Source organism: Chromobacterium sp. LK11, from assembly GCF_001043705.1.
GTDB classification, from domain to species: Bacteria; Pseudomonadota; Gammaproteobacteria; order Burkholderiales; family Chromobacteriaceae; genus Chromobacterium; species Chromobacterium alkanivorans.
Genome location: NZ_LDUR01000029.1, coordinates 57,672 through 113,778, shown reverse-complemented (window position 1 = coordinate 113,778; position 56,107 = coordinate 57,672). Strand labels below are relative to the sequence as shown.

Annotated in this window: 53 protein-coding genes, 1 tRNA gene, 1 pseudogene and 1 riboswitch (2 of these 56 only partly in view); of the genes and pseudogenes, 30 read left to right on the top strand and 25 right to left on the bottom strand. The window is 64.1% G+C overall.

Translation table 11 applies throughout. The annotated features are described in order from the left end of the window. Positions 1-440 carry the final stretch of a LysR family transcriptional regulator gene (locus VK98_RS17575; protein WP_048415260.1) on the top strand. Its footprint begins 460 nt before the window's first position, so only the last 440 of its 900 coding nucleotides appear in the window; its start codon lies beyond the left edge, outside the window; its stop codon occupies positions 438-440. 27 nt (positions 441-467) lie between these two features. On the opposite strand, the gene VK98_RS17570 is transcribed toward VK98_RS17575, so the two are convergent. After that, positions 468-1,337 carry a helix-turn-helix domain-containing protein gene (locus VK98_RS17570; protein ID WP_048415259.1) on the bottom strand — a complete coding sequence of 290 codons (870 nt, stop codon included), beginning with the start codon at positions 1,335-1,337 and terminating at the stop codon, positions 468-470. Between the two features lie 214 nt (positions 1,338-1,551). Here VK98_RS17570 and VK98_RS17565 point away from each other — a divergent pair, with 214 nt between their 5' ends. The 5 genes and pseudogenes from VK98_RS17565 to VK98_RS17545 all read left to right on the top strand — a co-directional run bounded on the left by VK98_RS17565 (position 1,552) and on the right by VK98_RS17545 (position 6,296). Next, complete coding sequence (locus tag VK98_RS17565) at positions 1,552-2,730, top strand: 4-hydroxybenzoate 3-monooxygenase (RefSeq protein ID WP_048415258.1); 1,179 nt, start codon at positions 1,552-1,554, stop codon at positions 2,728-2,730. Between the two features lie 39 nt (positions 2,731-2,769). Further along, positions 2,770-4,065, top strand: a pseudogene (locus VK98_RS17560) (MFS transporter); the annotation flags it as partial. A gap of 88 nt (positions 4,066-4,153) precedes the next feature. Continuing rightward, on the top strand, positions 4,154-4,903 hold the full coding sequence (gene pcaH, locus VK98_RS17555) for a protocatechuate 3,4-dioxygenase subunit beta (RefSeq protein WP_048415257.1): 750 nt from the start codon (positions 4,154-4,156) through the stop codon (positions 4,901-4,903). Next, entirely contained in the window at positions 4,900-5,520 is a 621-nt protein-coding gene (gene pcaG / locus VK98_RS17550) for a protocatechuate 3,4-dioxygenase subunit alpha (protein WP_048415256.1), read from the top strand. The genes pcaH and pcaG overlap by 4 nt, the downstream gene beginning before the upstream one ends. A gap of 80 nt (positions 5,521-5,600) precedes the next feature. Beyond that, the gene (locus VK98_RS17545) at positions 5,601-6,296 is read left to right on the top strand and encodes an NAD(P)-dependent oxidoreductase (RefSeq protein ID WP_048415347.1); all 696 of its coding nucleotides are present in this window, start codon (positions 5,601-5,603) and stop codon (positions 6,294-6,296) included. A gap of 167 nt (positions 6,297-6,463) precedes the next feature. Here the strand turns inward: VK98_RS17545 and VK98_RS17540 are convergent, their stop codons facing one another. Further along, positions 6,464-7,666: an MFS transporter gene (locus tag VK98_RS17540; protein ID WP_048415255.1), complete on the bottom strand. Its 1,203-nt coding sequence runs from the start codon at positions 7,664-7,666 to the stop codon at positions 6,464-6,466. A gap of 292 nt (positions 7,667-7,958) precedes the next feature. Here VK98_RS17540 and VK98_RS17535 point away from each other — a divergent pair, with 292 nt between their 5' ends. Next, positions 7,959-8,552 (top strand): TetR/AcrR family transcriptional regulator, encoded by a 594-nt coding sequence (locus tag VK98_RS17535; RefSeq protein ID WP_048415254.1) that lies wholly within the window; start codon positions 7,959-7,961, stop codon positions 8,550-8,552. Here the strand turns inward: VK98_RS17535 and pcaC are convergent. The 7 genes from pcaC to VK98_RS17500 form a co-directional block, all read right to left on the bottom strand. After that, complete coding sequence (gene pcaC / locus VK98_RS17530) at positions 8,541-8,945, bottom strand: 4-carboxymuconolactone decarboxylase (RefSeq protein WP_048415253.1); 405 nt, start codon at positions 8,943-8,945, stop codon at positions 8,541-8,543. The two genes, VK98_RS17535 and pcaC, sit on opposite strands and share 12 nt — an antisense overlap. Continuing rightward, a complete protein-coding gene (locus VK98_RS17525; RefSeq protein WP_048415252.1) occupies positions 8,938-10,287 on the bottom strand; it encodes a 3-carboxy-cis,cis-muconate cycloisomerase in 1,350 nt (449 codons plus the stop codon). The genes pcaC and VK98_RS17525 overlap by 8 nt, the downstream gene beginning before the upstream one ends. A 13-nt stretch (positions 10,288-10,300) precedes the next feature. Next, positions 10,301-11,083 carry a 3-oxoadipate enol-lactonase gene (gene pcaD, locus VK98_RS17520; RefSeq protein WP_048415251.1) on the bottom strand — a complete coding sequence of 261 codons (783 nt, stop codon included), beginning with the start codon at positions 11,081-11,083 and terminating at the stop codon, positions 10,301-10,303. Positions 11,084-11,095: 12 nt separating this feature from the next. Continuing rightward, a complete protein-coding gene (locus tag VK98_RS17515) occupies positions 11,096-12,436 on the bottom strand; it encodes an aromatic acid/H+ symport family MFS transporter (protein ID WP_048415250.1) in 1,341 nt (446 codons plus the stop codon). Positions 12,437-12,729: 293 nt separating this feature from the next. After that, on the bottom strand, positions 12,730-13,932 hold the full coding sequence (pcaF, locus tag VK98_RS17510) for a 3-oxoadipyl-CoA thiolase (protein ID WP_048415249.1): 1,203 nt from the start codon (positions 13,930-13,932) through the stop codon (positions 12,730-12,732). Then, the gene (locus VK98_RS17505; RefSeq protein WP_048415248.1) at positions 13,929-14,588 is read right to left on the bottom strand and encodes a 3-oxoacid CoA-transferase subunit B; all 660 of its coding nucleotides are present in this window, start codon (positions 14,586-14,588) and stop codon (positions 13,929-13,931) included. Before VK98_RS17505 ends, pcaF begins: the two co-directional genes overlap by 4 nt. Continuing rightward, positions 14,581-15,273: a 3-oxoacid CoA-transferase subunit A gene (locus VK98_RS17500; protein ID WP_048415247.1), complete on the bottom strand. Its 693-nt coding sequence runs from the start codon at positions 15,271-15,273 to the stop codon at positions 14,581-14,583. The genes VK98_RS17505 and VK98_RS17500 overlap by 8 nt, the downstream gene beginning before the upstream one ends. 170 nt (positions 15,274-15,443) lie before the next feature. On the opposite strand from VK98_RS17500, the gene VK98_RS17495 reads away from it, so the two are divergent. The 5 genes from VK98_RS17495 (at position 15,444) to VK98_RS17475 (ending at position 20,605) form a co-directional block, all read left to right on the top strand. Next, the gene (locus VK98_RS17495; protein ID WP_048415246.1) at positions 15,444-16,253 is read left to right on the top strand and encodes an IclR family transcriptional regulator C-terminal domain-containing protein; all 810 of its coding nucleotides are present in this window, start codon (positions 15,444-15,446) and stop codon (positions 16,251-16,253) included. Between the two features lie 104 nt (positions 16,254-16,357). Continuing rightward, positions 16,358-17,833, top strand: coding sequence for a PAS domain S-box protein (locus tag VK98_RS17490; RefSeq protein WP_053077459.1), 1,476 nt, complete (start codon positions 16,358-16,360; stop codon positions 17,831-17,833). Next, on the top strand, positions 17,830-18,276 hold the full coding sequence (locus tag VK98_RS17485) for a response regulator (protein ID WP_231589315.1): 447 nt from the start codon (positions 17,830-17,832) through the stop codon (positions 18,274-18,276). Before VK98_RS17490 ends, VK98_RS17485 begins: the two co-directional genes overlap by 4 nt. Before the next feature lie 5 nt (positions 18,277-18,281). Beyond that, the gene (locus VK98_RS17480; protein ID WP_048415245.1) at positions 18,282-20,048 is read left to right on the top strand and encodes a bifunctional diguanylate cyclase/phosphodiesterase; all 1,767 of its coding nucleotides are present in this window, start codon (positions 18,282-18,284) and stop codon (positions 20,046-20,048) included. Between the two features lie 83 nt (positions 20,049-20,131). Next, entirely contained in the window at positions 20,132-20,605 is a 474-nt protein-coding gene (locus VK98_RS17475) for a hypothetical protein (protein ID WP_048415244.1), read from the top strand. Positions 20,606-20,645: 40 nt separating this feature from the next. Here VK98_RS17475 and VK98_RS17470 read toward each other — a convergent pair whose 3' ends face one another. Next, positions 20,646-21,332 carry a DUF1906 domain-containing protein gene (locus VK98_RS17470; RefSeq protein WP_048415243.1) on the bottom strand — a complete coding sequence of 229 codons (687 nt, stop codon included), beginning with the start codon at positions 21,330-21,332 and terminating at the stop codon, positions 20,646-20,648. 80 nt (positions 21,333-21,412) lie between these two features. Beyond that, the gene (locus VK98_RS23870) at positions 21,413-21,739 is read right to left on the bottom strand and encodes a hypothetical protein (RefSeq protein WP_156187935.1); all 327 of its coding nucleotides are present in this window, start codon (positions 21,737-21,739) and stop codon (positions 21,413-21,415) included. Positions 21,740-22,052: 313 nt separating this feature from the next. Here VK98_RS23870 and hpaR point away from each other — a divergent pair, with 313 nt between their 5' ends. Next, positions 22,053-22,502 (top strand): homoprotocatechuate degradation operon regulator HpaR, encoded by a 450-nt coding sequence (gene hpaR / locus VK98_RS17465; RefSeq protein ID WP_048415242.1) that lies wholly within the window; start codon positions 22,053-22,055, stop codon positions 22,500-22,502. A 3-nt stretch (positions 22,503-22,505) separates the two neighbouring features. Here hpaR and VK98_RS17460 read toward each other — a convergent pair whose 3' ends face one another. Further along, on the bottom strand, positions 22,506-23,306 hold the full coding sequence (locus VK98_RS17460) for a zinc-dependent peptidase (RefSeq protein WP_082159107.1): 801 nt from the start codon (positions 23,304-23,306) through the stop codon (positions 22,506-22,508). A gap of 163 nt (positions 23,307-23,469) precedes the next feature. On the opposite strand from VK98_RS17460, the gene VK98_RS17455 reads away from it, so the two are divergent. The 10 genes from VK98_RS17455 to VK98_RS17410 all read left to right on the top strand — a co-directional run bounded on the left by VK98_RS17455 (position 23,470) and on the right by VK98_RS17410 (position 32,959). After that, positions 23,470-24,666, top strand: a complete 1,197-nt coding sequence (locus VK98_RS17455) for a cation:proton antiporter (RefSeq protein ID WP_048415241.1) — start codon at positions 23,470-23,472, stop codon at positions 24,664-24,666. Between the two features lie 4 nt (positions 24,667-24,670). After that, positions 24,671-25,804, top strand: coding sequence for a YbdK family carboxylate-amine ligase (locus VK98_RS17450; protein ID WP_048415240.1), 1,134 nt, complete (start codon positions 24,671-24,673; stop codon positions 25,802-25,804). Positions 25,805-25,830: 26 nt separating this feature from the next. After that, a complete protein-coding gene (gene nudC / locus VK98_RS17445; RefSeq protein ID WP_048415239.1) occupies positions 25,831-26,646 on the top strand; it encodes an NAD(+) diphosphatase in 816 nt (271 codons plus the stop codon). A 411-nt stretch (positions 26,647-27,057) separates the two neighbouring features. Next, positions 27,058-27,972: an MBL fold metallo-hydrolase gene (locus VK98_RS17440; RefSeq protein ID WP_197083090.1), complete on the top strand. Its 915-nt coding sequence runs from the start codon at positions 27,058-27,060 to the stop codon at positions 27,970-27,972. Between the two features lie 27 nt (positions 27,973-27,999). Beyond that, entirely contained in the window at positions 28,000-28,302 is a 303-nt protein-coding gene (locus VK98_RS17435) for a hypothetical protein (protein ID WP_048415237.1), read from the top strand. Continuing rightward, a complete protein-coding gene (locus tag VK98_RS17430; RefSeq protein ID WP_156187933.1) occupies positions 28,299-29,129 on the top strand; it encodes a DUF692 domain-containing protein in 831 nt (276 codons plus the stop codon). Before VK98_RS17435 ends, VK98_RS17430 begins: the two co-directional genes overlap by 4 nt. Before the next feature lie 20 nt (positions 29,130-29,149). Further along, entirely contained in the window at positions 29,150-29,815 is a 666-nt protein-coding gene (locus tag VK98_RS17425; protein WP_053077457.1) for a putative DNA-binding domain-containing protein, read from the top strand. Between the two features lie 30 nt (positions 29,816-29,845). Next, on the top strand, positions 29,846-30,430 hold the full coding sequence (locus tag VK98_RS17420) for a DoxX family protein (protein ID WP_048415235.1): 585 nt from the start codon (positions 29,846-29,848) through the stop codon (positions 30,428-30,430). A gap of 181 nt (positions 30,431-30,611) precedes the next feature. Continuing rightward, positions 30,612-31,949, top strand: coding sequence for a cytochrome ubiquinol oxidase subunit I (locus tag VK98_RS17415; RefSeq protein WP_048415234.1), 1,338 nt, complete (start codon positions 30,612-30,614; stop codon positions 31,947-31,949). Then, positions 31,946-32,959 (top strand): cytochrome d ubiquinol oxidase subunit II, encoded by a 1,014-nt coding sequence (locus tag VK98_RS17410; protein ID WP_048415233.1) that lies wholly within the window; start codon positions 31,946-31,948, stop codon positions 32,957-32,959. The genes VK98_RS17415 and VK98_RS17410 overlap by 4 nt, the downstream gene beginning before the upstream one ends. Before the next feature lie 417 nt (positions 32,960-33,376). On the opposite strand, the gene VK98_RS17405 is transcribed toward VK98_RS17410, so the two are convergent. The 3 genes from VK98_RS17405 to VK98_RS17395 form a co-directional block, all read right to left on the bottom strand. Then, positions 33,377-34,609: a hypothetical protein gene (locus tag VK98_RS17405; protein ID WP_197083089.1), complete on the bottom strand. Its 1,233-nt coding sequence runs from the start codon at positions 34,607-34,609 to the stop codon at positions 33,377-33,379. A 536-nt stretch (positions 34,610-35,145) separates the two neighbouring features. Continuing rightward, a complete protein-coding gene (gene trpD, locus VK98_RS17400) occupies positions 35,146-36,219 on the bottom strand; it encodes an anthranilate phosphoribosyltransferase (protein WP_197083087.1) in 1,074 nt (357 codons plus the stop codon). Between the two features lie 18 nt (positions 36,220-36,237). Then, a complete protein-coding gene (locus VK98_RS17395; RefSeq protein WP_048415341.1) occupies positions 36,238-38,388 on the bottom strand; it encodes an NAD(P)-binding protein in 2,151 nt (716 codons plus the stop codon). 116 nt (positions 38,389-38,504) lie between these two features. Between VK98_RS17395 and VK98_RS23860 the strand changes: the two genes are divergently transcribed. Continuing rightward, on the top strand, positions 38,505-38,753 hold the full coding sequence (locus VK98_RS23860; protein WP_156187931.1) for a hypothetical protein: 249 nt from the start codon (positions 38,505-38,507) through the stop codon (positions 38,751-38,753). A 230-nt stretch (positions 38,754-38,983) separates the two neighbouring features. Here the strand turns inward: VK98_RS23860 and VK98_RS17385 are convergent, their stop codons facing one another. Together VK98_RS17385 and VK98_RS17380 are read right to left on the bottom strand one after the other, a co-directional pair. Beyond that, positions 38,984-39,688, bottom strand: coding sequence for a B3/4 domain-containing protein (locus VK98_RS17385; RefSeq protein WP_048415231.1), 705 nt, complete (start codon positions 39,686-39,688; stop codon positions 38,984-38,986). A gap of 72 nt (positions 39,689-39,760) precedes the next feature. After that, positions 39,761-40,645, bottom strand: coding sequence for a DMT family transporter (locus VK98_RS17380; protein WP_048415230.1), 885 nt, complete (start codon positions 40,643-40,645; stop codon positions 39,761-39,763). A gap of 222 nt (positions 40,646-40,867) precedes the next feature. On the opposite strand from VK98_RS17380, the gene VK98_RS17375 reads away from it, so the two are divergent. Further along, the gene (locus VK98_RS17375) at positions 40,868-41,728 is read left to right on the top strand and encodes an AraC family transcriptional regulator (RefSeq protein ID WP_369700247.1); all 861 of its coding nucleotides are present in this window, start codon (positions 40,868-40,870) and stop codon (positions 41,726-41,728) included. Positions 41,729-42,080: 352 nt separating this feature from the next. Here the strand turns inward: VK98_RS17375 and VK98_RS17370 are convergent. Next, positions 42,081-42,156: transfer RNA gene (locus tag VK98_RS17370), tRNA-Thr, on the bottom strand. Between the two features lie 45 nt (positions 42,157-42,201). Further along, a complete protein-coding gene (locus VK98_RS17365) occupies positions 42,202-42,660 on the bottom strand; it encodes a hypothetical protein (protein WP_197083085.1) in 459 nt (152 codons plus the stop codon). A 299-nt stretch (positions 42,661-42,959) separates the two neighbouring features. On the opposite strand from VK98_RS17365, the gene VK98_RS17360 reads away from it, so the two are divergent. Together VK98_RS17360 and VK98_RS17355 are read left to right on the top strand one after the other, a co-directional pair. Further along, the gene (locus VK98_RS17360) at positions 42,960-44,171 is read left to right on the top strand and encodes a SpoIIE family protein phosphatase (protein WP_082159106.1); all 1,212 of its coding nucleotides are present in this window, start codon (positions 42,960-42,962) and stop codon (positions 44,169-44,171) included. A gap of 79 nt (positions 44,172-44,250) precedes the next feature. Further along, a complete protein-coding gene (locus tag VK98_RS17355) occupies positions 44,251-44,916 on the top strand; it encodes an epoxyqueuosine reductase QueH (RefSeq protein WP_048415228.1) in 666 nt (221 codons plus the stop codon). 12 nt (positions 44,917-44,928) lie between these two features. On the opposite strand, the gene VK98_RS17350 is transcribed toward VK98_RS17355, so the two are convergent. Next, complete coding sequence (locus tag VK98_RS17350; protein ID WP_156187929.1) at positions 44,929-45,684, bottom strand: ketol-acid reductoisomerase; 756 nt, start codon at positions 45,682-45,684, stop codon at positions 44,929-44,931. A gap of 98 nt (positions 45,685-45,782) precedes the next feature. Further along, a complete protein-coding gene (locus tag VK98_RS17345; RefSeq protein WP_048415226.1) occupies positions 45,783-46,520 on the bottom strand; it encodes a bifunctional 2-polyprenyl-6-hydroxyphenol methylase/3-demethylubiquinol 3-O-methyltransferase UbiG in 738 nt (245 codons plus the stop codon). Positions 46,521-46,612: 92 nt separating this feature from the next. Beyond that, positions 46,613-46,775: riboswitch (FMN riboswitch) on the bottom strand. Positions 46,776-46,858: 83 nt separating this feature from the next. Between VK98_RS17345 and VK98_RS17340 the strand changes: the two genes are divergently transcribed. After that, positions 46,859-47,224 carry a DUF5329 domain-containing protein gene (locus VK98_RS17340; protein WP_082159105.1) on the top strand — a complete coding sequence of 122 codons (366 nt, stop codon included), beginning with the start codon at positions 46,859-46,861 and terminating at the stop codon, positions 47,222-47,224. Positions 47,225-47,321: 97 nt separating this feature from the next. After that, a complete protein-coding gene (hrpA, locus tag VK98_RS17335) occupies positions 47,322-51,257 on the top strand; it encodes an ATP-dependent RNA helicase HrpA (protein WP_048415225.1) in 3,936 nt (1,311 codons plus the stop codon). 84 nt (positions 51,258-51,341) lie between these two features. Here the strand turns inward: hrpA and VK98_RS17330 are convergent, their stop codons facing one another. The 3 genes from VK98_RS17330 to VK98_RS17320 form a co-directional block, all read right to left on the bottom strand. Next, on the bottom strand, positions 51,342-52,658 hold the full coding sequence (locus tag VK98_RS17330) for an MFS transporter (protein WP_048415224.1): 1,317 nt from the start codon (positions 52,656-52,658) through the stop codon (positions 51,342-51,344). A 66-nt stretch (positions 52,659-52,724) separates the two neighbouring features. Beyond that, complete coding sequence (locus tag VK98_RS17325; protein ID WP_053077454.1) at positions 52,725-53,966, bottom strand: GNAT family N-acetyltransferase; 1,242 nt, start codon at positions 53,964-53,966, stop codon at positions 52,725-52,727. Between the two features lie 79 nt (positions 53,967-54,045). Then, a complete protein-coding gene (locus tag VK98_RS17320) occupies positions 54,046-54,846 on the bottom strand; it encodes a helix-turn-helix domain-containing protein (protein ID WP_048415223.1) in 801 nt (266 codons plus the stop codon). Positions 54,847-54,982: 136 nt separating this feature from the next. On the opposite strand from VK98_RS17320, the gene VK98_RS17315 reads away from it, so the two are divergent. Continuing rightward, positions 54,983-55,873, top strand: coding sequence for a DMT family transporter (locus VK98_RS17315; protein ID WP_048415222.1), 891 nt, complete (start codon positions 54,983-54,985; stop codon positions 55,871-55,873). A gap of 41 nt (positions 55,874-55,914) precedes the next feature. Here the strand turns inward: VK98_RS17315 and VK98_RS17310 are convergent, their stop codons facing one another. Next, positions 55,915-56,107, bottom strand: partial view of a cupin domain-containing protein gene (locus tag VK98_RS17310; protein ID WP_197083084.1) — the final stretch only. Its footprint extends 203 nt past the window's final position; only the last 193 of its 396 coding nucleotides appear in the window; the start codon falls outside the window, past its right edge; it ends in the stop codon at positions 55,915-55,917.

The window sequence follows — 56,107 nt, the reverse complement described above, 5'->3', positions numbered from 1 at the left end:
TGGAGCGCGAGGTGCTGGCCGAGGAGCCCTTGTGGCTGGCGCTGCCGCTGGAGCATCCGCTGGCGCGGCGCGAAGGCCCGCTGCGCTTGCGCGACGCGGCGGAGGAGACGGTGTTGATCTATCCGCGCCAGCCGCGGCCCAGCTACGCCGACCAGGTGCTGGCTGCCTTCCGCCAGCGCGCGCTGGAACCGGCCTACGCGCTGGAGGTGCGCGAACTGCAAACCGCGCTGGGCCTGGTGGCCGCCGGCATGGGGGTGTGCGTGGTGCCGGCCAGCGTGCTGCGGCTGCGCCGCGACGACGTGATCTACCGGCCGCTGACGGACGAGGGCCTGGCGTCGCCGCTGATCATGAGCGCGCGGCGCGGGGACCGTTCCGAGGAGCTGAGCCTGATCCGGCGGCTGTTGCGCGAGCTGTTGCCGCGCGAGGAGACGGAGGAGTAGGGCGTCGCCGCGCGGCCTGGCGCGGGTTCAGATCCTGGCGCGGAACTCGCTTGGCGACAGTCCGATCTGGCGCTTGAAGCGCCGGCAGAAATAAGCGGGGTCGTTGAAGCCCAGGTCATAGGCCACGCGGCTGATCGGCCAGGCGCTGTAGGCCAGCATGCGGCGCGCCTCCAGCATCAGGCGCTCCTGGGTCACGGCGAAGGCGGTTTTCCGGCTCAGCTTGAGGCAGGCGCGGTTGAGCCTGCTGGCGGCCACGCACAAAGCGTCCGCATAACGCGGAATGTCCCAATGCTCGCGGTAGCGCTCTTCCAGCAAGGCGTGGAAGCGGGCCAGCAGTTCGCGCTCGGCCGCTTGAGCGGCGCCGGCGCCGTCCGGCTCGTCGATCAAGCGCGCCAGCATCAGCAGAATGGCCTTGAGCAGCCAGCCCACCATCAAATCCTGGCCGCGCTGCGGCCAGCATAGCTCCGCCAGCAGTTGTCCGAACAGCGACTCTATGCGCTCCCTGGCCGGCCAGTCCCGCCGCAGGTCAAGCAATCTGGGCGTTCGCAGCAAGGGCCGCAGCAGCGCGCCGGCCTGATCCGGGCCGCGGGTCAACAAACGCTCGGCCGCGGTCAAGACGAAGCCCTGCGCCTCTTCCACAAAGCTGTAGCCATGCACCGTCCCCGGCGGCAGGCAAATGGCGGCCGGCCCGCTCAACCGGTACTCGCGGTCGTCTATCCGCGCCTTGACCTCGCCGTCCAGCAGGCACAGCAATTGAAACAGGCCGCGATGGCAATGGTCGGCGATTTCCCAACCGAAACGCCGGCTGCGCGAGCCCAGCAATTCAAGATGCAGGAACTCCGCATCCATCACGCAGCTGTCGTCGCCGTACAAGGTGAATTCCGGCGCGCGTCCCATCTTGTTCTCCCGAATCCAGACTGTGCAAATAGTACAAGCCTTTGTCAGCTTGCTCCATTTGGCGCGGCGCCGACTGCGGCTAGGATTTCCCAAGCAAATCAAGACTTTCAGCCGCGGCGCTTTCTTCCGGCATTGCCGCGGCGCAATAGGCGGCGAGCCGGCGTCGCCGCAATCGTGCAAGCGTTGTCACGTTTCTTGTTGATGGAGGCTTCCCATGCGTACATCCGTTGGCATCATCGGCGCCGGCCCGGCCGGCCTGCTGCTGGCGCAATTGCTGCAGCGGCAAGGCGTCGATTCCGTGGTGCTGGAGGCGCGGGGACGCGCCGAGATCGAATCCACCGTGCGCGCCGGGGTGCTGGAGCCCGGCACGGTGGAGCTGCTGACGGAGGCCGGCGCGGGAGAGCGGCTGCAGAGCCAGGGGCAGACGCACCGCGGCATCGAACTGGCTTTCGGCGGCAGCCGCCACCGCATCGATCTATACGCGCTGACCGGGCGCGCCATCACCGTTTACGCCCAGCACGAGTTGCTGAAGGACTTGATCGCCGCGCGGCTGGAGGCCGGCGGCGGGCTGGTCTTCGACAGCCCGGTCACCGCGCTGGAATCCTTCGACGGCGGCGGACCCGCGCGCGTCCATTACCGCGACGCCGGCGGCGAACGAGTGCTGGAGTGCGACTTCATCGTCGGCTGCGATGGCTTCCACGGCATCGCCCGCCAGGCGCTGGGCGAGCGCGAGCCGCCGTGGCAACGCCAGTATCCGTTTGCCTGGTTCGGCATCCTGGCGGCGTCGCCGCCGTCCGCGTCCGAGCTGATCTACGCCTGCCATGAACGCGGCTTCGCCCTGCTCAGCACCCGCTCGCCCACGCTGCAGCGGCTCTACTTTCAGTGCGCGCCGGACGACAGCGTGGACGCCTGGCCGGACGCCAGAATCTGGGACGAGTTGCAGGCCAGGGTGCCGGCGGTGGATGGGCAGAGCCTGCGACAGGGGGAGATCCTGCAGAAAAACATCATCGCGATGCGCAGTTTCGTGGCGCGCAGCCTGCGGCGCGGCCGGCTGTTTCTGGCCGGCGACGCCGCCCACATCGTGCCGCCCACCGGCGCCAAAGGCCTCAATCTGGCCGCGGCCGACGTGCGCTTGCTGGCCTCGGCCCTGGCCGCTTACTTTCGGGACGGCGGCGAAACGGCGCTGCTCGATTACAGCCGCCGCGCCTTGCGCCGCGTCTGGCGCGCCGAGCATTTCTCCTGGTGGATGACCGGCTTGCTGCACGCCTTTCCCGACGCCAGTCCCTTCATGCGCCAGATGCAGCGCGCCGAACTCGACTACCTGTCGTCCTCGCCGGCGGCGGCCACCGTGTTGGCCGAGAACTATGTCGGCATGGGCTGGGACTGGGGCTAGCCAGCCGGATATTCAAACAAGAACGAGAGGAGACCCCGCATGACCAACAAAGCGCCATTGGATGTGCAGACCGTCATCGACGAGCGTTTCAGCCCTTATCAGCGCCTGCTGCTGGCGCTGTGTTTCCTGGTGGTGGCGGTGGACGGCTTCGACACCGCCGCCGTCGGCTATATCGCGCCGGCCCTGGTTCAAGAATGGGGCGTGCCGCGCGCCGCGCTGGGGCCGGTGTTGAGCGCGGCCTTGTTCGGCCTGGCGATAGGCGCGCTGACCGCCGGGCCGCTGGCGGACCGCCACGGCCGCAGAATCGTGCTGCTGGGCTCGGTGCTGTTCTTCGGCGCCGGCAGCCTGGCCAGCGCTTTCGCCGCCACGCTGGAACAATTGACCGCCTTACGTTTCCTGACCGGCCTGGGGCTGGGCGCGGCCATGCCCAATGCGGTGACGCTGATGTCGGAATTCGCGCCGGCGCGTTACCGGGCGGCGCTGGTGAACGCGATGTTCTGCGGCTTTCCGCTGGGCTCCTCCGCCGGCGGTTTGCTGGCCTCCTGGCTGATTCCGCATTACGGCTGGCGCAGCGTGCTCTTGCTAGGCGGCGTCGCGCCGCTGCTCCTGGCCGCGCTGTTATGGCGCCACTTGCCGGAATCGGTGCGCCATCTGGCCGCCCGCGGCGCGCCGGCGGCCGAGATCCGCCGCGTGCTGGAACGCATCGCCGGGCGCGACTTGTCCGCCGCGGCGGGCTTCGTCGCCGCCGAACCCGTCGTCGGCGCGCGTTCGGCGGTGGGCGTCATTCTGGCGCGGGACTACCGGCTGGGTTCGCTGATGCTGTGGCTGGCTTACTTCATGGGGCTGCTGATTTTTTATCTGCTGACCAGCTGGCTGCCCATCCTGATCAAGGACGCCGGCTTCACCATCAGCCAGGCCGCGCTGATGACGGCCCTGTTTCCGCTGGGCGGCGGCATCGGCACCCTGGCCGCGGGTTATCTGATGGACCGCTTCAATCCCAACCGGGTGGTGGCGCTGGGTTATGCCTTGACCGCGGCGCTGATCTTCGCCGTTGGGCAGGGCACGGCGACGATGCTCAGCCTGGGCGGCTTGATCTTTCTGGCCGGCACCGCAATGAACGGCGCCCAGTCGTCGATGCCGGCGCTGGCCGCCGGCTTCTATCCCACCCATGGCCGCGCCACCGGCGTGGCCTGGATGCTGGGCATCGGCCGCTTCGGCGGCATCGCCGGCGCCTTGCTGGGCGGCGAGTTGCTGCGCCGGCAGCTGGAGCTGGAGCTCATCTTCGCCCTGCTGGCGATTCCGGCGGCGCTGGCGGCCGCGGCCCTGCTGTGCAAGCAGCGCTTCGCCGCCGCGCTCAAGCCTTTCGACGCCGTTCCGGCGCCAGCCTCGCCGCCGTCCCCCGCAAACCCACAGGAGAAATCCCATGTCGATACGAGTTCAAGCCGTGGATGAATTTTACCCGCGAGACCCTCGCGACCATCCGCCGGCCTTGGCGCCGGACTACAAGAGCAGCCTGCTGCGCGCGCCGCGCCATGCGCTGGTCGCCTTGCAACACTCGCTGTCGGAAATCACCGGGCCGGTGTTCCATGGCGAGGAGCTGGGCTCGCTGGATCACGACCTGACGCGCAATTACGCGCGCCAGGGTTCGCCGATAGGCGAGCGCCTGATCGTCCACGGTTTCGTCCGCGACCAGAACGGCCGGCCGGCGGCCAATACGCTGATGGAAATATGGCAGGCCAACGCCGGCGGCCGCTACCGGCATCGCCAGGACCAGTATCTGGCGCCCATCGATCCCAATTTTGGCGGCTGCGGCCGCGCCTTGACCGACGAAAACGGCTATTACTTCTTCCGCACCGTCAAGCCCGGACCCTATCCATGGCGCAACCGCGCCAACGACTGGCGGCCGGCCCACATCCATTTTTCCCTATCCGGCGCGGCTTACGCCCAGCGCTTGATCACCCAGATGTATTTCGAGGGCGATCCCCTGATCGCCGGCTGCCCGATTGCGAGGTCCATCCAGGACGAGGAGCAGCTGCGGGGTTTGATCGCGCAGCTGGACCGGCGGACCACGGTGCCGTTCGACAGCCTGGCCTATCGTTTCGACATCGTTCTGCGCGGCCGGCGCGCCACCTTGTTTGAAAACCGCGTGCAAACTCCGCAGGAGGCCTCATGAACCCGTTCCCATTCCCGCACCCACCGCACATGCTGCGCGAAACCGCGTCCCAGACCGCCGGGCCCTATGTGCATATCGGCCTGGCGCCGCAACAGGCGGGTTTTGATGTGTACCGAAACCCTATCGGCGCCAGCCTGCTCGCGGACGGCCTGGAAGGCCAGCCCATCGTCTTGTCTGGCCTGGTGCTGGACGGCGCCGGCGCGCCGGTGCGCGACGCGCTGCTGGAGATCTGGCAGGCGGACGCCCATGGCCGCTATGCCGGCCCGGAAGCCGCCGGTTTTCGCGGCTGGGCGCGCGCCTGCACCGATTTCGACAAGGGGAGTTACCGCATCGACACGATCAAGCCGGGCCGGGTGATGGGCCGGGACGGCCGCTGGATGGCGCCGCACATCAATGTCTGGCTGGTGGCGCGCGGCATCAATCTCGGCCTCCATACCCGGATTTACTTCGCCGACGAGGCCGAGGCCAACGCCGTGGACCCGGTGCTGAGCCTGATCGACGGGGAGGGGAGGCTGCAGACGCTGCTGGCGCGGCCCGAGGGTGCCGGCGATGAGTGGGTGTACCGGTTTGACATTCATTTGCAGGGCGAACGGGAGACGGTGTTCTTCGAACTGTGACGGCGCCGCGATCCGCGATAAACTTTTCGGCAGGCACAGCGTGTGCGGCGCTGTCTTCCCCGTTCAATACAGGTATGGCCATGAAGAAAATCTGCATCATCGGCGCGTCCGGCAAGCTGGGCCAATACATGGTTCAGCATGCGCTGGACCGGGGCTACGAGGTGGTCGCGGTCTGCCGCGCCGTCAGCGTGGCCAAACTGGAGCGTTTCAAAGACCGCATCGCCATCATGCCCGGCGCCAGCGACGATCGCTCGCTGATACAGCGGGCGGTGGCCGGCTGCGACGGCGTGCTGACCGTGCTGGTGCCCTGGGGCATGCGGCGCTATTCCTCCGGCACCGCGCAGGCGGTGCTGGACTTCGCGCCGGCAGGCGCGCGGCTGATCTTTTCCTGCGGCTGGCATATCAGTCGAGACGGCCAGGATGTCTATCCGCTGTCCATCCGGCTGGCGGTGTCGGCAGGCGGCTGGCTGCTGCGTCTGTTCCGCGTCGGCGAAATCGAGGATCAGGTGCGGGCTTGTCGACTGATCTTCGCCAGCGACGCCCGCTGGACCGTGGTGCGCGGCAGCAATCTGACAGAGGGCGTCAGCGAGGGGCTGCCGATCTGGAGCGAGCATGTGGGCGATGCGGTGTTGAAAAGCAATCTCACCCGCCGCATAGACTTCGCCCTCTTCATGGTGGCGGCGCTGGAGGACGAGGCCATGCTGCGCCAGGCTCCGGCCATTGTCGGCCGCCATACGCCGTCGGCGCGGGCCGCCGTCGCGGCGACGGCGGGCTGAGAACCTGTCCAAGGTCTGCGGCGTTTCGCGAAGCCTTGCACGGCGAGTACCAGCTCAAAATGCTCATGTACCCCTCGTACATTTCGCTTTTCGCTCGTTTTCGCCTTGTCTCGCCCTTGCTCCCGAGGCTGTGAACAGGTTCTAAAGGCAGCGAAGGATGGGCGCAATCAGCCGTCCAGGGCGGGTTCGAGGGCCTGCGCTTTCAAGCGCCTCCTGCCGGCCCAGGCGATCAAGACCATAGACGTGCTGGCGGCCAAGGTCACGCCGAAACCGGCGCGCACGCCGGCATGGTCCACCACCCAGCCGGTCACCGCCGCGCCCAAGGCCACGCCGCTGGCGAGACCGGTGATCAGCCAGGTCAGGCCTTCGGTCAACTGGGCCGGCGGCACCATTTCCTCCACCAAACCCATCGCCACGATCATGGTGGGCGCGAAGAACACGCCGGCCAGCAAGACGCCGGCGGTCAGCAGCCATAGATTGGAAACCAGCAGCAAGGGCAGGGTGGCCAGCGCGGTGGCGGCGGCGGCCCAGACAAAGAGCCGCGCCAGCGGCATGCTTGCCTTGCGCGCGCCGAACAGCAGGCCGGCCAGGCAGGAGCCTATCGCGTACACCGACAACACGATGCTGGCCGCCGCCGGCTGTCCCTGCTGCTGGGCGAAGGCGACGCTGATCACGTCCACCGCGCCGGCGATGGCGCCCAGCGCCACCAGGGCCAGGATCAGCACCCGCATGCCGGCCAAGGCCGCCACCGAGCCGCGGCGTTCCCGCGCGCCGGGGTGCACCGGCGGCTCGGTGCCGGTTTGCGCGCAGAAGGCGGCGACGCCGCCGGCCAGCAGCAACGCGGCCAGCAGCGGGCCGGCCTGCGGAAACGCGGCCACGCTCAGGCCGACGGCGATGGGCGGGCCGACGATGAAGCAGACCTCGTCCAGCACCGACTCCAGCGAAAACGCGGTGTGCAAGCGCGGCGAGCCGCGGTAGATCTCGGTCCAGCGCGCGCGGGCCATCGCCGACATGCTGGGCATGAAGCCGGCGAAGGCGGCCGAAACGAACAAGGTCCAGGCCGGCCATTGCGCCCAGCTGCAGAACAATAAGGACAACATCGCCGTCACGCTGAGCGCGGTGGCCGCGGGCAGCACCCGGCGTTGGCCGTAGCGGTCCACCGCCCGCGACACCTGCGGCGCCAGCAGCGCCATCGAGAAGGTGAAGGTGGCGGCGACGGCGCCGGCCAGCCAGTAGGAGCCCGAGGTTTGCGACAACATGGTGATGATGCCGATGCCGGTCATCGAAATAGGCATCCGCGCCACCCAGGCGGCGGCGGAGAAGGCCAGGCTGCCGGGATGGGAGAACAAGCTGAGATAGGGGTTAGCCATCGGGTTTCCTTGTGGACGGACCTTAGAACCTGCTTACGATCTGCTGCGCGTCGGTAGAGACATTGTGCGATGAGTGCCCACTTCGAAATGCTCATGTACCACTCGTACATTCCGCTTTCTCAGCAGTTTTCGCCTTGTCTCGCTCTTGCTCGCGAGCCTTTGAACGGGCTCTTACGATTCTACGAGCTATGCGGCCCGCTGTTTTAATATACGCGACGTATGTTAAACTAATCGAGATACGCCGCGTATGTCAAATACGAAGCGATGGGCAATGCGGAAGCAGGGGAACGGAATGAAGAGCAAGACACGCAGCGAAACCATGGAGGAAACCCGGGCCCGGCTATTGCTGTCGGCGCGCCTCAGCTTCGGCTCCGACGGTTATGCGGCGGCGGTGATGGACGAGCTGACCGCCGCCGCCGGCGTGACCCGCGGCGCGCTTTATCACCATTTTGGCGACAAGAAAGGGCTGTTGCTGGCGGTGGCCCAGGCATTGGACGCTGAAATCGACGCCGAAATCGCCAGGGCGGAAGGCGAAACGCCGGAGCGGTGGCCAGCCTTCAAGCAACGCTGCCGCGCCTATCTGCAGGCGGTGACGACGCCGGAGGCGCAGCGCATCCTGTTGCGCGACGCGCCGGCGGTTTTGGGCGCGGACTACGTGCAGGCCGGCCAGCGACAGTGCGTCGGCGCCATCGCCGAGCGCCTGAGCGCCTTGATGGAGGCCGGCCTGATCCGCCGCGCCGACCCGCGGGCGCTGGCGCGGCTGATCCACGGCGCGCTGGTGGAGGGCGCCTGCTGGGCTGCCGGCGCAGAACGGCCGGCGGAGGCGCTGGCTCAGACGCTGGACGCGCTGGAGCCGCTGCTGGAGGGTTTGCGGCTAAGAGCCTGAGCCGTCGCCGCCGTCACAGGACGTGGCGGCCAAGGCTTCTTCCGCCAGCTGGAAGGCGGTGTTCGCCGCCGGCACGCCGCCATACACCGCCACTTGCAGCAGGGTTTCCTTCAATTCGTCCCGGCTGACGCCGTTGTTGCGCGCGGCGCCCAAGTGCAGCTTCAGTTCCGCCTCCCGGCCCAGCGCCGCCAGCATGGCGATGGTGATCAGACTGCGCTCCCGGCGCGCCAGGCCCGGGCGCTCCCAGATATCGCCCCAGGCGTAGCGGGTGATCAGATCCAGGAAGTCGCCGTTGAAATCGGTGCGGCCGGCCAGGCTGCGGTCCACATGGGCGTCGCCCAGCACTTCCCTGCGTATTGTTTCGCCGCGACGACGGCGTTCTTGCTCATCCATTCCCTTGCTCCCGGTAGTGGTTCAACACCCGTTCCACCAGGGCGTCGGCCGCGCCCAGGTTGTTGGAAGGGTCCAATAGCGCCTGCAATTCCTCCCCGCTGAGCAAAGCCGACAATTCCGGATGGCCGCGCAGCGCGTCGGCCAGGCTTTCTCCTTGCCGGCGCGCCCGGCGGCAGCATTCCGCCACCAAGCGATGCGCTTGCGCGTGCCCCAGCCGTTCCGCCAGCGCCATGGTCACGGCTTCCGCCATGATCAGGCCGCCGCTGGCTTCGAGATTGCGACGCATCGCGCCGGGGTGGACTTCCAGCCCGCGCAGCAGATCCACCGCTTGACGCAAAGCGCCGGCGCACAGGCACAGCAGCTCCGGCAGCGTTTCCCACTCCGCCTGCCAGCCGCCCAGGCCGCGCTCCTGTTCCTGCGCCTGGGCGGCCAACAGGGTGGCGGCCAGCCCCGGCGCGCGCGCGGCGGCGGCCAGCAATACCGCCGAGGCCACCGGGTTGCGCTTGTGCGGCATGCTGGACGAGCCGCCGCGGCCCGGCTGCTCCGGCTCGCTCAGTTCTGCGATTTCGGTTTGCATGGACAAGGACACGTCGCGGCCCAGTTTGCCCAGCGTGCCGCACAAGAGCGCGCACCAGCAGGCCAGCTCGGCCAGACGATCGCGCTGGCTGTGCCAGGGCAGGTCCGGCGCGGCGAGGTCCAGCCGCCGCGCCAGATGCTCGGCCACCGCCAACCCATGCGGCTCCAGCGCGGCCAGCGTGCCGGCGGCCCCGCCCAATTGCAGCGTCAGCAAGCGCGGCCGCAATTGACGCAGCCGCTCGCGCTGGCGCAGCAGCGCGTCCAGCAGGCTGGCGAACTTCAGCCCCAAGGTGGTGGGCGGCGCCTGTTGCAGCCAGGTGCGGCCGGCCATGATTTCGCCGCGATGGCGGGCGCAGCGCTCGGCGCAGTCGTCGATCAGCGCGTCGAGATCGGCGCCGATGCCTCGCAGCGCCTGCCGCAATTGCAGCACCAAGGCGGTGTCCAGCACGTCCTGGCTGGTGGCGCCCCAGTGGACGAAGCGGGCGGCGTCGGCATCAGCGGCGGCGACCAGCGCCGTCAGCTGCCGGACCAGCGGAATCGCCAGATTGCCGGCCAGCGCGGCGTCCGCCGCCAGCCGGGGCTGATCGAACCGTTCGGCGCGGCAGTGCGCGGCGATGCTCTCCGCCGCGGCCGGCGGAATCACGCCGGCGTCCGCTTCGGCCAGCGCCAGCGCGGCCTCGACGTCCAGCATGGCCTGGATGGCGGCGCGGGGGGCGAAGGTCTCGGCGGCGGGGCCGGGGCGGAACAGCGGATTGAGCAGTTCCATCGGTTTCGTCGCCTCAGTGAGCGTCCAGAAAGGCCAGCAGCGCCTGTTCGAAGGCGAACGGCGCTTCCAGATTGGACAGGTGGGAGGCCGGCAGCAGCGCCAGGCGGGCGTCAGGCATCGCCGCGGCCATGGCTTCCGCCTGCGCGGCAGTGGTGACCGGGTCCTGCCGGCCGGCGATCAGCAGCGTGGGCGCGGCGATGCGCGGCAAGTCCGCGCGCAGGTCGGCGTCGGCCAGCGCCTCGCAGCAGGCGGCGTAGCCGTCCGGCGGGGTGGCCGCCAGCCAGGCGCGCGCCTGTTCCACCGTGTCCGGCGCCTGGGCGCAAAATCCGGCGCTGAACCAGCGCAGATGCGCGTTGGCGGCCAGCTCGGCCATGCCCTCGGCGCGCACTTGGGCTGCGCGCTGCCGCCAGGCCTCGGTTTCGCCTATCTTGGCGGCGCTGTTGCCGACGGTCAGGCTCCGCAGCCGTTCCGGCGCGTGAACGCCCAGCCACAGGCCGGTGAGGCCGCCCATCGAAATGCCGCAGAAGTGGGCGCGCTCGATGTCCAGCGCGTCCAGCAGCGACAGCGCGTCGCCGGCGAGGTCCGCCAGCCGCGGTGTCGCCGGTCCGGCTTCGCTGCCGCCATGGCCGCGGGCGTCGTAACGCAGCACGCGGTAACGCCGGCTCAGCGCCGCCAGCTGCGGCCGCCACATCTCCAGCGTGGTGCCCAGGGAGTTGGACAGCAGCAGCGCCGGCGCGTCGGCCGGGCCGTCCTGTTGGTAGTGCAGAGAATGGCTGGCCAGTTTCAATATGGGCATGGGGGCTCCTCTCTATGCCTGGGACTTCAAAACCGCGGGCGCGGCGTCCAGCCGCGCCATCGCGAACAAGGCCAGCGCGCCGGCCAGCACCGGCGCGGCGGCCCAGGCGAAAAAGCCGTGCGCCGATCCGGCCGCGGCAAACAGCAGGGCGCCGGTCATAGCACCGATAATGGAGCCGGCGCGGCCGGCGGCCAGCGCCCAGCTTACCCCGGTGGCGCGCGCCTGGGTGGGGTAGAGGGTGGCGGCGAGTATGCTCAGATTGTTCAAGGCGCCGGTCAGGCTGAAGCCCACCAGGAACACGGTGGCGAACAGCCAGCCGCCGTCGCCCAGCGCCGCGCCCACGGCGGACAGCGCCAGCGCCGCCAGCAGGCACAGCCAGGGCAGCACTCTGCGCGCGCCCATCCTGTCCATCAACATGGCCATGACCACGCCGCCCACCGCGCCGCCCAGCGGCACCATCGCGCTGATGCGCGCCGCCTGCGCGGTGCTGTAGCCGTGGTCTCGCAGAATGGTGGGCATCCAGTTGGTCAACAGGTAGAACACGAACAGGCAGCAGAAAAAAGTCAGCCACAGCAGCAGGGTGCGGGCGCGCGCGCCGGCGACGAATAGCAGGCTGGCCGAGGAGCGGCCGGCCGCGGCGGCGTTTTCGTGGCGGAAGGCCTGGCCCTGCCAGCGCGGGTCCGGATTGATGCGGGCGACGATGCGGCGCAGCGCGGCGGCCTGCTCCGGCCGGCCGGCGAGATAGCATACCGATTCCGGCAACAGCCAGATCATGAAGGGCAGCAAGAGCAGGGGCGCCAGGCCGCCGGCCGTCAGCACGCCTTGCCAGCCCCACAACGGGATGATCTGGCTGGCGACGCCGCCGCCCAGCGCCAGGCCGGCGGTGAAGCCGGCGTAACTGAGGGTGACCAGCAGCATGCGGTGGCGCGCCGGCGAGTATTCCGAGCTCAGGGTGATGCAATTGGGCAGCACGCCGCCCAGGCCGATGCCGGTGAGAAAGCGCAGCAGCGCCAGCGTTTCTATGGAATCCGACCACGCCGAGGCCAGCGTGCCCAGGCCGAAGATCAGCGTGCACAGCAGCAGCACCCGCTTGCGGCCCAGGCGGTCCGCCACCGGGCCGAAGGCGAAATTGCCTATCAGCATGCCGAACAGGCCGGCGCCGAAAGCCGGAGCCAGCTGGCCGCGGGAAATGCCCCACTGGCCGATCAGCTCGGGCGCGATGTAGCCGATGGCGGCGGTGTCGAAACCGTCCAGCAGCACGATCAGAAAACACAGCGTCAACACCATGATCTGGTAGCGGGACAGCGGGCTGTCGTCGATGAATTCGCTGATGTCCATGGGCTTGTCCTGCATGGGAGCCTCCTGAGGAAAGAGGGCGCGCGGGCGGTGCTCGCCGCGTCGCGCCTTGCCGACGCGCGCTTGATGGTAAGCCGGTTCTCAGAGCCTGTTTACGATCTGCTGCGCGTCGGCGGGACGAGTAGAAAGGGGCGTTAAAAACAAACTCAAAATGCTCATGTACCGTATGTACACTCCGCTTTTTCGCTTGTTTTCGCCTTGTCTCGCCTTAGCTCGCGAGATCGTAAACAGACTCTCAGAGACCGTTCAAGGTCTCACGGTCCAGAGCGCGGCGAACCTTGAACAGTTTCTCAGACGCGCTCGATGATCAACGCGATGCCTTGCCCCACGCCTATGCACATGCTGCACAGCGCGTAGCGGCCGCCGGTGCGTTGCAGCTGGTACATGGCGGTGGCGGCCAGCCGCGCGCCGCTGGCGCCCAGCGGGTGACCGAGGGCGATGGCGCCGCCGTTGGGGTTGACGTGCGGGGCGTCGTCCGGCAGCCCCAGCTCGCGCAGCACCGCCAGCGCCTGGGAGGCGAAGGCCTCGTTCAGCTCGATCACGTCCATCTGCTCCAGCCGCAGCCCGGCCAGGGCCAGGGCCTTGCGCATCGCCGGCGCCGGGCCGAAGCCCATGATGCGCGGCTCCACGCCGGCGCAGGCCATCGCCAGCACTCGCGCGCGCGGCGTCAGACCGTGGCGTTGCAAGGCGGCTTCGCCGGCCAGCAGCAGCGCCGCCGCGCCGTCGTTGATGCCGGAGGCGTTGCCGGCGGTGACGCTGCCGTCGGGCCGCACCACGCCCTTGAGTCGGGCCAAGGCCTCCAGCGAGGTGGCGCGCGGGTGCTCGTCGCGGCTAAAGCGCAGCGCCTCGCCCCTGGCTTGCGGAATCAGCGCTTCCATCAATTCATCGTCCAGCCTGCCGGCCTCCTGGGCGGCGGCGGCGCGCAGCTGGCTGCGCAGCGCGAAGGCGTCCTGGTCCTCGCGCGAAACGCGGAATTGCTCGGCCACGTTTTCCGCCGTCTCCGGCATGCTGTCCACGCCGTAGCGCTCGCGCAGCAGCGGGTTGACGAAGCGCCAGCCCATGGTGCTGTCCTCGATGCGCAGATTGCGGGCGAAGGCGCTGTCCGCCTTGCCCATCACATAGGGCGCGCGGCTCATGCTCTCCACGCCGCCGGCGATGATCAGCTCGGCCTCGCCGCTCTTGATCGCGCGCGCGGCCTGGCCGATGGCGTCCAGGCTGGAGCCGCACAGGCGGTTGACGGTGCTGGCCGGCGTGGACGGCGGCAGGCCGGCCAGCAGCGCGGCCATGCGCGCCACGTTGCGGTTGTCTTCGCCGGCCTGGTTGGCGCAGCCGTAGAGCACATCGTCCAGCCGCTCCCAGTCCACGCCCGGGTTGCGCTGCTGCAGCGCTGTCAGCGGCAGGGCGGCCAGATCGTCGGCGCGCAAGGCGGACAGGCCGCCGCCGTAACGGCCGAAAGGGGTGCGGATGGCGTCGCAGAGATAGGCGTGGTTCATGGTCTCTCTCCTTGGCGGGCGTCGGTCAGACTGACCGGCGTCAGCCGCTGCAATTCGTTGAAATCCAGGCCGGGCACGCATTCGCGCAGCAGCAGCTCGCCGTCGCTGAGATCTATCACCGCCAGGTCGGTGTAGACGCGGTGGACGCAGCCGACGCCGGTCAGCGGATAGCTGCAGGCTTCCACCAGCTTGCATTCGCCTTGCTTGCTCAGGTGCTCCATCATCACGAACACCTGCTTGGCGCCTATGGCTAGGTCCATTGCGCCGCCCACCGCCGGGATGGCGTCCGGCGCGCCGGTGTGCCAGTTGGCCAGGTCGCCGCGCCGCGACACCTGGAAGGCGCCCAGCACGCAGATGTCCAGATGGCCGCCGCGCATCATGGCGAAGGAGTCACCGTGGTGGAAGAAACAGCCGCCGGGCAATAGCGTGACCGGCTCCTTGCCGGCGTTGATCAGGTCCGGGTCCGCCTGGCCGGGCGCAGGCGCCGGCCCCATGCCCAGCAGGCCGTTTTCGCTGTGCAGGAAGATGTCCAGCTCCGGCGGCAGGTAATCGGCCACCCGGGTGGGCAGGCCTATGCCCAGATTGACGTAAGCGCCTTCCGGGATGTCGCGCGCCACCCGCGCCGCCATCTGTTCGCGGTTCAGTCGATTAAGCATGCCGGCCTCCTGGCGCGTTCCGGTCGGCGACGCAGACCAGCTTGTGAACGAAGATGCCCGGCGTCACCACGGTTTCCGGATCCATCTCGCCCAAGGGCAGCACTTGTCCCACCTGGGCGATGGTCTGGCGCGCGGCGGCGGCCATGATGGGGCCGAAGTTGCGCGCCGCCTTGCGGTATTGCAGATTGCCCCAGCGGTCGCCGCGACAGGCCTTGATCAGCGCGAAATCGGCGTGGATGGGGTATTCCAGCACGTAGTCGCGGCCATGGATGCGGCGGGTTTCCTTGCCCTCCGCCAGCAGGGTGCCGTAGCCGGTGGGCGTGAAGATGGCGCCCAGGCCGGCGCCGGCGGCCTGGATGCGCGCGGCCAGATTGCCCTGCGGCACCAGTTCCAGCTCGATGTCGCCGGCGCGATAGAGCGCGTCGAACACCTGGGAGTCCGCCTGGCGCGGAAACGAGCAGACGATCTTGCGCACCCGGCGCGCGCGCAGCAGCGCGGCCAGGCCGGTCTCGCCGTTGCCGGCGTTGTTGTTGACGATGGTGAGGTTGCGCGCGCCGTGGTCTATCAGCGCGTCTATCAACTCCGCCGGCTGGCCGGCGACGCCGAAGCCGCCGATCATCACCGTGGCGTCGTCGTGGATGTCGGCAATGGCGGCGGCGGCTGAACTTACCGTTTTATCTATCATCGACTGTCCTTTGCAGGCTGCGAGCAGCCGTGAATGGAAAGGATTTTGTGCGATTATCGAACAAGTTATCTTTAATCGCGCATTCAGCATGCTTGCCCGTCGGACGCGCGGTCAATACGATGATCGCAATAGTGTGCGGTAATCGCTCAAGACGGAAAAAAGGAGTCAAGATGCAACAGTGGCAAGAGGCGGCGGACGAGGAGGGCGTGGAGGAGACGTTCAGCGGCGACCCCAACTACATGGCCTCGCTGGCGCGCGGGCTGGCGGTGATTCAGGCGTTTTCGGCGCAGCGGCGCCTGCTGTCCACCTCGCAGATCAGCCAGCGCACCGGCATTCCGCGCGCGGCGGTGCGGCGCTGCCTATACACGCTGAACAAGCTGGGCTTCGTGGACAGCGAGGACGGCCGCCATTTCTCCCTGCGCCCGCGCATCCTGGCGCTGGGCCACGCCTATCTGGGCTCGACGCCGCTGGCGCGCGCCGGCCAGCCGGTGTTGCGCCACGTCAGCAGCAGCGTCAACGAGTCCAGCTCCATCGCCATCCTGGACGGCGACGACATTCTTTATATCGCGCGCGCCTTCACCAGCCGCATCATGACGGTGGACCTGGACATCGGCAGCCGCCTGCCGGCGGCCTGCACCTCGATGGGCCGGGCGATGCTGAGCCGGCTGCCCGCCGCCGAGCTGGCCCAGTTGCTGGACCGCGCGCGGCTGGTCCAGCACACGCCGCACACCATTGTTGAGCGCCCGGCGCTGGAGGCGGAGCTGGCGCGGGTGGCGGAGCAGGGCTATGCCTTGATCGATCAGGAGCTGGAAATCGGCCTGCGTTCCATCGCCGTGCCCATCATCGGCGCCGACGGCCGCGCCGCGGCGGCGATCAACGTGGGCGTGCAGGCGGCGCGGGTCAGCCGCGAGGATCTGCTGCTGCGCATCTTGCCGGTGCTGCGCGAGGCGGCGGCGGAACTTGCCTTGCTGGCGGGCTGAGGAAAGCTTTGCCCTTGGCGCAGATAGGACATCAGAATTAACAGCGCGCGGGAAAACCCTATGCTAAACCTACAGCAACAAGACATAGGCGAAAGCAGGGTGTCATGTCGTTCAAATTTCCGGAAAGGGCGCCCGAGACCGGCGCTTCCGGCAACGCCGGACTGGCTTCGGTAGTCGAGGCCGCCCCGGTGGGCGTGCTGGTGGTGGCGGCCGACGGCCGCATGCTTTACGTCAACAGCGCGCTGGAAAACATGTTTGGCTACAGCAAGGAGCAATTGCTGGGACAGGCGGTGGAGATGCTGTTGCCGGCGGAGATTCGCGGCCGCCATCTCGATTTTCGCCAGCTGTTTTTCTCCAATCCCACCTCAAGAACCATGGGCAGCGGCCGCGAGCTGTTCGCCCAGCATGCCGACGGCCGCCAGTTTCCGATCGAAATCGGCCTGGGTTCGATGCCGCACGGCGATGAAATCTGCGCCGTCGCCTTTGTCAGCGACATCACGCCGCGGCGCCGGCTGGAACACCGTTTCGCCAAGGTGGTGGCGTCGCTGCCCATCGGCCTGCTGATGGCGGGCTCTGACGGCAAAATCTCCATGACCAATCCGACGCTGGACGCGATGTTCGGCTACCCGCCCGGCGAACTGGTCGGCCAGCCGGTGGAGGTTTTGCTGCCGCCGCGCATACGCGAAGGCCACCCGGCCTTGCGAGCCGCCTTCGCCAGGGCGCCGGAAGTGCGCTCCATGGGTTCGGGCCGCGATCTGCTGGCCCAGCGCAGAAACGGCAGCGAGTTCCCGGTGGAAGTGGGGCTGACGCCGCTGGAAACCGACGGGGAGCGGCAGGTGCTGGCCGCGATCACCGACATCTCCATGCGCAAGAAATTTGAGGAAACCTTGCAGCAAGCCAATGCGCAGCTGGAAGAGTTCACCTATGTGGCCTCGCACGACTTGCGCTCGCCCTTGCGCGGCATTGCCGATTTGATTTCGTGGATACGCGAAGATCTGGACCCGGCCCAGCTCAGCGCCGACATCGAGAGAAACTTCGTCCGCGCCGAGGAGCGCATCGCCCGCGCCGAACGCATGATAGAAGACTTGCTGGAGTACGCGCGGGCAGGGCGCCAGGAGGAACGCGTGGAAGAGGTGGACCCCGGCCAACTGGTGAGCGAGGCGCTGGAGCTTCTCGACATCTCGCCGGACTTCCGGCTGGAAGTGGAGATCAAGGCCAGGCCGTTTCCCGCCGCGCGCACTCCCTTGTCGCTGGCGATCCGCAATTTGCTGTCCAACGCCTGCAAGCACCATGGGCGCGGCAAGGGCGTGATCCGCATCACGGTGGTGGAGGAGGGGCGCTTCAATCTGTTCACGGTGGAGGACGACGGCGTTGGCGTGCCCGAGGGCTCGGAAGAGCGCATTTTCAAATTGTTCCACCGTGCCAGCAGCCAGGCGGAGGGACACGGCGTAGGGCTGGCGGTGACCCGCCGCATGGTCAACAGCAACGGCGGCACCGTGGTTCTGGACAGGAGCGGCGTGCTGGGCGGCGCCTGTTTCCGCATCCGCTGGCCGCGGTTTCCGCTCAAGGAGGTGGAATGATGACGAGCGCGACGATATCGAGCGACATCACGGTTTTGCTAGTGGATGACGATGACGTGGCCATCGAGGGCGTACTGCGCGGCGTGCGCCGTCAGGGACTGGATTGCAAGATGGTGACCGCCTGCGACGGCCTGGAGGCCTTGCAGATCCTGCGCGGCACGCACGACAGCAAGCAGATCAACAGTCCCTTCCTGATTCTGCTGGACCTCAATATGCCGCGCATGGACGGTTTTCAATTTCTTGAGGCTGTCCGCGCCGACAGCCAGCTGCGCAATTCCGTGATCTTCGTGCTCACCACCTCGTCGCGCGACGCGGACCGCATGCGCGCTTACGAGGAAAACGTGGCCGGCTACATGATGAAATCCTCGGTGGGCCCGCAGTTCGTGAAGCTGATGGATCTGCTGCATTCTTACGCCCAGTCCGTGGTTTTGCCGGCCCGGTAATCGCAATGATCGACGATGTCGAATGCCTGGCGGACGCGCCGCAGCAAGTCAGCGTGCTGGTGGTCGACGACGACGACGTCGACCGCGAACGCATCATCCGCCTGCTGCATCGGAACGCCTTGTGTTCGCAGATTCTCGAAGCGGACTCCAAGGCCAGCGCCTTGAGCCTGTTGGGCCGGGAATTGTTCGATTTCGTGTTCCTGGACTTCAAGCTGGACGACGGCGACGGCCGCGAACTGGTGCCGTCCATCCAGCAGCGCAATCAATCCTGTCTGATCGTGGCGGTCACCGGCACCGGCAATGAGCGCATCGCCGCCGAGGCGATCAAGCTGGGCGTGTACGAATACCTGCCCAAGTTCGAATTGACCGAAGACCGGCTGCGCCAGACCATCAGCGACGGCGTGCGGGTGGCGGCGATACAGGCCAAGCTGCGCGAAACCGAGCAGTTGCTGCAGCACCGCAGCCTGTACGACTCCTTGACCGAGTTGCCCAACCGCAATCTGTTCCTGGACCGCCTGGATCAGCTGTGCGCCTTGCACGCCCGCAATCAGCTGCCGTTCGCCGTGCTGATGATAGACCTGGACCGCTTCAAAGAGGTCAACGACAAGCTGGGCCATCAGGCCGGAGACCTGGTGCTGAGGGAGGTGGGCGCGCGCTTCTCCAGCCTGCTGCGCGGCTCGGACACCATCGCGCGGCTGGGCGGCGACGAATTCGCCGCCTTGCTGCTGGAAGTGGACGACGCGGAGTGCGCGTTGGCCTTGGCGGAGAAAGTGGGGCACACGCTGGACGCGCCCATCCTGGTGGGCGAGCACGCCTTGTCGATAGGCGCCTCCTTCGGCGTGGCGATGTGCCCGCAGCATGGCTGCGATCCCGCGCAGCTGTTGTCCTGCGCCGATATCGCGATGTACCAGGCCAAAAGCAATCTCGGCGCCGTCGCCTTGTACGCGGGCGAGCACGACAAACCCTGGCCCAAGGCGGGACAAACCACCCAGGCCTTGATCACCCAATTGACCCGGGCGATCCAGCACGACGAACTGGAAATGCATTACCAGCCCAAAGTCCGGCTGGATACCGAGGAAGTGGTCGGCTTCGAAGCCCTGGTCAGGTGGAACAGTCCGGCGCAAGGGCGGGTGAACCCAGACGACTTCATGCCCACGCTGGAGTCCTGCAATCTACTGAGCCGTTTCACTTATCTGACGCTGGAACTGGTGCTGTCCCAACAGCAGTGCTGGATCGGCCAGCTGCGCAAGCCGTTCAAGGTGGCTGTGAACATTTCCGCCCGCATGCTGGAAGACGATCGCTTCGTCGAAGAGGTGATGGCGCGGCTGGCCAGCTACAAGATTCCGTCCAGCCTGCTGGTGCTGGAACTGACGGAAACCGCGCTGGTCATCAACCCGGTCAAGGCCAAGGAGATGATTGAACAGCTGCACGCCCAGGGCGTGTCCTTGTCGATAGACGACTTCGGCGCGGGCTTCACCTCATTTACCTATCTGAAGAGCTGCCCAATCACCGAAATCAAGTTGGACAAGGCGTTTGCGCAGGAACTGGAGCCGGGTTCCTTCAACGCCTCTCTGATACAGTGCATGGCGGTGTTTTGCCAGAGCCGCGCCATCGACTTCATCGTGGAAGGCGTTGAGCGCAAGGAATACTGGCCTGTACTGACGCGGCTTGGCTGCAACTTGGGCCAGGGCTACAGCATTGCCAAGCCGATGCCGGCGGCCAAGGTGTTGCCGTGGTGGGAAGCGTGGGAGCAAGGCAAGCGCCGTGGCTGATCTCGCTATACGCTAATGTTCGCATAATGTATATTATGTCAAATAAAGGATATTCAGATTGTGCAGCTCAATAAGGAAAGATCATGACTGATCCCCATCCGGAAATGCAAAAGCAGCTAGCAGTTCGCATCGCATCAACAGCGAATGCTGCTGAGAAGGAAGCGCTGCTCCTCTGGATCGAACGGCTACTGGAAATCAAAGCCTCCGATCTCCCTGCCGCACAGAAAGCAAAGCAAGCCATATCGGTCACTGGCAGCAGCAACATTGTTCTTCCAGCGGTCAAGATGATCGCTTGTGAAGCGAAGCGCCTCGCATGGGATGATCGCGGGCTCACAGGTAGACTGGGACTTGGTGGAGCCACGGTCGGATTGGCGCTTTTTGGTGGGCAAGGAGCTGGCATCGCCGCACTTGGCACAGCCATTGGCGTTCCACTTTGGGTTATCTTTGGTGCGGGCGCCGCGTTTCTTGGTGTTCTCTATGAGGAGATCACTGGCAAGAAACCAAATCCAAAGACGACGCACCGGGTAATAGATTCGGAAACGGAGAACAAGGAATAAGGCTGCGAAATTGAACGGTCGGTTGCCGAAGTCTTTGTCGTCAGCCCTGCTCTTCCAAAATCTGCCATTTCACCGTGCCGCCCAGCTGATCGGTTTGCGTCAAGTCGGCGTCGATGCCGATTCCGTTCACCGTTTGAGGCACTAGCGTCTGCACCATTTGATAACCTCGCTGCGGGATGTTCGGCACGCTGCTGCAAGACTGCCAATAATGCTGAAAAGGCAATTCATACAGCTGCGTTCCGCTCAAGCCCGCCGCGGACCCCACATACAGGCCTGGCGCATAAGCCGCGCTGGACACCGCTTCGAACCATTGAGTGCAGTAATCGGCGACATCCTGCCCGGATGCGTCGTCCGCCACGCCTTCCAGATCGCACCAGACGTTTACGCCGGGCAACAGCCCTGCGGCCTGCGCATGCGCGACGGTGTTCTGGCCGTCGCTCTTTCCCATGGCGGCATTGGGCGACCAACCGGGGTCTCTGACATGTTGCACGGCCATCAAGGCCAGGCCCGCGCCAAGAATGTCCTGAGCTTCGCCGGCGGACAAGTCCGCCGCGTAGGCATTGGGGCCCAGCGTCAGATAACGCACGCAAAACCGGTAGCCGGAGGCGGCGAATTGTCGGGCAAGCTCCAGCGACAACGGCGTGTCCGCGTCAAAGCCATGCGCGCCGGTCGGCGCGGCCGCCACGCAAGCGCCGTTCTGTTTGTAAGAGATGGTTGAGTCGCTCATTTCAAGCTCCGCGCAGAAACAACACTCATCAGCATAAGCCAGGCGAAATCTCGCGCAGTGGCCAATGGGAGGGTTGCGTTTCAGTCGTGCGCATTCTCGCCGCTGTTCTGAGGCCTGGCCGCGGGCTTGTGAAAGCAGCTGGGCGGCGGATTGCCTTTGATGGCGGCGCTGTAGATTTTTCTGGCCAGCGCGAAGTCGGACTCGCCGTAACGCGCCGGATCGGCCTTCAGCGCTTGCTCCAGCATATTGGTGAGGTGCGCCCACTCCTTGTCATTTAACGTTACGGTGACGGTATTTGCCCGGTACTTGCGTTGCCGTTCGGCTCCGGACATCGCCAGGCCGGTGACCGGACGACCGCGTTTCTTGCTTGCCGCGGTCGCGGTTTCTTGCAACGGGTCTGCGCTCATCGGATGCCCTCCTCTGCTGGTCTGAGTTCATTATGCGTTACCGTGACGGAAATTCAAAATTATCGTCACCATAACGATAATTGCCCGTGCAAGCGCCCTTCCGCTGGCCGCTTGTGCCCGGCATTTCGCCCTGGATGCATAATAAATTCGAAGTAGATATGGTATTGAGATGCTATTTTTTTTGTTTTTGGATTAAAATTTGGAATAAAGTAAATATGTGACAGGTATTTGCATGGCATTTTATTTGTCGAGTTCGCCCGCTCGGGCGATAACCAGCAACACTGGCTGCGCGCAGCCGGAAGCAACGATCTAAATGACCAACAAAAACATAAAACTACATAATCAACGGCTGCCCCAGCACCTGCTGCGGGCCAGGGAATCGGTGATGGCCTACTTCCGCCCGATCCTCAACCGTTACGGGGTGACAGAGCAACAATGGCGCATTCTGCGAGTGCTGGAGGACTTCGGCGACCAGGAGGCTGGCGTCATTGCGGACCGGGCCTGCATCTTGCCGCCAAGCCTGACCGGCATTCTGGTTCGCATGGAAAAGGCGGGGCTGATTCATCGCCAGCGCGATCATGTGGACAGCCGGCGCCTGATCATTTCAATGTCGCGGGACGGACGCGAACTGATTCAACAAATCTCCCCGCTGGCGGAAGACTGTTATCGGCAGATTGAAAGCCATCTGGGTCAGGAAAAACTGACGCAATTGCTGGGCCTGCTGGATGACCTGGAGAAACTGCCGGCGCCGCGCGCCGGCTGATGATCAGGACTCCGGACCCGGGGCGGTCTCCGCTTCGGGTTCGGGCAGCCTTTGCGCCGGGTCCTGGCGGTAAAACAAGACAAGCTGCTCGTACAACTCAGGGCAATCCAGCTTGAGATGGTGCGGCAGTTCGAAAAAGGCTTCGCTCAACACGGCGAAGAACTCCGCGGGGTTCTCCGCCGCGTACGGGTCCAGCCAGCCGGGATCGATGCCGCGGTCCAGCATGCGGCACAATAGACGATAACCCTGGGACCAGACGCGGCTCCATTGCGCCTGCTTCATGCCCTTGTGCAAGGGCGGCGAGCCGTTGGCCGGACCGTTGAGCATGTCCAGCTTGTGCGCCACTTCATGGATCACCACATTCCAACCGTCCAATTGCTCGGAGGCGCGCGCGTCCGGCAGCGACAGCACCACCGGGCCGTCCTGACGCGCCTGGCCGATCAGCACGCTCTCGCTTTCATGCTGCAAGCCTATGCCGTCCATCCAGATGTCGCGCGCGACAAACGGCGACGGGTACAGCACCACGTCGTTCCAGCCGCTCAAGGCGGCCTTGCCCAGATTCATCGCGGGCAGCGCCATTTGCAAAGCCACGCTGGCGCAGGCGCGGGCGCCTAGCCTTACCCCGTCCTGACCGGAAAAGCTTTTGCTGCGCAACACCCAGGCCGCCAGTTCGATCAAGCGCGCCAACTCCGCTTCGTTCAGCCCGGCCAGCAGCGGCATGCGCGCGGCCTGCTCCCGCAGCGCGGCCATCGTTTCCGGAGCGGTTTTGCCGGACAGCGCGCGGCGAATCCACTCAATCACCATGAACTCTCGTCCCGTTTTATCGTCTCTCATACTCTGAGGGCGATTTTGCGCATTTCAATGCGCGCCCTTTCCGATCCGTCGCAAGACGTCAACATTCCGCTTTCGCTGCGCCGGCCCAAGCCGGCGCGACAGTCAAAATCATAAAATAAACGGGGGAATCATCATGAGCCTGCCTTGGCAAACGCTGGCGCTCAATCCTTTGGCGGCATTCGGCGTGCTGTTGTCGCTGGGGGTGATAGGCGGCCAGATCGCGGTGCGGGTGGCGCGGCTGCCCGCCATCGTCGGCTATGTGCTGACCGGCTTGCTGATCGGCCCGCACAGCCTGCGCCTGCTGGACGAGCAACTCTTGCAGCAAGCGTCCATTTTCGTGCACCTGGCCTTGGGCATCGCGCTGTTTGAGGCCGGGCGCCGCGTGGATCTGCGCTGGCTGCGGGTGGAGCGCACCCTGCTGCTGACCACGCTGTTCTATTGCCTGTTGACCTTGCTCGGCCTGTTCGCCGCCTTGCAGCTGTTCGGCCTGGGTCTGGCGGCCAGCCTGATGCTGGCGGCGCTGGGAGTGGCCACTTCGCCGGTGGTCACGCTGGAGATCGTGCGGGAATCGAACGCGGACGGCCAGGTCAGCGAACGCCTGCTGGTGGCCACCGCTTTGTCCAATCTGCTGGCGCTGCCCTGCTTCGCGCTGGCCTTGTCTTACGGACACTTGTCCGGCAACAACGGGGTGGAAAGCGGCATCCTGCTGCCGGGCTGGCTGACGCTGGCCTCCTGTGCCTTGGGCCTGCTGGCCGGCCTGGCGGCGATCCAGCTGAACCGCTGGCTGGGCGGCAGGCAGCGCGAAGCGCAGAAAGTCATGCTGTTCGGCTTGATCGCGCTGGTGGTCGGGGTGGCGGACATGCTGCAGGTCTTGCCGTCGCTGGCCTTGCTGACGGCTGGCCTGGCCACGCGCAACCTCAAGCACGGCCATACCGTGACCGAACGCGGCATCATGTCGTCCGCCCATATCTTTACCGTGGCCTTCTTCGTGGCCGCCGGCGCGCAACTGGCGCCGCAGTCGCTGGCGCAGTTCTGGCCGGTGGCCGTGGCCTGCCTGCTGTTGCGCACCGGCGTCGCCGTGCTGATCTGGTGGCTGGCGGCCGGCGCCAACGGCCTGCCCAAACGCCACGGCGCCTGCCTGGGGCTGGCGCTTAACTCCTGGTCCGGCGGCACCTCGCTGCTGATGAGCCTGGGCGCCATTTCCCTGGGCACGGCCGCGGGCGACTTCAGCGGGGTGATGATGGCGGTCCTGGTGATCAATGAATTGTGCGCGCCGGTGCTGACCCGCCTGGCCTTGAAGCTGGCCGGCGAAACCCGGCCGCAGGAGTGAGACGATGCTGGAATTCAACCGCAGTCAGCCGCTGACCTTGGGGGTGGAGCTGGAGCTGATGATTCTCAATCGGCGCGATTACGATTTGACCCGCGGCTCGGACGATTTGCTGTTGCAGGTGAATCGCCAACAGCACGGTTTCGACATCAAGCCGGAAATCACCCAGGGCATGATAGAAATCGGCACCGCCGTGCACAGCGACGTCAACAAGATGCTGGAGGAGATTCTGGCCATCCGCGAGCTGCTGGTCAGCAGCGCGCGCAAATTGAACCTGGGCCTGGCCGGCGGCGGCTCGCATCCGTTTCAGCACTGGGACGAGCAGCGCATCTATCCCAAGGAGCGCTACCACCTGGTGTCCGAGCTGTACGGCTATCTGGCCAAGCAGTTCACCGTTTACGGCCAGCACATCCACATCGGCTGCCCGGACGGCGACAGCGCGGTGCGGCTGACCCATTATCTGGCGCGCTATATACCGCACTTCATCGCGCTGTCCGCGTCCTCGCCGTTCTACCAGGGGGTGGACACGCTGTTCCAGACCTCGAGGCTGACCAGCGTCAACGCCTTCCCGCTGTCCGGCTGCATGCCTTGCGTCAACAACTGGGCGCAATTCAACGACTATTTCCGGCGCATGGCCAATCTGGGCATTGTCGCCAGCATGAAGGACTTCTACTGGGACATCCGTCCCAAGCCGGAATACGGCACGGTGGAAATCCGCATCTGCGACACGCCGCTGTCGGTGGAAACCCCGGTGTTGCTGGCGGCTTACGCGCAGATGCTGGCGCACCGCTGCCTGGGCGAACGCCAGGACGAGGTGTGCCAGGAACATTACCTGACCTATAGCTACAACCGCTTTCAGGCCTGCCGCTTCGGTTTTGACGGCATGTTGGTGGATGCCGGCAACAATAGCCAGATCGGGCTGCAGGAGGACTTGCTCAATACGCTGAATCAACTGGAGCCGCAGGCCGAGGCGCTGGGCAATCAGGCGCAGCTGGCCGCCCTGCGCCAGCGGGTGCTGAAGCGGCAATCGGACAGCGCCTGGCTGCGCCAGGTGTTCGACGACAGCGGCTCTTTGTCCGAAGTTGTGCGGCGGCAAAGCGAACACTGGATGTACGCGGCGCCGGGAGTGGGCGTAAACTGAGCGGCTCAAACCTCAGCCAAGCCGCCATGCCATTCGACCTGCCCGTCCTGCCCGACCCCGCGCTGCCTGCCCGCTACTGCATTTTCGAAGGGCCAAAGATCCTGTTGCTGGACCAGGCCTTGCCGGACGAGCGCGCGCGCGGCTGGCCCTTGTCCCAGCAACTGTTCATCGGCGTTCACGACGGCCACAATCTCTATCTGGCGGAACTGGTGGGCGCGCCGCCAGCCGGCTGCGACTGGCTGGCCCTGCGGCCGGCCCTGCTCAGCCTGCCTTCCGGGCTGACCCCCGCCATCGCCCGCGCCGCGCAGATCCGCCAATTCCAGCGCACTCATCGTTATTGCGGCCGTTGCGCCGGACCCTTGGTGCAACGGCCGGACGACAGCGGCAAACGTTGCTCCAGCTGCGGACAGCTCTATTATCCCAAGCTGTCGCCGGCGATGATGGTGGCGATCCACCGCGGCCGCCAGCTGTTGCTGGCGCGCAGCCCCCATTTTGCCCCCGGCGTCTACAGCGCGCTGGCCGGCTTTGTCGAGCCCGGAGAAACGCTGGAGGAGTGCGTGCACCGCGAAGCCTTCGAAGAAGTGGGCGTGCGCATCAAGAACCTGCGTTATGTCTGCTCGCAATCCTGGCCCTTCCCTCATTCGCTGATGCTGGGCTTTACCGCCGAGTACGACAGCGGCGAGATTCTGCCGCAGGAAGGCGAGATCGAAGACGCCGGCTGGTTCGACATCGACGCCCTGCCGCTAACGCCGACGCCCATTTCCATCGCCTATCAATTGCTGAATCACACCGTGGCCTGGTTGCGCGAGCAGGATGATCTGCCGCGACCCGGTCTTGTCTAGATCTAGCGCCAAATTAAGATAGCCGGAAGCCGTCTGGCAGCCGGCTTCTTGCCTCTATCGAAGCAAACCCCTGCTTCGCAAGCGGCCCCTCGGTCGCTCGCCCGCTGCGCGCCAAGGCATCGCCTTGGCGACGCCGCCCTCCTCTTTTTCTCCTGTCTTCATATCCTCAAGCGCCGCGCTGACGTCCGTCTCTTTATATAAATTTTTCTACTCATATACATAAATACAAAAAGTAATACTGATATTCGAGCGGTGATAAGCTAGGGTCATTGCTACAGACAAAGCGACCCAATCTCTCCCAATGGCTGGAGATTTCGCAAATTCAATGAAATACGGCGCCGATAACGCAAATGGCCTCCTCCCTCAGGTCGAATCGCCGCGCCGCACAAGGAGTGCAAAATGAAAATCCGCATGCTTGCCTTATCCCTCATGCTGGCCTGCGCCGCAGGCGCCGCCCTCGCCAGTCCGACCCAATGCGAAAACAAGGACTACTCGTTGCAATTGCTGGGCTCTGGCGGGCCGATCTCCGATGACGGCCGCGCCTCGTCGGCCTCGCTGATCTGGTGGAAAAACAAGCCGGTGGCGATGATAGACGCCGGCGGCGGCGCCTTCCTGCGCTTCGGCCAATCCGGCGCGCGCCTGGAAGACGTGCGCTTCATCGGCCTCACCCACTTCCACACCGACCATGTATCCGATCTGCCGGCGCTGCTCAAGGGCAGCTACTTTTTCAGCTCGCCCCGCGCCATCGAGATGTCCGGCCCAAGCGCCGGAGCCGGCTTTCCCAGCCTGAGCGGTTTCATGAACGCCCAGTTCAACGCCAAGAGCGGCGCTTACGCCTATCTGTCGGGCATCTACTCCGGCCAGGGCGACATTCCGCTGAAGGTGTCGCTGTCCAATGTGGACTACCGCAAGACCACGCCGACCAAGGTCTATGAAAAAGACGGCGTCAGCATCAGCGCGCTCGGCATTCCGCACGGCGACGTGCCCTGCCTGGCTTATCGCATCGACACCAAGGACGGCAGCATCGTCGTCTCCGCCGACCAGAACGGCAGCAACCCGCACTTCCTCGACTTCGCCAAGAACGCGGACATCCTGGTGATGCCGCTCGCCATCGACGAGCAGGCGGACCCCGCCTCCGCCTTCCTGCACGCCAAACCGTCCGCCGTCGGCCGCATCGCCGCCGCGGTGAAGCCCAAGCAGCTGGTGCTCAACCATTTCATGGGCAAGGGCCTGCGGCTCAAGGAGCAATCAATCTCCATCGTCCGCCGCTACTACAAAGGCCCGATCCACGCCAGCCGCGACCTTTCATGTTTCCCGGTGCATTGAGCGCCGTCACCCCGAAGGAGACCCGTCATGAAAAAACAGATCATTCTTTCCATCGCCATGACATCCTTGCTCGGCCTGAGCGCCGAAACCGCGCTGGCGGCGGAAGCCAGCCAGCCGGCGCAAGCGGTGAAAAGCCAAAGCGGCCACGGCGGCAAATGCGCCAGCGGCAAGTGCGGCACGGTGAAGATGTATGAAAAAGCCCATCTCAAGCACGACCCGCAAGACCAGCTGGTGCGCGCCCGCGACGGCAAGTGCGGCAAGACCGGCCAGGGCGTCCATGCCGACAAAGCCGGCAACAGCAAAATGGTGGAGGGGGTATGCGGACAATGAATCAGCGAGCCGTCGGCGTGGGGCTGCGCGCCGAACATGCTCAATGGCTGGCCGATCACGACCCGCAGCCTGAAATCGACTTCCTGGAAATCACGCTGGAAAACTGGATGGATGTCGGCGGCCGCAAACGCGAGCAGTTGGACCGTCTGGCGGAGAAATACCCGCTGATCGCGCACGGGCTCAGCCTGTCTATAGGCGACGAACTGCCGCTGGACGCGGACTATCTCCAGCGCGCCAAACGCTTTCTCGACCGCTATCGCATCCGCCTGCACAGCGACCACCTCAGCTACTCCCGCGACCGGCAAGGCTATCTGTACGAATTGCTGCCGATTCCGCGCGACGAGGCGGCCGCAACGCGCATCGCCGCCAAGATCCGCCAGGTTCAGGACACGCTGGAACGGACGCTGATCCTGGAAAACATCAGTTATTACCACGCCCACCCCGGCCAGATGGCGGAGGCGGACTTCATCCGCGCCGTCGTGGAACAAAGCGGCTGCCAATTGCTGCTGGACATCAACAACGTCTACGTCAACGCCTGCAATCACGGCTACGACCCGCGGCGCTTCATCGCCGACTTGCCGTCCAGCGCCATCCGCTACTTCCACATCGCCGGCCACTGGCGCCGCGACGACGGCATGTTGATCGACACCCACGGCGCGGCCGTGTGCGAGGAGGTTCTGGAGCTGGCCCGCTACACCGTGGCGCGGCACGGCTCCCACCCGCTGCTGCTGGAGCGGGACAACAGCATGCCGCCGTGGCGGGAGCTGTGCGCCGAAGCCGCCGAGCTGCGGCGGCGCATTCACCAGCCGGCGACCCAGGCCGCCTGAGCGCGGCAAAGGAGAAGAACATGAACGCGACATCGGACATCGAAACCTTCTGCCGGCGGCTGCGAGACGCTCCGGCGGCCTTGGACGAGCGCTCCATCGAGCTTTACCGCCAGTTTCTACGCGGCAATATAGAAGAAGTGCTGAGCCACGTTTTTCCCCTGTTCTGCGCCAGGCTGCCGGCGGCGGAGCTGCAACGGCGCATCGACGAGTTTCTGACGGAACACGCGTCGTCCAGCCCGGAATTCCACCACATCGCCACCGAGTTTCTCTGCTTCTCCCAACCGCGTCTGCCCGACGATCTGCGGCAATGCCTGGAATACGAATGGCTGCTCTTCAGCGTGGAAATAGACGACGCCGTCGTGACGCCGCCCTCCGCAAGCGCGTTGACGGACCACTCCGTCGTCTCGCTCAACCCCACGCTGGCCTGCATTGAGGTTCGGCTGGATTTCGCCGGGCTGGCTGGCCCCTTCGCCGTCTTCCGCGATTCCAGCCATAGGGTGATCCAGAAGCCGCTGACCGGTTTCGATCGCTGGCTGCTGGAAAAGCTGCAAACGCCCTGCCGCTATCCCGCGCTGCGGGCCGAGGCTCCAGCAGACGCTGTGCCGGCCTGGCTGAACGAAGCCGCCGCCATCGGCTTGATACACATAGGCGACGCCCGCGCGTCGTCGCCGGCCGACGGCGCCTGACGCCGGCCGCCCAATTCAAGGAGTACGAAAATGATTGCCAAGATAATGAATGGTTTCGACCGGGCGCTTGCCGCCTGCAAGCAATACGACTTCATCGCCCTGCTGGGGATCCGGCTCTACCTGCTGCCGGTGATCTATGTCGGCGCCCACTCCAAGGTGGTCGGCTTCAGCGAGGCGGTGAACTGGTTCGGCGCGCCGGCCAGCGAGGGCGGCTTGGGCTTGCCCTTCCCTGTCCTGTTCGCCTTCCTGGCCGCGGCCACCGAGGTGCTGGGCCTGGTCTGCATCGCGCTGGGGCTGTTCACCCGCGTGATGGCCATCCCGATGATGGTGCTGATGAGCGCGGCCAGCGCCATGGTGCACCTGCCGCGCGGCTGGCTGGCCATCGCCGCCAAGGACATGGAGTCCAGCCAGCGGCTGGCCGGCTTCCTGTCCTGGCTGGCTGAGAACTTCCCGGGCCGGTACAACTACATCACCGAGCTGGGCGACCCGGTCATTCTGAACAACGGGATGGAGTTCGCCGCCACCTACTTCGTCATGCTGCTGGTACTGTTCTTCTACGGCGGCGGCCGCTACGTCAGCTTGGATTACTGGCTGCGCAAACGCTACGCCGCTTAGACCCGCTGACAAAACCCCTGGTCCTGCGCCGCGCCGACTTGCCGCGCTCAAGTGTGGCCTGCGTCGGCGCGCCTTGCCTCAGCCGTGAAACTGACCGCGTTGCGCCGCCCTGTCCCGCGGCGGCGAGCCCAGTCTTTTTCATCGCCGCAGAACGCCCCTCCCAACTCTTCTGGAGCCTCTCATGAACGGATTCGACGCGCTGACGCTGGCGCGAATGCAATTCGGCGCCAATATCAGCTTTCACATTCTTTTCCCCAGCATCAATGTGGCGCTGGGCTGGCTGCTGCTGTTCTTCAAGCTGCGCTACGCCGCGAGCGGCCGGCAAGGCTGGATGGACGCCTACCACTTCTGGATCAAGGTGTTCGCGCTGTCCTTCGCCTTGGGCGTGGTCAGCGGCGCCACCATGAGCTTTCAGTTCGGCACCAACTGGCCCGGCTTCATGCGCGTGGCCGGCAATATCGCCGGGCCGTTGCTGTCCTATGAAATCCTGACCGCCTTCTTCCTGGAGGCCACCTTCCTCGGCGTGATGCTGTTCGGCCGCCCCCGGCTGTCCGAGCGCGCCCACACCGCGGCCACCTTGCTGGTGGCCTTCGGCAACACCTTGTCCACCTTCTGGATCCTGACGCTGAACTCATGGATGCAGACGCCCGCGGGCTTCAAAATGGTGGACGGCCACGCGGTGGTGACCAGCTGGCTGCAAGTCATCTTCAACCCCTCCGCGCCCTATCGTTTCGCCCACATGCTGATCGCCTCCGGCCTCACCGCGGCCTTCCTGCTGGCCGGCCTGTCCGCCTATCGCAAATTGCGCGGCGACAACGGAGCGGGCAACCGGCTGGCCTTGAAAACCGGCGTCTATCTCACCGCGCTGCTGATCCCCCTGCAATTTGTCGCCGGCGACCTGCACGGCCTGAAAACGCGTGAAGTCCAGCCGGCCAAGCTGGCGGCCATGGAAGGCGTCTGGCGCACGGAGAAGGCCGTGCCGCTGCTGCTGTTCGCCCTGCCTAACGAAGCGACTCGCAGCAACGACTACGCGCTGGGCATCCCCCATCTGGCCAGCCTGATCCTGACTCACCACCCGGATGGGGAAATCAAGGGCTTGGACGCCTTTCCCCAGCACCCGCCGGTGGCCAAAGTGTTCTGGTCCTTCCGCGCCATGGTCGGCGTGGGCGTCTTGATGCTATTGACGGCCTGGCTGGCCGCCTGGCGCTTGAAAAAACGCGGCAGGCTGTCAAAACCCTTGTTGCGTGTCCTGGTCGCCATGACTTTCTCCGGCTGGGTCGCCACGCTGGCAGGCTGGTACGTCAGCGAGATGGGGCGCCAGCCCTGGCTGGTCAACGGCGTGCTGACCACCTCCCAGGCCGCCGGCCACGCCAGCTCCGCCATGCTGATGTCCAGTCTGGGCATGTATCTGGCGCTCTACGCGGTCTTGGTGGCCAGCTATGTGGCCGTGCTGTTCCACATGGCGGGCAAGGCCGCCGCCGCTAACCGGACAACGCGTTTAGAGGAGAAACGGATATGAGCGCGAGCTACTGCCTGCCCATCGTCTTTGCCGGACTGTTGACGCTGGCGATGCTGATTTATGTGATTCTGGACGGCTACGATCTGGGCATCGGCATGCTGCTGCCCAAGGCCGCGCGTCCGGACAAGAACCGGATGATCGCCTGCATCGGACCGTTCTGGGACGCCAACGAAACCTGGTTGGTGCTGGGGATAGGCCTGTTGCTGGCCGCCTTTCCCGCTGCCAACGAAGCGGTGTCCGCCGAACTGTACCTGCCCCTGGCGCTAATGCTGGGCGGCCTGATCGTGCGCGGCGTGGCTTTCGACTTCCGCGTCAAGGCGCATGACCCGCACCAGCCCTGGTGGGATGCGGCCTTTTTCGCCGGCTCCTTGCTGGCCTCGGCCATGCAAGGCCTGATGCTGGGCCGCTATCTGACCGGTTTCGCCGCCGGCGTCGAGGCCTGGGCCTTCGCCTGCTTGAGCGCCGTCGGCCTGTGTTGCGCCTATGTGCTGCTGGGCGCCAGCTGGCTCATTCTCAAAACCGGCGGAAGCCTGCAGGCGCGCGCCTACGCCTGGGCCCGCAGCGCGCTGTTCGGCGCCGCCGGCTCGGTGGCGCTGGTTTCCATCGCCACGCCGCTGGCCAGCCCCGCCATCTGCGCAAAATGGTTCGCCCTGCCCCGTACGCTGATGCTGCTGCCCCTGCCGCTCGGCACCGCCTTCCTGTTCGGCCTGCTCTGCTGGCTGTTGCCTAGGCTTGCGGCCAGGCAGGCGCGAGGCGACGACCGCTACTGCTGGCTTCCCTTCGCCCTGTGCGTCGGCATCGTCCTGCTGTCGTTCTGGGGGCTGGCTTACAGCGTGTTTCCGGACATCGTCATCGGGCGGATGTCGATCTGGCAGGCCGCCAGCGACGCCGAAGCGCTATGGGCGATTCTGGCGGTCGCCATCGTGGTCTTGCCCCTGGTGCTGGCTTACACCGGCTTTGTCTACCACCTCTTTCGCGGCAAGGCGGCGGATGAGTTGAGCTATCACTGAAAGGCCGTTTACGCTTTCTCAAACAAGGCAAGATCTCGGCGCAATGACATGGATGACTGGCCAAGGGGGCAAGGCCAGGGCTCTAAAAGGACAGCGACCTGCGTCGCCGGCCTTTTGGTCAGAGCGAGCGAGCGGACTGCCCGCCTATAACAGGCAGTAGCTGGCACCCTCATGTCAGCCTCCTGTTATGACCATGACCCCCGGCCAGGCTTGGCTGGGGGCTTTTTATTTCCTTGTGCCTGTTCAAAGTCTCGCGGGCAAGGGCGAGACAAGGCGAAAACTAGCGAAAAAGCGGAGTGCGCCCCTTTCTATCCCTCTCGCCAAAACGCAGCAGACATTGTTGAGCAGGTTCTTAGAATGGCGACAGCCACGAGCGTCGCCACGCCAGAGTCAAGGTCTCCGGGATGGAGCGATATCCTACATGGCAGAGAGTGGTTGACGCTCGGGCAGCAGATTTCGCCACTTGTCCGATTCTTCGCCCGGTTTGGTCACCAGGTACGCGTGACGATCCTGTGCCACCAGAACTTCGCCAGCCGGTGGCACATTCAGGAACTCCATGTGTTGGGTGGCACAATAGGCCCCCACATCGAGGATTAGTAAATAATCTCCCTCTTTTACCGTTGCGGGAACGGCCACCTCACCCGGCAGGATGTAGTCGTTTCGCAGGAGCGTGCGCCCCCGAATCTTCGCACTACCGGAGCCTGAATAGTCGGCAATTTCTTGGAAACTGGCATCCAGAAATGCCGTGTTGTGGGCTCGCTTGCGTAGCTGGGCAGATGGCATGAGCATGCGAGAGCCATCCGTCACAACGATATCGCCATTCGAGTGGTTCACAATATTTCGCTTGATGCCTGTAAGCAGGACACCCGCATCCGCCAGTATGTCACGGGCTGGCTCGAACAGAAACTTGACCGTCTCGGATATCCGCATCTCGACGGCAAGATCGCGGATGGCCGAGAAATATGTTTCCCAGTCGAAATGCTTCTCAGTTTCGGTCCACAGATCGTAGTCGAATCCATGACCACCCGCGAAGTTGATGGACTTGGCCGTCGGGAAGTGTTCAACGAATATCTGGAATATTCGCCGCACGATATTGATCATATCCTGAAGCGAATTCCCGCTACCACAGTAGACCTCGAAACACTCCAGTGTTCGGCCGCTCGCGGACAGCATTTCAGCGAGCGCCCCCAACTGCTCGACCTTGATTCCCGGCTTGTCAGAGCGCAGGCTGTCAATCCGAGCGCTTATGGTAGGTACGTTTTGCTGAATGGCAAAAGCTATTTCATCCAGGCTGGCGAGAAACACCGGATATCCCTTGGAGCTCCAATAGCTCAACTCCTGGTTGGATACATGGCCGGGCGAAATGATAAACCTGTCTAGCCCGTATTTCTTTACCAATTTATACTCATTAGGCATTTGAAGCAGAATCCCCGCGCCCTCATCGTAAAGCGGCTTCACCACATGTGGATTCGCGTTAGGGAAGAACGGAACGAATATGGAAACACGACCATTTAGGCCAGCTGCTCGATAGGCTGCTTTGACCCGCCTAATGTTCTTGATAAGCTGGGCTTCGCTGTAGATGAAGACGGGGGTCCCGGCTCGCGCGCAAATTTCGGCCAAGTTGACGGTTGAAATCCAATGATGGGCCAAATGTATATTCGGGTGCGCTGAGTTGCTCCCTGTTACCGTGCATGTTGGCATGGCTCTCCTCCCGCATAATGACAAAGAAATCAAAGTTGTTTGGAAAGAAGGGTGTTGGGCTATGGAGAAGTGATTGATCGGATGGTTTGCCCAGTGTCAGATGCCCGCATCAGCCGCTCGCCGATGAGAAAACCTTTGAACCCACACAGGAGTCCTCAATCTCGCTGGAAGTACGACCCTCGCTCACAACGACGCAATGTGGGTGAAGCGTCCTGAACCGCCGCTCAAACACCCGCTCAACTGTGAAGTCGAAGAGTTTGCGATTGTTAACGCCAACCAGTCGGGCGTTCATGGCCACGACACGCTCGGCCTCGCTCGTCACGAGCTTTGACCAATACTCTCATTGCGAGCTGGATAGCGATCGCTACTAACTCCAGAGCCGGTAGGTCGCCTACAAGCATCGCCAATATCAAGTAGAATGCAGCCGGCATTCATCGCTTGCATCTCTAAGAAATATCGCATTCAGCGATATCCATATCACCGGGCTACGAAGAGAGCGCCTGGTGGACAGGCTCCCTCCGGTGAGAAACTTCAATCAGGCGCTGCAGGCACAGAAGCGCTTTGCCCTCATCAATCGATGTGCAAGCCAAACTCATGGCATCAAGCCAATCCTCGGCCTCCCCTGCTGCAATCAACGCCCCAGCTGCATTGAGCAGTGCTATATCTCGATAGGGGCCAGGCTTCCCCTCAAGTACATCCCGCAGCGCATCGGCATTAACTTGTGGGTCGCCACCTTTCAATGCCTCGGGCCTCTCTCGTGACAAGCCGGCCATCTCGGGGGTGATTATGAAGTCGCTGAGCCGGCCGTTGACGACCATCGATGCGAAAGTTGGGCCGGTTGTGGTGATTTCGTCAAGTCCATCGGCACCATGGACAACGAGAACCCGCTCAGACCCAAGCTCGGCCAGTGCCTGTGCCAGAGGACGAACCCAGCTTCGGGAATAGACCCCGACCAGATGACGTTTGACACCCGCCGGATTAAGCAATGGGCCGAGAATATTGAAGATGGTTCTCGTTCCAAGATCCACGCGGACCGACATCACTCGTTTGAGAGCAGGGTGGTGCGCTGGTGCGAACATGAAACCAATGCCGGCCTCGGTAATGCAGCGCTCAATATCTTCCGGCGCTAGGTCCAGATTGACACCAAGCGACTGTAAGACATCGGCGGCACCTGATTGCGAAGAGAATGCCCGGTTACCCTGTTTGGCCACCCGGACTCCCGCGCCTGCCACGATAAGCGACGCGCAGGTGGAAACGTTGTAGGTCCCCGCGTTGTCACCACCTGTGCCTAGTATGTCCATCGTCCCAGCCGGTGCGCTCAGCCTTACCATGTGAGCCCGCATCGCCAAAGCCGCGCCAACGATTTCCTCAATCGTCTCGCCCCGCATGCGCAATGCAATCAGCATTGCCCCGATCTGAGCATGGCTTGCCTCTCCAGACACAATGCTGTCGATCACGGCAATTGTCTCGTACCGACTTAAAGTGCCCCAAGAAGCGAGATGACTGATCTTCAACTTTAGATCACGCGTAATGGCTTCTTTTGTGGTGTGATTTGGCAATCGACCTCCCTGTTTTTGTCAGGTAACATCCGAAATTTCCCGCGTAGGCCTCTCCCATTGACCTGGCGCCGTGGCGATCTGCTGGTCCCAGTCCAGAGCAACACTTTCCCGCCGGAATGGAGGACCGTCGTACAGGCGGTTGTCGAGAGTCCGGGCAAACAGGTGACCAGAAAAGACCGCTGCGGCGATCGTGCCGGGTGCATAGCAATCACCAATTCGTACTACGCGGCGCTTAACACCGTCCATTTCATTCCTGGCCGGAAGCTGCGCTTCAATCTCGCGATACAGATCATCATTCGGCATTTGCGACGTCACCAAAACGACCGCGTCAGCCGGTAGGGTCCGCTTTCGTTCCGTGAAGACACAGGAGATTACGACGCCATCAGACGAGATGTGATCCAGCCGATGCGACACGTGTACGCTTCCGCAAAGCTCGATCAGTCTTTTCTGGATTCGAGGTTGTTCCCCCGTGTTGAGCGTGAACGCCGAGACGAGACTCTCTGGTGTCACGAAATCCACTATGCCTCCTTGAGCGACAATCAACTCGCCGATAACCCCGCCCATGTAATTGTGATCGTCATCAAAGATGACCACGCGCCCGCCAGGCACCCTCCCGGCCATCACTTCGTCCGGTGTAAACACCGGTAGTCGGCCCAGACCGTCTATGGGTGTCGAATGCGAGCGGCCCAGACCATCGACGCGCCAGTGTGCTCCCGTTGCGATGGCAATCAGATCGCAACCCGTTTCCAGCGCAGTACTTGCCGAAATAGGGTTATCCGGCAACACGAGAACGTTCGGATTCTTGCGTAACTGTCCAAGGCGCCAGTCGGCGACACGGCGCCATGCATGCAAGCCTGGTAGGCTCGCCTCTGTCAGCGCCCGCCCGCCAAGATTCCGACTCTTCTCGGCCAGGATCGTCTCGTAGCCGCGGCGGCCCAGCCAGAGTGCGGCTTCGAGGCCTGCAGGCCCCGCCCCAACGACCAGCACTTTGTGCTCGCTGTCCTTCGGCAGAATCACCTCCGGATGCCAGTCCCTGCGCCACTCCTCTCCCATGGATGCATTCTGGGTGCAACGCAATGGAACGCTAAGCTTGTCTGATGCAACGCAGATATTGCACCCGATGCATTCACGAATATCGTCAAACGCCCCAGTCCTGATCTTCTCGGGAAGAAATGGGTCGGCAATAGAGGGGCGAGCAGCTCCGATAAAGTCTAGCTTTCCTGTCGAGATCAGGGAGAGCATGTGATCGGGCGATGTATACCGGCCTACGCCGACCACCGGCTTGCCAGTCACCTGTTTGACGAAGCTGACATAGCGATCCTGGAAACCTTCGTCACTGAAACGCGAGGTTTGTCCATCATTACTAAATGGGCCAAGGTTCACGTCCCATAGGTCCGGCAAGTCCGCCAGCATCTCAACGACATCGCGGCCCTCCCCTTCGCAGGAAAGACCGAAGGGCCCGGCAAGCTCATCCACACTAAACCGCAGGGAAACTGCGCAGCTGTCACCGACGGCATCCTTCGTGTCCAGTATTAGTTCGCGTAACAGGCGCACCCTGTTTTCGAGGCTGCCTCCGTACTCGTCTGTTCTGCGATTATGGCGTCGTGACAGGAAATGGACCGGAAGGGTCATGTCATGGCCGGCATAAATATAGATGATGTCGAACCCGGCTAGCCTGGCGTTCAGCGCTGCCTTGCGGTGCCAACGGCGGACATCCCGAATGTCGCTTTTGCCCATCTCCCGCGCAGTCACAGGAGCGGTTCCCCTAGTTGGAGTAAGAGAGGGCGCAAATGGAATCGCTCGCGTTTCCAGATTGGTGACATGAAAGCCGTTGTGCGCCAACTCAACACCAGCCAGCGCCCCATATTTGTGAATTTGGTCAGCTGCCTTGGCGAGAATGGGGATGTCGCGAGCATCCCAAAGCCGGAGTTCACGCGGGTGACAGCTGGAATAGTGAATATCGCACTGCTCTGTACAGACAACACCCCAGCCACCTTCCGCTTTGACCCCCCGCATGCGGGCCATTGCGCTTGGATGCATGCGGTTCATGCCGTTGCAGTGTGGGACCTGATAGAAACGGTTCTTAGCCACGACAGGCCCGATTCGCAGCGGTTCAAAAAGCGGTGCATAGCGGCTCACGTGCGGCTCAATCGGGATAAGCGTATTCATTGCGGGCCCCATGGACTAGCGCCAAATGTCGTGCGACCAGCCTGGAAATGCGTTATTCCATGCGTAATCGGCTGCGAGAAGTCCAAGGGCATATCTAGCGATGGAGTGGATATGCCGTGATCAACATTGTGGCATGCCTCAATCCGTGGCGGCGCATCAGCCCGAAGAAAACCGCTTTTCTGGTGCTTATTGCTGATGTTGACCTGGATGTAGACGACCAGATTGCAACCTTGCCTTTTCGTCTCCTCCGCAAGTGCTTGGGTCAGCTTCGCTCTCCTCACGGACTCGATGGCGTTGAATGGCTCGACGGCTTGGCGCGTCTTGTTCGGCTGCAACACCTCGATCGAGTTGAATTCCACTCCTGAAATTGGCGGCACAAAGGGGGGCACTTGGCTGCTGCTTCCTGAACCCGGTTCTCGCCAAAGATGCTCAGCCCCAGACCAATGCTCCTCTGCATATAGGCTGCTGCCACAGTTTTCGATGCGGTGACCCGCGTCACCGCATCCTGATTTCGACCATGAGCAATTGTCGCTTCCCAAATATCCTTCTTGATCCGCTCAATGTTCGCCGCAAGTGAGAGTTCCATACCTTCTTTCTAAAAACCGTGCGTGAACTCAAAACGTCGACGGGAGCTCGTCAACATGTCTTCTTCCGTGATCGTGACTCCCAGCTCCGTTGCCCGGGCAGCGATGCGCTCTCGCAAAGCCCGCAGGTCTTCCCATGCCTGGCAGTGGAGAGCTTCGGCAACAATCAGCACCGTGTCCGAGGCGTTGGAGACCACCGCTTCCGCCCCTTGCCGGAATACCCAGCGGCGAGAGTGGGCGTGGTTGCCCTCGTCAGCGAAAATAATCTCGCCCGCCGCGGGTCGCTCGATCTCGCCTTGACAGGTTCGGTGGGCTTCCAGCCCGCTTGCGGGCCGTACGACGATGCCGCCGGAAATACGGGTACAGTCAAAAGCCGCAATCGGAATGGCAGCATGCATGGACTCCGCGTTGAGCGCGTCCACAAGCGGGTGGAAGCTCGGCAGATCCCGATCCTTGCGAAAGCGACGCAAGAGCGCCTCGGCTGCGCAGCGATACTGTGTGGGCTTCATGCCCATCTCAGCATAGGCCTGGCGCCATGCCTGGATGGACGGCAACTCGCCCTCCGGCTTCGCTCCCAGCGCAGCGGCAACCTTCGCAAGCGTGTCGTCGAGAACGCCGACCTTACGCTCAGCAGACCGCACTTGTCGAACGACCAGGACCAGGGCCACCAATTCCGGGAATCGATCCCACACTTCGTCGGAGTGATTGAAGTACATGTTTCGCAATTCGCCTTTGTGTTGTCATGTGCCTGAGATGCGTGAGCGGCGGCCAGGGGCAATGACTCGCCGTCAAGCCAGCGACTTCGGTTTGGCTTGTATCGGGAATGTGAGGACGAGAATGGCGAGAATAACGGCGGCCACGCCAAGGGCCTGCACCAATCTGATCTGTTCGCCGAGTACCAGCGCGGCAAGCACAACCGCCGTCAGCGGTGCGACCGCGGTAAATGTCGCAGCCTCACTCCCGCTCACCCGCGCAACTCCGCCGTACCACAACAAAAAGCCGCCGACCGTGGGCACCAGTGCGTACCAGACGACTGCTGCGATCGCTGCGGCGCTGGGTGCGGCAACCGGCAGTTCGAGGAAGGCAACGGGCAGCGACACCAGCAGGCCCAATCCCGTCATCGTCGTGGCCTGCAGCAATGGCTTGAGTGGCACCGGCATGCGCTTGTTGAGCAGAATGAACGCACTCTCGCACACGACAGCTCCCAGGATGTAGAGCATGCCGGTCAACGACGATGCCCTACCGCCTTTCCACCCTACTGCCATCACCCCGAGGGTGGCGAACAATACGCTGATCAGCAAGCGTAGTCCCGGTCGTTCGCCAAGCACTATCACCGAGAAGAGCGCGGAGACTGCCGGCAGCGTGCCAATGATCACGCCCGCATCAGCCGCAGGAAGATAAGAGAGGCCAGTGATAAGCAGGGTCGTATAGCCAACGCTGCCAGCACCCGCCTGAAGCAATATCAACCCCCAATCGCAACGAGCAAGCTTTGGCCAGCGCTCGCGCTGCAGGAAGATCAGCAATAGCAACACGGGCAAAGCGAAGGCAAAGCGAAGCGCGGTCGCCAGGAACGGCGGCATGCTTCCCGCTATGAGTTTGGAGGCGATCACGGTCGAGCCGACGGTCATCATGGCCAACGACATTAACAAGTATCCGAGCGTGCGGCTTGTCACCCCTCCCCCTTCCGACGTAGGTCAATACATATAATCCCCGTATTTAAAAGGAACTCGGAAAAATAGTCTTGAACGTTATTGCTCCATAGCGCTTTCCGAAAATCGCCATGTGTCGTATAGAAATGCAATACTCTTGGAACACGATGGTGCGTAGGAGATGATCTGCATCAAGTCGATAATGCTGGTTCAAACGCGTGCAGAAAACGCCTTCATTGCACCTCGATGAAGGGAGGTATCGAAACAATGGCCCGAGGAGACACCAAGAGGCAGTTCAAAGCCGGAGTGTGCGGACAATCTGGGGTGGTTGCAGTAGAGGCGACTTCCAGCCGTTCGTTCAGTCGGCACACACATGACCAGTTCGGCATAGGAGTGGTCATGCGCGGCGCTCAGGACTCTGCGAGCGGTCGCGGGGAAGTGCGCGCCACGCCCGGCAACATGATCACGGTCAATCCAAATGAGGTTCACGACGGTAGGCCCGTCGCAGGGAAAGCGCGTGAGTGGCGCATGCTCTATCTGGACCCTGAACTGATTGCGCAAACCGCCAAGGCCATGGGGTATAGCGTGGGTGTGGAATTCATCCACCCAGTTCTCCAGCATCCGTCAGCCGTAACGGCATTCGGACGCCTCTACGCCGCTCTTACCAGGCCTGGTCAGGAACCATGGCATGAGATCCTGGAACAGGAGCTCTTTCAGATTTTGCCCCCGCTCTTGGGAGACGCACGGTCCACTCATGTCGAGCTACTATCGAAGGAGTTGTCGAGAGCCAAGGAGCGCATCGACGCTCACCCGGAAATCCCTGTCTCGCTCGCCGAGCTTGCTGCCGAAGCAGGGTTGAGCCGTTTCCACTTTCTTCGCATATTCAAGGCTGCGATGCATCTGCCGCCGCACGCCTATCGTCTTCAGCGTCAACTGCAGATGGCGCGCCGCCTGATCATGACTGGCCATTCGCTTCTCCAGGCGTCTTACCTCGCGGGCTTCGCGGATCAAAGCCATTTGACTCGTCATTTCATATCGAATTACGGACTGACGCCGGGATCGCTCTCTCACTCCCTGCGCACGCAGCATTTGTCAGTCACCGAGTAAGTCGCAATGATTGATTGGAGTAATGCGGCCAGCCGGATCAAAATTTACAATATTAACTCTTGAATTCGCACATATTCAAGTTAACCCTGCTTGAGCAGATGTCAAAACCGCTAGGGCATGCCGATTGCAAGAAAATCCATGAAAATGACTAAACAGAGCGGCAGGACGAGATCCAAGACGGTAAACGACGGCTTGGCGAAACAATGGACGGGTTTTGGGTATGCTAGAAACGCGGTACTGGATGGCGTTTTGTAAGGGATAAAGGTGGGATGTATTAGACATTGCTGTCTAATATTTTTCCTGAAAAGCATCAAGGGCTTACAGAAATAAATCTGTAAGCCCTTGATTTTATTGGTGCCGGCGGCAGGAATCGAACTCGCGACCCCCTGATTACAAGTCAGGTGCTCTACCAACTGAGCTACACCGGCGAAGAGAGGCGTATTATGTCGCGCCTCAATCGCTTTGGCAAGCCGTCAACCCGCCTTTTTCGACGCTTTTTTATGCGTCTTTTTGGCCTGTTTGCTTACCGTTTTGTTTTTGCTGGATTTTTTGGCGCTTGCCTTATGCGGCGCGCGTTTCGCGGCTTTGGCCGCGTGGCGGGGCTTTTTGGCCGTTGATTTCTTGAGCGCCGATTTTTTAGTCGCCGGCTTGACGGCCGCCTTGCCGTGACGCGCTTGCTTGGCGCTGATGACCTTGGCTTGGCGCTTGCCCTGCTTGGCGGATTTCGCCTTGGCCTTGGTCTTGGCCTTGGTCTTGGCTTGGCGCGCCGGCTTGGCTTGCTGGCTGGCGCGTACGGGCTCGGCTTGCTGAATGGTTTTGACCGGAGCGGCCTTGCGCGCGGGCTTGCTCGCCGGCGCCATCTGCACATCGCCGGGCAGAGGCATGTCTTCGGGTTCGGCCAGGCTGGCCGGGCTGATCAACGCCAGGCTCAAAGCCAGCGCAATGGTGTGCGTCGCGAATTTCATGATCGGGGGTCTGATGCTCTCTGGGATGAAACGGGCCGCGCGCGTTGCGCCGCCAAAACCCGCATACTAGCACGGTGTTTCCCGCGCCTTGGCGGAAATTGATCGCCGCGGGCTAAGTCCGATCCGCGACGTTGACTGATTTTTATTGCCGCAGTGCGCCATTGCCCCTTCTCATATGCTATACCCACAGTGAGATGCCAATGTAATGGATTATTGGCACCTATGCTCCGCTTGCTTTCCCTTTCCTGACACGTTACGGAAACCGCATGCCTCAGCCTAAAATTTTGTTGGTGGACGACAGCGCCACCAATAGCTTGATGGTCCGCACTTTCGTTGAAGACCTGGGTTATCGGTGCGATCTCGCCGGCAACGGCCGGGAGGCCGTCGCCATGTGCAAGGAAGTCGGCTACGACCTGATCCTGATGGACATCATCATGCCGGTGATGAACGGGCTGCAAGCCACGATGGAGTTGCGGACCCTGTTCGGCGAGCACTGGGTTCCCATCATCTTCCTGACCGGCTTGAGCCAGCAGCAAGACCTGATCGAGGGCCTCAAGGCCGGCGGCGACGACTACCTGACCAAGCCGGTCAGCCCGGATCTATTGACGGCCAAGATCCAGGTGTTCCTGCGCATCGCCCAGATGCAGCGGCAGATCAACCAGGACGCGGTGCGACTGGAGCGTTACTTCCTCGACAACGAGCGCGAGCAAAGCTACGCGCTGGAATTGATCGAGCGCCTGAACCGGCAACAGCTGGAGCTGCCGTCCCATGTCTGGCGCCATCTGCGCCCCGCCTCTCAGTTCAACGGCGACCTGGTCTGCTACGCCCGCGCCGGGGACCGGGAATACCTGATGCTGGCCGATTGCACCGGCCACGGCCTGACCGCGGCCATCAGCGCAATTCCGGCGGTGGAATGCTTTTACGACCTGGCGCAGACTCAGGCGGCGCTGGGCGACATCGCCGCGGCCATTAACGACAAGCTGCATCGCCTGCTGCCCTTCGGCCGCTTCGTCGCCGGCATCCTCATCGCGATCGACGCCGCCGCCCAATGCGTGCAGGTCTGGAACGGCGGGATTCCCTGCGCGCTGATGTTTGATCCGCAAGGCCGCAAGATCAAGCAATTCCGTTCCGAGCACCCTCCTCTGGGAATTTTGGCGGCGCGGCAGTTCGACCGTTCGCTGGAGACCAGCATGCTGAAACCGGAGCATGCACTGGTCGTCTGCTCGGACGGCATCACCGAGGCCCAGGCGGACAATGGCCAGATGTTCGGCCTTGACGGAGTGATCAAGGCGGTGGAGACCGGCTGGCCTGGCCGGATCGGCAATACTGTATTGCAGGCGCTGCAGCGGCATCGTCAGAACGAAGCCATCCTGGACGACGCGTCCTTGCTGGTGGTGCACGCGCCATCGCTTAAAAACAAGCAAGGGGCCGACATGGGTTGCGTCGACCCAAGCCGCTCCCGCTGGCACGACGCCTGATCTCAGCCCCGGTTTCGTCTTGATTCGAGATTGAGATGGCAACATAATCTGCCGTTTTCATAAATTGGAGCGAATCCGGATGACGCCGACCTTAGAGCGCAAGCCCCTGCCCTTGCCCGGCGGCCATGACAAGGTGTTGCTGCACTCCTGCTGCGCACCCTGCTCCGGCGAAGTGATGGAGGCCATGCAGGCTTCCGGCATCGACTTCACCATTTTCTTCTACAACCCCAACATCCACCCGCAGAAAGAGTACGAACTGCGCAAGAACGAGAACATCCGTTTCGCCGAACAGTTCGGCATCCCCTTCGTGGACGCGGATTACGACCGCGACAACTGGTTCGAACGCGCCAAGGGCATGGAAAACGAACCGGAGCGCGGCGTTCGCTGCACCATGTGCTTCGACATGCGCTTCGAACGCACCGCCCTGTACGCGCACGAGCATGGTTTTCCGGTGATTACCAGTTCGCTGGGCATTTCGCGCTGGAAGAATATGCAGCAGATCAACGACTGCGGCGTGCGCGCGGCCGCGCGCTATCCCGGCCTGATCTATTGGGAATACAACTGGCGCAAGGGCGGCGGCTCCGCGCGGATGATAGAAATCAGCAAGCGCGAACAGTTTTACCAGCAGGAATATTGCGGCTGCGCCTATTCCCTGCGCGACAGCAACCGCCAGCGCCGCGAAGCCGGCCGCGCGCCCATCCGCCTCGGCGTCAAATACTACGGCGACGAAGACGAGCAGGCCTGAAGCGTCCCCGCCTCATTGCTCTATCTCGCGCGCATAGCGCGCCAGCGCCTGCAAAAGCTGGGCGAAGCGATGCGCGGCCAGGTTGCCGTCCGAGGGCGTGAGCCAGGTGCTGCTGATTTCCAGCTGGATGGCGGGAACGCCCAAGCCCGCGGCGAACTTGGCGATGGTCTGGTGCTTGGACGCGGCGAAGTAGTTGTCGGAGACGTTCAACAGTCCCTGCTGCCTCAGGTTTTGCTCCAGCTTTTGCAGCAAATCCGGCTTGCCCAAGAGCGAAGCTCCGTTCAGGGTGCCGAAGTCCACGTCGTAAGGCCGGTAGGGATGGCTGCCGTGCAGATCCAGCACCAATAACGGACGCCGTTTGGCGACCAGCGCCGCCAGCTTGCGCTTGAAGTCGTTGTCGTCCTCGTAATTGGGGTCGGACGGCGAAGCGCGGGTGGTGTAGATCGCGGTGACGCCGGCCAGTTGGTGCAACATCGCCGCCAGGGCCGCGGTGCCGCCGCCGTCGGAGAAGCGGTATTGTCCTTCACGAAACGGACTGGAGGCGTGCGGCGCGGTCACGATGACGGGCCGCTCGCCTTCCAGCACCGCGAACCACGGCTCGCCGTTTTGCGGCGGCCTGCCCTTGGCCTCGTCCGCCTGCCGTTGCAGCTTGATGGCCTCGACGATGTGGGCCGGTTCGATGATGGCCCGCGCCGGCGGCGACTTGCCGACGGCGGGCGCCGTCGACAGCGCCAGGACCAGGATGCCCAATGCCAGTTTGCTTCCCACCGCCCCTCCCCGTTTCGGTGACCACGGGCCGCATGCCCGGTCTTTGCTGGACCGAGCCGGCGCAGCTTGGTTCTGCACGCCAGCCCGGCAAGGCAATGCTAAAGTATGGGCTTGAGCGCAGTGAGCAGCAGCAGGGCCGGACGCCGCGCATGCAGCCGCAATCCTTCTTGGCGCGCCAGCGCCCGCTCGTCCGGCGCGGGTTCGCCCAGATGCAGCAACTGGAATCCGGCGCCCAGCAAGCCGGCCACATAGCTTTCCACCGTGCGATGGTGCTTGATCACGCCGTCGACGAACCAGCGGGTTTCGCGCGCGTCCTGCCGGAAATAGCCGTCCAGCGTCCAGTGCGCCTGCCGCCCGGCCTCGTCCAGCGCCCAGCCCCGCGGGCTTGCGGTGCAAATCGGGTGCTCCACCGTCAGCGCGAACACGCCGCCGGGCTTCAGCGCGGCGAACACGCGCGCCGCCACGGCGGCGTAATCCGCCACGTAATGCAAGGCCAGTGAAGACACCGCCAGATCATAGGCCTCGGCGGATGGCTGAAAGTCCTCGATGGCCGCGCACTGGTATTGGATGGCTTGATCCTGGGTGCGCGCCCGCGCCTGCTCCAGCATGCGTTCGGACAAATCCACCGCGGTGACGCCGGCCGCGCCCTGGGCGTGCGCCCAGCGGGCGAAATCGCCGAAACCGCAGCCCAGGTCCAGCACCTCGGCGCCGGTCAGCGGCGGCAGCGCGCCGCGCAAGGCGGGTTGCTCCAAGGCGCCGTTCAAGCCCGTGTCGCTGTCGCGCAAGGCCTGGTATTGGGAGAAAAAGACCGGATGGTCGTAAATGTTTTGCTGCATTTGGAGGCTCCGTAAAGACTTAAAGGAAGCGCTCCAGGGCGGCGCGCGGCCATGCCGACGCGCAAAAGCGCGCCAGGCTCTCACGGCATGGCGCGCGTCTTCTCTCATCCGGACTCTCACCGTCGGCTTCGGCTTCGCACCGAATCTGCTGACCCGCGCGTCGTGGCTACGACTGCGCGGCGCTCGCGGGCTCGCCGCCGGCAAACGCCGCGGCATACCGCCGGTGGGGAATTTCACCCCGCCCTGAAGACCGGCACAGCATAAAGGCCCCGGAGAAGTTGGACAAGCCCCGGCCCATCGCGCATAGTCTGCGCATTCCAATTGCAATGGAGCGATGCATGACCCTGAAACTGCCGATCTGGCTAGCCTTACTCCTGAGCGCCGGCGCCGTTTTCGCCGCGCCCGCGCCGGCCGCCAAGGCCGAGATCAATCATCTGCTGGACTACCTGGCCAAATCCGGCTGCGAATTCAATCGCAACGGCAGCTGGTACGGCGCCAAGGAGGCCCGCGATCACCTGAACGACAAATACCAGTACCTGCTGAAGAAGGACTGGGTCAGCAACGCGGAAAGCTTCATCGAGCGCGCCGCCACCCAGAGCAGCATCAGCGGCAAGGCCTACCAGGTGCGTTGCGGCGCCGCGCAGCCTGTGGCCAGCGCCGTCTGGCTGAAAGCGGAGCTGGGACGCTACCGCCAGCGCAAATAAGCGTCGCCTCGCGCGGCCGGCCGGCAATCCCGGCCAGCCGGACCGCCACGCAGCTGTTATAATCGCCGCTTTCCTGTAATCCAGTGTTCTTTTCCCGATGACTGCTGCCCAGCTGCTGGCCCGACTCAAGGCCGACCTCCCCTCTTGTCTGATCCGCGACCGCCACGCCTTGCGCCGCAAACTGAGCGACGCCGCCGAGCGGCTGAAGAAGAACCAGCCTGCGGACAAGCAGCTGGCCGACATCCAGTCGCAGATCGAGCGCTCCGCCGCCAAGGTGGCCGCGCGCCGCGCCCATCTGCCCAAGCCCGATTTCGACGACGCGCTGCCGGTCAACCAGAAATTGGCCGACATCAAGACCGCGATCGAGCGCCATCAGGTGGTGATCATCTGCGGCGAAACCGGCTCCGGCAAAACCACCCAGCTGCCCAAGATCTGCCTGGAGCTGGGCCGCGGCGTGCACGGCCTGATCGGCCACACCCAGCCGCGCCGGCTGGCCGCGCGCTCGGTGGCCAGCCGCATCGCCCAGGAACTGAAATCCACGCTGGGCGAGCACGTCGGCTTCAAGGTGCGCTTCACCGACAAGTTGTCGGAAAAATCGGTGATCAAGCTGATGACCGACGGCATCATGCTGGCGGAAACCCAGACCGACCGTTATCTGGAAGCCTACGACACCATCATCATCGACGAGGCGCACGAACGCAGCCTCAACATCGATTTCCTGCTGGGCTATCTGAAGCAACTGCTGCCGCGCCGGCCGGAGCTGAAGGTGATCATCACCTCGGCCACCATCGACGCCGACCGCTTCTCGCGCCATTTCGACGGCGCGCCGGTGATTGAAGTCTCCGGCCGCACCTATCCGGTGGAAGTGCGCTACCGGCCGCTGGCGCAGCGCGACGAAGACGAGCGCGAGGTGGAAATGGAGGGCGCCATCGTCGACGCCGTCGACGAACTGTCGCGCCAGGGTCCGGGCGACATGCTGGTCTTCCTGCCCGGCGAGCGCGAAATCCGCGAAACCGCGGAAAAACTGCGCAAGTCCGGCATCCGCGGCTACGAGATCCTGCCCTTGTTCGCGCGGCTGTCCAACGAGGACCAGCAAAAGATCTTCAAGCCGTCCGGCGGCCGCCGCATCGTGCTGGCCACCAATGTGGCCGAAACCTCGCTGACGGTGCCGGGCATCAAATACGTGATCGACACCGGACAGGCGCGCATCAACCGCTACAGCCCGCGCGCCAAGGTGGAACAGCTGCAAGTGGAGAAAATCTCCCAGGCGGCGGCGCGGCAGCGCGCCGGCCGTTGCGGCCGCGTCGAGGCCGGCATCTGCGTGCGTCTGTACGGCGAGGACGACTTCAATCAGCGCCCGGCCTTCACCGATCCGGAAATCGTCCGCTCCAACCTGGCCGCGGTCATCCTGCGCATGGCCGCGCTGCGGCTGGGCAAGGTGGACGCCTTCCCCTTCCTGGAAGCGCCCAGCAGCCGGCTGATCGCCGACGGCTATCAGGTGCTGACCGAGCTGGGCGCGGTGGACGACAAGGGAGAACTGACCGGCGTGGGCAAGGAACTGGCGCGGATTCCGGTGGACCCCAAGGTGGGCCGCCTGCTGCTGGCCGGCCGCGACTTCGGCTGCGTGCGCGAAGTGCTGATCATCGCCGCCGCCTTGAGCGTGCAGGACCCGCGCGAACGCCCCTTCGAGGCGCGCGAGGCGGCCGAACGCGCGCAAGCGCGCTTCAACGACGAGAAGTCCGACTTCCTGTCCTTTCTACACCTGTGGGACTTCTTCGCCGACGCGCTCAAGCACAAGAAATCCAACCGTCTGCTGATCAACACCTGCCACGAGCACTTTCTGTCCCATCTGCGCTTGCGCGAATGGCGCGAACTGCATGCGCAGCTGGCCGACATCGCCAGCGAGCTGGGCCTGATCAAGCGCGAACAGGCGCATGCCGACGCCGAACAGCCGGACGCGCAGATGACGCAGAAAAAGCGCCAGCAGCTGGACGCCGTCGCCTATGAAAACCTGCACAAGGCGCTGGTGACCGGCCTGATCGGCAACCTGGGCATGAAAAACCAGGAAGGCGACGACTATCAAGGCACTCGCGGCGTCAATTTCCACGTTTTCCCCGGCTCCGGCCTGAAAAAAACCAAGCCCAAGTGGCTGGTGGCGGCGGAACTGGTGGAAACCACCCGCCTCTACGCCCGCTGCGTGGCCAAGATCGAACCGGAATGGGTGGAAAAGCTGGCGCCGCACCTGGTCAAATACCATTACTTCGACCCGCATTGGGAAAAGAGCCGCGGCGAAGTGGTGGCCAGCGAGCGCGTCACCCTGTACGGCCTGACCCTGGTGCCGCGGCGCCCGGTCAGCTACGGCCGCATCGCGCCGGAAGAGGCGCGCGAGCTGTTCATCCGCGGCGCGCTGGTGAATATGGAATACGTCAGCAACGCGCCCTTCTTCCAGCGCAATCAGCAATTGATCCGCGAAGTGGAACAGCTGGAACACAAGGCGCGCCGCCAGGACGTGCTGGTGGACGAAGAGGCGCTGTTCGCCTTCTACAGCGAACGGATTCCGACCGAAGTGGTGGACGCCGCCAGCTTCGAGGCCTGGCGCAAAGAAGCGGAAAAAACCGAAGCCAAGCTGCTGCACCTGACGCGCGAGGAGCTGATGCGCCACGCCGCGCAACATGTCACCGAAAACCAGTTCCCGGAATGGCTGGAACTGGAAGACGGCCGCCTCAAGCTGCGCTACCGCTTCGAACCCAACCACCCGCTGGACGGCGTCACCCTGGACGTGCCGCTGGCCATTCTCAACCGCCTGCAGCCGGCGGCCTTCGAATGGCTGGTGCCCGGCATGGTGCGCGAGAAGCTGCAACAGCTGATCAAGGGCCTGCCCAAGCAGATCCGCCGCTGCTGCGTGCCAGTGCCGGACTTCGTCACCCGCTTCCTCAGCGTCAATCCGGACCAGCAGCAGCCGATCGCGCCGCAGCTGGCGCGCTTCATCCTGCGCGAAACCGGCGGCGTCAAAGTGGACATCGACGATTTCCGCGTCCAGGAGCTGCCGGCCCATCTGCTGTTCAACTTCCGCGTCATTGACGACGGCAAGCAGGAAATCGGCCTGGGCCGCGATCTGCTGGCGCTGCAAAAGCAGTTCGGCCAGGCCGCCCAGCTGACCTTCCGCGACACCAGCGCGGAGTTCGAGCGCGACGAAGTCAGCAGCTGGGACTTTGGCGAACTGCCGGAAAGCATTCAGTTCGCCCGCGGCCGCCAGCAGCTGACCGGCTATCCGGCGCTGACGCTGGAGCAGGACAAGGTGGCGATCCGCCTGTTCGACACCCAGTTGATGGCCGAGCGCCATCACCGTCAAGGCGTGATCCGGCTGCTGCAACTGCAGCTCAAGGAGCAGATGAAGCAGCTGTCCAAGGGCCTGCCCGGCATGACCCAGCTGGGTCTGCAACTGCGCGCGGTGGCCAATGTCGACGAATTGCTGGCCGACGCCATCGCCTGCATCTGCGACCGCGCCTTCATCGGCGACGACGCGCTGCCGCGCAATGAGAAAGCCTTCAACGACCAGAAAACCCGCGCCCGCACCCGGCTGCCGGCGGTCAACCAGGCGGTGACCCAATATCTGGGCCAGGTGGCGTCGGAATACGGCCCGCTCAGCGTCAAGATGCAGAAGCACAAGCTGGGCTACGAGTTGCAGCAGCAATTGGCCAAGCTGGTTTACAAGGGTTTCCTGGCCGCCACGCCGTGGAGCCAGCTGCCTCACCTGCCGCGCTATATGCGCGCGATGGGCTTGCGCATGGACAAGCAACCGGCCAACCCGCAGCGCGACGGCCAGCGCGGCGCGGAAATCCGCGACCTATGGCAGAAATGGGAAACCCGGGTGGCCGAGGACAATGAAGCCGAAGGCGCGTCCCAGGCGCTGCTGGATTTCCGCTGGCAGATCGAGGAACTGCGCGTCAGCCTGTTCGCCCAGGAGCTGAAAACGCCGTATCCGGTGTCCGCCAAGCGGCTGTTGAAGCTGTGGAGCGAGCTGCCGCGCTAATGCTCGCCAGACCTTGAACTGGCTCGCCCTGGCATGAGAAAACGGCGGCGTCTTTATCGACGCCGCCGTTTTTCTATGCGCGCTTCAATGCACCGGATGGGACAGGCCCGGCCTATCCCCCCAGGCCAGCAGGAACACCCCCATCGCCAGCCCCACCAGGCAGAAAATCATCAGATAGCCGGCCAGCGCCAGCGAGCTGGCCTCCATCCACACCGACAGCAAGACCGGAGTGAAGCCGCCCACCACCGCGTAAGCCACATTGTAGGAAAACGACAAGCCGCTGAAGCGGATGGGCGCCGGGAAGGCGCGCACCATCAGAAAAGGCACCGCGCCGACAATGCCGGCGAAAAAGCCGGTCAGCGTGTACAGCGGGCGCAACCAGCTTACGTCATGCCCCATGGTCTGGTAAAAACACCAGCTGCTGACGCCCAACAGCAGGCTGCCCGCGGTGAACACCGGGCCGCCGCCGAAGCGGTCCACCGCCAGGCCGGCGACGATGCAGCCCACGCTCAGCGCGATGATGGCCAGGCTGTTGGCGGACAAGGCCTCCACCGGCGGCACGCCGAACTGCTTTTGCAGAAAAGTGGGCGTCATCAGAATCACCACCACGATGGTGACCGACAACATCGCGGTGGCGGCCATCGACACGGCCATGCCCAGACGATGGCCGCGCAAGGCCGCCTTCAGCGGCAGCTCGGCGGACAGCGCCTTGCGCGCCTGCATTTCGTTGAACACCGGCGTCTCATGCAGCCAGCGGCGCAGATACATCGCCACCAGGCCGAAGACGCCGCCGATCAAGAAGGGAATCCGCCAGGCGCCGCCCTCCAGCTGCTGCGGCGTGAAGAACAGATTCATCGCCATCGCGATCAGGGAGCCGAACAGAATGCCTATGGTCAGCCCCGAGGTGATGATGCCGCAAGCCAGGCCGGTGCGGCGCGGCGGCGCGTGCTCGGCGACAAACACCCAGGCGCCAGGCACCTCGCCGCCGATGGCCGCGCCCTGCAATACGCGCAGCAGGAGCAGCAAGATCGGCGCCCATATCCCTATGCTCTGATACGTGGGCAGCAGGCCCATCGCCAGCGTCGGCAAGGCCATCAGCACAATGCTGAGCGTGAACATGCGCTTGCGGCCGAACAAATCGCCGAAGTGAGCCATGACGATGCCGCCCAGCGGCCGCGCCAGATAGCCGGCGGCGAAGATGCCGAACACCTGCAATTGGCGCAGCCAGCCCGGGATGTCGTGGGGGAAGAACAGCTTGCCCAAGACCAGGGCGAAGAACACGTAAATGATGAAGTCGTAAAATTCCAGCGCGCCGCCCAGCGAAGCCAGGCCCAGCGTCTTGCAATCGTTCCGGTTCAGTTTGCGCGCGGGTGCCGCGGCGGCGCTCGCCGTTTGAGTCATATCAGGTCCTTTCCGCGACCAAGATGCACACGCCCTCCCCGCCGCGCGGCGCGAAGGGCTAGGCCATTATTTTTTGAAGGGATTGATCGTCGGCGCGTCCTCGTGCTGGACAATGCCGAAGCTGCGACGGATCAGAGAATTGAGCACCGGCTGGCGATGGCGTATCCACAGCGAGGTCGGCACCGGCCGGCAGCCCATTCTCGCCTTGGGTTCCAGCGCGGTGCGGCCGAAGATCACCCGCCGTCCGCCGGCGGCCAGCGCCGACTCTATCGCCGAATGCAGCAGGCGCAGATACAACGGCAGCGTCTTGGCCGCGGCGCGGTCGAAGCCTATCTGCGCGGCGGTGATCTCAGCACCGTTCTTCAGGACCAGCAAGAAGCCCAGCAGCGCGCCGTCGCGCCACAGTCCGCGCAATTCCGCCCGTTCCGGCCCCAAGGCGGCCATCCGCCGCCAGTAAGCGGCGCTCACCGTCACCGGCCGCAGCGTGGCGTTGTCCTGCACCGCCAGATAGAGCTGCTGCATCCGCTCCGCCTGGGCGTCCACCTGCTCCGGCGTCATCACGCCGATTTCGCAGCCGGCGGCCTCGATAGGCTTGAAGATCTGCTGGCGGATGGCGCTGCGGTACTTGGAGGTCATGCCGGCCAGGTAATCGTCGTAAACGCGCCAGTCATCCGCCAGCGGCAATACCATATTGGGTTCCGTCTCCAGGGCGCTGTAGCTGAGCTTGCCCAGCGCCTGGCTGTCTTCCCGCGCCGTCTCGTCCAGATCCTTGACCAGCACGAAGTCGATCTGGCCGTTCAGCTTCTCGGCGCGGCGGATGCGGTAGAGGATCTCCGCCGTCGCCTGCCAGCGGGTCTGCGGGTCCAGGTCCGCGGCGAAGGCCGCGCCGTCCAGGCCGTAGCTGAGCATATTGCCGCAGACCAGCAGCCGTTGCCGCAGCCGCGGCTTGAGGTTTTGCGCCAGCGCCGCGCGCAGCGAGCCTTCCGGACGCGGCCCGGGGTGGGCGTGCATGGTCTCCAGGCTGACCTCCAGCAACTGCATCGCCACCGCCGCCACCGGCGCGCCGTCGCGATAGGCCAGCGCGTAGCGGACTTCGAAATCGGCGAGCCCGGACTGCTCCAGCGCGCGCCAGTAATCGCGGGACATCAGCAGGCCGTGCGGCGCCGCCAATTGATCCCAGTGTTGTCCGTTCAGGAAGTCTATGCGCTCGGAAAAGGCGAAATTCAGCGCGCTGGCTTGCCGCAAGCGACGGCGCAGCTTCCAGCCGTCGCCCAATTGGCGGGCCAGTTGTTTGATTTTCTTGCTCATGGGTGGGGACGCAGCAGGCGGGTTCTATGATTGACAATCATTCCAGTGTGCCGCAATGCCAAACGGGCAACAAGCGTCCTCAACTCATCTCCCCTGCCAGCAGCCGGCGATAACGCTCCGGCGAATAGCCCAGTTGCTTGTTGAACATGGCGATGAAGGCGGAGGCGGTGCCGTAGCCCAGGTCGGCGGCGATGTCCTGCACCGCCCGGCCCTCGCGCAGCCAGACCAGGGCCCGCATCAGGCGCACGCGGGTGCGCCACTGGACGAAGCTCATGCCCAGTTCCAACTGAAAATGGCGCGCCAGCGTGCGCTCGGTGCCGTGCACCCGCTGCGCCCACTGCGCCAGCGTGGTGTCGTCGGCCGGGCGCTCGCGAATGGCCGCCAGGATGGGCGCCAGCTGGCGGTGACGGCTGTCCGGCAGATAACTGTCCTGGTGGCCGGCCCGGGCCAGCCGCTCCAGCAGCAGCTCGGCCTGGCGGCGATCCCACGGGTCCTGGATGGCGGTGACGCCGCGTTGGCAGAAATCCTCCAGCAGCGAGCGCAGCAAGGGCGTTTGCGGGATCAGGCAGGGGTGGCCGGGCAGCTTTGCCGCCTGCTCGGCGTCCACATAGACCGAGGTGTAGCGTATCGCCTGACGCACCGAGGCCGAATGGCGAACGCCGGCCGGCACCCAGATCAGAAACTCCGCCGGCGCCGCCAACGCGCGCTCGCCCTGATCCGGCTCGTACAGGGTCAGCTCTATCACCCCTAGGCTGATGCTGTTCAACTGCCCCCAGGAATGGCTGTGCGGCAAACATTCGGAATCCGGCGTCAGCAAGTGGTGGCGCAGGTGAATCGGCGCGGGCTCCGGCAAGCCCGGGTCCAGCAGATAGTCGTCCAATTTGTCGGTTTCCCGTTATCGTCTTGTCTGAATTGCGCTATATGGGATAAATCAGACAGCGGTACACTGCGGACTGTCAATGCTTTTCTGTGCTCTTGCCGGCAAAACCGCCGAGAGCCGCATCCGGAGCCGCACCATGTACTCATTGTTTCCCATGCTGGCCGTGCTGATCTGGTCCGCCAACACCGTGGTGTCCAAAGCCGCGGCCCAGGCGCTGGACCCCGCCGCCATTTCCTTCTATCGCTGGCTGCTGGCCGCGCTGATTCTCACCCCGCTGAGCCTGCGGCCGGTGCTGCGCCAATGGCGCGCCATCCGCCCCTGGCTCGGCCGCTTCGCCGTGCTGGCCGCGCTGGGCATGGTGATGTACCAATGCCTGGCCTATTACGCCGCGCACAGCACCAGCGCCACCAATATGGGCGTGATTTGCGCCCTGATCCCGCTGCTGGGCCTGGCCTTGAACGCCATCGCCTTCCGCCAGCCGGTGGGCGCGCACGCGCTGTTCGGCGTCGCGGTGTCCTTGCTGGGCGTGCTCTACCTGCTGGGCCAGGGCCGGCCGCTGGATCTGCTCAGCGGCGGCGTCAACCGCGGCGACGCGCTGATGCTGGTCGGCTCTCTCTCCTACGCGCTGTACGGCATTCTGCTGCGCCGCTGGGCGCCGCCCTTCGGCAGCTGGACCAATCTCTACATTCAGGTGCTGCTGGCGGTGCTGATGCTGGTGCCGGTGGCGATGAGCGCGGACAGCCTGGCGGTGCCGCCGCAGGGCGTGGGCCTGGTCGCCTTCGCCGGCATCGCCTCCTCGGTGCTGGCGCCCTATCTGTGGATGCGCGGCATCCAGGGCCTGGGCAGCGAGCGCACCGCCATCTTCATGAATCTGTTGCCCTTGTTCACCGCCGTGATCGCCAGCGCGCTGCTGGGCGAGACCATCCACGACTTCCACTGGCTGGGCGGCGGCCTGATCCTGCTCGGCGTCAGCCTGAGCCAGGGCGGCTGGGCCAAATTGCGCGGCCTCGCGCGCTCCGCGGCCTGATCCCCTCTTCGCCGCCCCGCCTCGCGGGGCGGCTGTTCGCTTCAGATCCAATCATCCACTGGCGCGGTGCGCTCGCTGGAAGCCTCGCCGGTATTGAGCACTCCTTGCGGCTCCACCAGCAGAAGCTTGACCTCATGCTCGGCATAGGGCTTGTGCTCCACCCCTTTGGGCACGACATACATCTCTCCCGCATTCAGCCATACCGGCGGCCGCTCGCGCAGATCAATGCGTAGG

Bases quoted from the DNA above. Each gene is read 5' to 3' on its own strand.
- VK98_RS17450 (WP_048415240.1), top strand. From the start codon at position 24,671: ATGCTGGAATTCAACCGCAGTCAGCCGCTGACCTTGGGGGTGGAGCTG.
- VK98_RS17515 (WP_048415250.1), bottom strand. From the start codon at position 12,436: ATGCAGGACAAGCCCATGGACATCAGCGAATTCATCGACGACAGCCCG.
- VK98_RS17420 (WP_048415235.1), top strand. From the start codon at position 29,846: ATGATTGCCAAGATAATGAATGGTTTCGACCGGGCGCTTGCCGCCTGC.
- pcaF (WP_048415249.1), bottom strand. From the start codon at position 13,932: ATGAACCACGCCTATCTCTGCGACGCCATCCGCACCCCTTTCGGCCGT.
- VK98_RS17345 (WP_048415226.1), bottom strand. From the start codon at position 46,520: ATGCAGCAAAACATTTACGACCATCCGGTCTTTTTCTCCCAATACCAG.
- VK98_RS17340 (WP_082159105.1), top strand. From the start codon at position 46,859: ATGACCCTGAAACTGCCGATCTGGCTAGCCTTACTCCTGAGCGCCGGC.
- pcaD (WP_048415251.1), bottom strand. From the start codon at position 11,083: ATGCCCATATTGAAACTGGCCAGCCATTCTCTGCACTACCAACAGGAC.
- VK98_RS17410 (WP_048415233.1), top strand. From the start codon at position 31,946: ATGAGCGCGAGCTACTGCCTGCCCATCGTCTTTGCCGGACTGTTGACG.
- pcaH (WP_048415257.1), top strand. From the start codon at position 4,154: ATGTCGATACGAGTTCAAGCCGTGGATGAATTTTACCCGCGAGACCCT.
- VK98_RS17430 (WP_156187933.1), top strand. From the start codon at position 28,299: ATGAATCAGCGAGCCGTCGGCGTGGGGCTGCGCGCCGAACATGCTCAA.
- VK98_RS17395 (WP_048415341.1), bottom strand. From the start codon at position 38,388: ATGAATACGCTTATCCCGATTGAGCCGCACGTGAGCCGCTATGCACCG.
- VK98_RS17385 (WP_048415231.1), bottom strand. From the start codon at position 39,688: ATGTACTTCAATCACTCCGACGAAGTGTGGGATCGATTCCCGGAATTG.
- VK98_RS17460 (WP_082159107.1), bottom strand. From the start codon at position 23,306: ATGGTGATTGAGTGGATTCGCCGCGCGCTGTCCGGCAAAACCGCTCCG.
- VK98_RS17455 (WP_048415241.1), top strand. From the start codon at position 23,470: ATGAGCCTGCCTTGGCAAACGCTGGCGCTCAATCCTTTGGCGGCATTC.
- hpaR (WP_048415242.1), top strand. From the start codon at position 22,053: ATGACCAACAAAAACATAAAACTACATAATCAACGGCTGCCCCAGCAC.
- hrpA (WP_048415225.1), top strand. From the start codon at position 47,322: ATGACTGCTGCCCAGCTGCTGGCCCGACTCAAGGCCGACCTCCCCTCT.
- VK98_RS17535 (WP_048415254.1), top strand. From the start codon at position 7,959: ATGAAGAGCAAGACACGCAGCGAAACCATGGAGGAAACCCGGGCCCGG.
- pcaG (WP_048415256.1), top strand. From the start codon at position 4,900: ATGAACCCGTTCCCATTCCCGCACCCACCGCACATGCTGCGCGAAACC.
- VK98_RS17440 (WP_197083090.1), top strand. From the start codon at position 27,058: ATGCTTGCCTTATCCCTCATGCTGGCCTGCGCCGCAGGCGCCGCCCTC.
- VK98_RS23870 (WP_156187935.1), bottom strand. From the start codon at position 21,739: ATGAGCGCAGACCCGTTGCAAGAAACCGCGACCGCGGCAAGCAAGAAA.
- VK98_RS17475 (WP_048415244.1), top strand. From the start codon at position 20,132: ATGACTGATCCCCATCCGGAAATGCAAAAGCAGCTAGCAGTTCGCATC.
- VK98_RS17425 (WP_053077457.1), top strand. From the start codon at position 29,150: ATGAACGCGACATCGGACATCGAAACCTTCTGCCGGCGGCTGCGAGAC.
- VK98_RS17325 (WP_053077454.1), bottom strand. From the start codon at position 53,966: ATGAGCAAGAAAATCAAACAACTGGCCCGCCAATTGGGCGACGGCTGG.
- VK98_RS17570 (WP_048415259.1), bottom strand. From the start codon at position 1,337: ATGGGACGCGCGCCGGAATTCACCTTGTACGGCGACGACAGCTGCGTG.
- VK98_RS17470 (WP_048415243.1), bottom strand. From the start codon at position 21,332: ATGAGCGACTCAACCATCTCTTACAAACAGAACGGCGCTTGCGTGGCG.
- VK98_RS17540 (WP_048415255.1), bottom strand. From the start codon at position 7,666: ATGGCTAACCCCTATCTCAGCTTGTTCTCCCATCCCGGCAGCCTGGCC.
- VK98_RS17480 (WP_048415245.1), top strand. From the start codon at position 18,282: ATGATCGACGATGTCGAATGCCTGGCGGACGCGCCGCAGCAAGTCAGC.
- VK98_RS17565 (WP_048415258.1), top strand. From the start codon at position 1,552: ATGCGTACATCCGTTGGCATCATCGGCGCCGGCCCGGCCGGCCTGCTG.
- VK98_RS17435 (WP_048415237.1), top strand. From the start codon at position 28,000: ATGAAAAAACAGATCATTCTTTCCATCGCCATGACATCCTTGCTCGGC.
- VK98_RS17330 (WP_048415224.1), bottom strand. From the start codon at position 52,658: ATGACTCAAACGGCGAGCGCCGCCGCGGCACCCGCGCGCAAACTGAAC.
- VK98_RS17500 (WP_048415247.1), bottom strand. From the start codon at position 15,273: ATGATAGATAAAACGGTAAGTTCAGCCGCCGCCGCCATTGCCGACATC.
- pcaC (WP_048415253.1), bottom strand. From the start codon at position 8,945: ATGGATGAGCAAGAACGCCGTCGTCGCGGCGAAACAATACGCAGGGAA.
- nudC (WP_048415239.1), top strand. From the start codon at position 25,831: ATGCCATTCGACCTGCCCGTCCTGCCCGACCCCGCGCTGCCTGCCCGC.
- VK98_RS17360 (WP_082159106.1), top strand. From the start codon at position 42,960: ATGCCTCAGCCTAAAATTTTGTTGGTGGACGACAGCGCCACCAATAGC.
- VK98_RS17495 (WP_048415246.1), top strand. From the start codon at position 15,444: ATGCAACAGTGGCAAGAGGCGGCGGACGAGGAGGGCGTGGAGGAGACG.
- VK98_RS17355 (WP_048415228.1), top strand. From the start codon at position 44,251: ATGACGCCGACCTTAGAGCGCAAGCCCCTGCCCTTGCCCGGCGGCCAT.
- VK98_RS17415 (WP_048415234.1), top strand. From the start codon at position 30,612: ATGAACGGATTCGACGCGCTGACGCTGGCGCGAATGCAATTCGGCGCC.
- VK98_RS17525 (WP_048415252.1), bottom strand. From the start codon at position 10,287: ATGGAACTGCTCAATCCGCTGTTCCGCCCCGGCCCCGCCGCCGAGACC.
- VK98_RS17375 (WP_369700247.1), top strand. From the start codon at position 40,868: ATGAAGGGAGGTATCGAAACAATGGCCCGAGGAGACACCAAGAGGCAG.
- VK98_RS17545 (WP_048415347.1), top strand. From the start codon at position 5,601: ATGAAGAAAATCTGCATCATCGGCGCGTCCGGCAAGCTGGGCCAATAC.
- VK98_RS17485 (WP_231589315.1), top strand. From the start codon at position 17,830: ATGATGACGAGCGCGACGATATCGAGCGACATCACGGTTTTGCTAGTG.
- VK98_RS17505 (WP_048415248.1), bottom strand. From the start codon at position 14,588: ATGCTTAATCGACTGAACCGCGAACAGATGGCGGCGCGGGTGGCGCGC.
- VK98_RS17315 (WP_048415222.1), top strand. From the start codon at position 54,983: ATGTACTCATTGTTTCCCATGCTGGCCGTGCTGATCTGGTCCGCCAAC.
- VK98_RS17490 (WP_053077459.1), top strand. From the start codon at position 16,358: ATGTCGTTCAAATTTCCGGAAAGGGCGCCCGAGACCGGCGCTTCCGGC.